Source organism: Streptomyces sp. NPDC058880, from assembly GCF_042742535.1.
In the GTDB taxonomy this organism is placed as follows: Bacteria; Actinomycetota; Actinomycetes; order Streptomycetales; family Streptomycetaceae; genus Streptomyces.
Genome location: NZ_JBHYMC010000028.1, coordinates 1 through 55,809, shown reverse-complemented (window position 1 = coordinate 55,809; position 55,809 = coordinate 1). Strand labels below are relative to the sequence as shown.

52 protein-coding genes and 7 tRNA genes (1 of these 59 only partly in view) are annotated in these 55,809 nt (G+C 72.4%); 18 read left to right on the top strand and 41 right to left on the bottom strand.

Translation table 11 applies throughout. From position 1 onward, the window contains the following. From ACFW2G_RS18180 to pgsA, 15 genes are all read right to left on the bottom strand, one after another. On the bottom strand, positions 1-637 hold the 5' end (the start) of the coding sequence (locus ACFW2G_RS18180) for a RelA/SpoT family protein (RefSeq protein WP_384453533.1). The gene continues 1,814 nt to the left of window position 1, outside the view; 637 of the gene's 2,451 nt are visible here — the first part of the coding sequence; the start codon lies at positions 635-637; the stop codon falls past the left edge of the window. Between the two features lie 200 nt (positions 638-837). Continuing rightward, positions 838-1,392 carry an adenine phosphoribosyltransferase gene (locus tag ACFW2G_RS18175; protein ID WP_078556867.1) on the bottom strand — a complete coding sequence of 185 codons (555 nt, stop codon included), beginning with the start codon at positions 1,390-1,392 and terminating at the stop codon, positions 838-840. Further along, complete coding sequence (gene secF, locus ACFW2G_RS18170) at positions 1,389-2,444, bottom strand: protein translocase subunit SecF (protein WP_384453528.1); 1,056 nt, start codon at positions 2,442-2,444, stop codon at positions 1,389-1,391. The genes ACFW2G_RS18175 and secF overlap by 4 nt, the downstream gene beginning before the upstream one ends. Before the next feature lie 3 nt (positions 2,445-2,447). Beyond that, the gene (secD, locus tag ACFW2G_RS18165) at positions 2,448-4,226 is read right to left on the bottom strand and encodes a protein translocase subunit SecD (protein ID WP_384453525.1); all 1,779 of its coding nucleotides are present in this window, start codon (positions 4,224-4,226) and stop codon (positions 2,448-2,450) included. Between the two features lie 153 nt (positions 4,227-4,379). Next, positions 4,380-4,823 carry a preprotein translocase subunit YajC gene (yajC, locus tag ACFW2G_RS18160; protein ID WP_384453522.1) on the bottom strand — a complete coding sequence of 148 codons (444 nt, stop codon included), beginning with the start codon at positions 4,821-4,823 and terminating at the stop codon, positions 4,380-4,382. A 165-nt stretch (positions 4,824-4,988) separates the two neighbouring features. Beyond that, positions 4,989-6,050, bottom strand: a complete 1,062-nt coding sequence (gene ruvB, locus ACFW2G_RS18155) for a Holliday junction branch migration DNA helicase RuvB (RefSeq protein ID WP_037926063.1) — start codon at positions 6,048-6,050, stop codon at positions 4,989-4,991. Between the two features lie 136 nt (positions 6,051-6,186). Next, positions 6,187-6,810: a Holliday junction branch migration protein RuvA gene (ruvA, locus tag ACFW2G_RS18150; protein ID WP_384453519.1), complete on the bottom strand. Its 624-nt coding sequence runs from the start codon at positions 6,808-6,810 to the stop codon at positions 6,187-6,189. Beyond that, positions 6,807-7,346: a crossover junction endodeoxyribonuclease RuvC gene (gene ruvC, locus ACFW2G_RS18145; RefSeq protein WP_384580455.1), complete on the bottom strand. Its 540-nt coding sequence runs from the start codon at positions 7,344-7,346 to the stop codon at positions 6,807-6,809. The genes ruvA and ruvC overlap by 4 nt, the downstream gene beginning before the upstream one ends. A 173-nt stretch (positions 7,347-7,519) precedes the next feature. Beyond that, positions 7,520-8,272 carry a YebC/PmpR family DNA-binding transcriptional regulator gene (locus tag ACFW2G_RS18140; protein WP_037926051.1) on the bottom strand — a complete coding sequence of 251 codons (753 nt, stop codon included), beginning with the start codon at positions 8,270-8,272 and terminating at the stop codon, positions 7,520-7,522. Positions 8,273-8,329: 57 nt separating this feature from the next. Next, a complete protein-coding gene (pdxT, locus tag ACFW2G_RS18135; RefSeq protein ID WP_037926049.1) occupies positions 8,330-8,923 on the bottom strand; it encodes a pyridoxal 5'-phosphate synthase glutaminase subunit PdxT in 594 nt (197 codons plus the stop codon). 7 nt (positions 8,924-8,930) lie between these two features. Next, positions 8,931-9,848, bottom strand: coding sequence for a pyridoxal 5'-phosphate synthase lyase subunit PdxS (gene pdxS, locus ACFW2G_RS18130; protein WP_037926047.1), 918 nt, complete (start codon positions 9,846-9,848; stop codon positions 8,931-8,933). A gap of 117 nt (positions 9,849-9,965) precedes the next feature. After that, positions 9,966-10,508 (bottom strand): hypothetical protein, encoded by a 543-nt coding sequence (locus ACFW2G_RS18125; RefSeq protein ID WP_384580457.1) that lies wholly within the window; start codon positions 10,506-10,508, stop codon positions 9,966-9,968. Between the two features lie 215 nt (positions 10,509-10,723). After that, complete coding sequence (locus tag ACFW2G_RS18120; RefSeq protein WP_384453511.1) at positions 10,724-11,896, bottom strand: glycosyltransferase family 4 protein; 1,173 nt, start codon at positions 11,894-11,896, stop codon at positions 10,724-10,726. Then, positions 11,893-12,798, bottom strand: a complete 906-nt coding sequence (locus ACFW2G_RS18115; RefSeq protein ID WP_384580459.1) for a phosphatidylinositol mannoside acyltransferase — start codon at positions 12,796-12,798, stop codon at positions 11,893-11,895. Before ACFW2G_RS18115 ends, ACFW2G_RS18120 begins: the two co-directional genes overlap by 4 nt. Beyond that, a complete protein-coding gene (gene pgsA, locus ACFW2G_RS18110; protein ID WP_384453505.1) occupies positions 12,798-13,460 on the bottom strand; it encodes a phosphatidylinositol phosphate synthase in 663 nt (220 codons plus the stop codon). The genes ACFW2G_RS18115 and pgsA overlap by 1 nt, the downstream gene beginning before the upstream one ends. 280 nt (positions 13,461-13,740) lie before the next feature. Here pgsA and ACFW2G_RS18105 point away from each other — a divergent pair, with 280 nt between their 5' ends. Then, complete coding sequence (locus ACFW2G_RS18105; RefSeq protein WP_384580462.1) at positions 13,741-15,945, top strand: elongation factor G-like protein EF-G2; 2,205 nt, start codon at positions 13,741-13,743, stop codon at positions 15,943-15,945. Positions 15,946-16,085: 140 nt separating this feature from the next. Next, complete coding sequence (locus ACFW2G_RS18100; protein WP_384580464.1) at positions 16,086-17,750, top strand: hypothetical protein; 1,665 nt, start codon at positions 16,086-16,088, stop codon at positions 17,748-17,750. Between the two features lie 2 nt (positions 17,751-17,752). Here the strand turns inward: ACFW2G_RS18100 and ACFW2G_RS18095 are convergent, their stop codons facing one another. Then, complete coding sequence (locus ACFW2G_RS18095; protein ID WP_384580466.1) at positions 17,753-18,313, bottom strand: HIT family protein; 561 nt, start codon at positions 18,311-18,313, stop codon at positions 17,753-17,755. 72 nt (positions 18,314-18,385) lie between these two features. Then, on the bottom strand, positions 18,386-20,362 hold the full coding sequence (gene thrS, locus ACFW2G_RS18090) for a threonine--tRNA ligase (RefSeq protein WP_384451738.1): 1,977 nt from the start codon (positions 20,360-20,362) through the stop codon (positions 18,386-18,388). A 239-nt stretch (positions 20,363-20,601) separates the two neighbouring features. Between thrS and ACFW2G_RS18085 the strand changes: the two genes are divergently transcribed. Continuing rightward, positions 20,602-21,114, top strand: a complete 513-nt coding sequence (locus tag ACFW2G_RS18085; protein WP_384451741.1) for a GNAT family N-acetyltransferase — start codon at positions 20,602-20,604, stop codon at positions 21,112-21,114. On the opposite strand, the gene ACFW2G_RS18080 is transcribed toward ACFW2G_RS18085, so the two are convergent. Continuing rightward, positions 21,056-22,294 carry a hypothetical protein gene (locus tag ACFW2G_RS18080; RefSeq protein ID WP_106967656.1) on the bottom strand — a complete coding sequence of 413 codons (1,239 nt, stop codon included), beginning with the start codon at positions 22,292-22,294 and terminating at the stop codon, positions 21,056-21,058. The two genes, ACFW2G_RS18085 and ACFW2G_RS18080, sit on opposite strands and share 59 nt — an antisense overlap. Continuing rightward, positions 22,294-22,908, bottom strand: coding sequence for a DUF4365 domain-containing protein (locus ACFW2G_RS18075; RefSeq protein ID WP_037926023.1), 615 nt, complete (start codon positions 22,906-22,908; stop codon positions 22,294-22,296). Before ACFW2G_RS18075 ends, ACFW2G_RS18080 begins: the two co-directional genes overlap by 1 nt. Positions 22,909-23,142: 234 nt before the next feature. On the opposite strand from ACFW2G_RS18075, the gene ACFW2G_RS18070 reads away from it, so the two are divergent. Beyond that, positions 23,143-23,868: a 3'-5' exonuclease gene (locus ACFW2G_RS18070; protein ID WP_037926019.1), complete on the top strand. Its 726-nt coding sequence runs from the start codon at positions 23,143-23,145 to the stop codon at positions 23,866-23,868. Between the two features lie 62 nt (positions 23,869-23,930). On the opposite strand, the gene ACFW2G_RS18065 is transcribed toward ACFW2G_RS18070, so the two are convergent. Continuing rightward, positions 23,931-24,002, bottom strand: a tRNA-Val gene (locus ACFW2G_RS18065). A gap of 139 nt (positions 24,003-24,141) precedes the next feature. Between ACFW2G_RS18065 and ACFW2G_RS18060 the strand changes: the two genes are divergently transcribed. Further along, positions 24,142-26,496, top strand: coding sequence for an SCO7613 C-terminal domain-containing membrane protein (locus ACFW2G_RS18060; protein ID WP_384580468.1), 2,355 nt, complete (start codon positions 24,142-24,144; stop codon positions 26,494-26,496). Between the two features lie 76 nt (positions 26,497-26,572). Here the strand turns inward: ACFW2G_RS18060 and ACFW2G_RS18055 are convergent. Both ACFW2G_RS18055 and ACFW2G_RS18050 read right to left on the bottom strand, forming a co-directional pair. Beyond that, positions 26,573-26,644 (bottom strand) — tRNA-Val (locus ACFW2G_RS18055). Between the two features lie 46 nt (positions 26,645-26,690). Next, positions 26,691-27,161, bottom strand: coding sequence for a TIGR02611 family protein (locus ACFW2G_RS18050; protein WP_384580470.1), 471 nt, complete (start codon positions 27,159-27,161; stop codon positions 26,691-26,693). Positions 27,162-27,337: 176 nt separating this feature from the next. On the opposite strand from ACFW2G_RS18050, the gene ACFW2G_RS18045 reads away from it, so the two are divergent. Continuing rightward, positions 27,338-27,751, top strand: coding sequence for an SsgA family sporulation/cell division regulator (locus ACFW2G_RS18045; protein ID WP_030011909.1), 414 nt, complete (start codon positions 27,338-27,340; stop codon positions 27,749-27,751). Positions 27,752-27,948: 197 nt separating this feature from the next. Beyond that, positions 27,949-28,569, top strand: a complete 621-nt coding sequence (locus tag ACFW2G_RS18040) for a CGNR zinc finger domain-containing protein (protein WP_384451751.1) — start codon at positions 27,949-27,951, stop codon at positions 28,567-28,569. 256 nt (positions 28,570-28,825) lie between these two features. On the opposite strand, the gene ACFW2G_RS18035 is transcribed toward ACFW2G_RS18040, so the two are convergent. After that, the gene (locus ACFW2G_RS18035) at positions 28,826-29,269 is read right to left on the bottom strand and encodes a hypothetical protein (protein ID WP_037926007.1); all 444 of its coding nucleotides are present in this window, start codon (positions 29,267-29,269) and stop codon (positions 28,826-28,828) included. A 216-nt stretch (positions 29,270-29,485) separates the two neighbouring features. Between ACFW2G_RS18035 and ACFW2G_RS18030 the strand changes: the two genes are divergently transcribed. After that, on the top strand, positions 29,486-29,980 hold the full coding sequence (locus tag ACFW2G_RS18030; protein ID WP_037926005.1) for a DsbA family protein: 495 nt from the start codon (positions 29,486-29,488) through the stop codon (positions 29,978-29,980). 193 nt (positions 29,981-30,173) lie between these two features. On the opposite strand, the gene ACFW2G_RS18025 is transcribed toward ACFW2G_RS18030, so the two are convergent. The 3 genes from ACFW2G_RS18025 to ACFW2G_RS18015 are packed head-to-tail and all read right to left on the bottom strand — an operon-like array spanning position 30,174 to position 32,963. Beyond that, positions 30,174-31,016, bottom strand: coding sequence for a GNAT family N-acetyltransferase (locus tag ACFW2G_RS18025; RefSeq protein ID WP_037926002.1), 843 nt, complete (start codon positions 31,014-31,016; stop codon positions 30,174-30,176). A gap of 43 nt (positions 31,017-31,059) precedes the next feature. Continuing rightward, positions 31,060-31,881: an aminotransferase class IV gene (locus ACFW2G_RS18020; protein WP_384580472.1), complete on the bottom strand. Its 822-nt coding sequence runs from the start codon at positions 31,879-31,881 to the stop codon at positions 31,060-31,062. Continuing rightward, the gene (locus ACFW2G_RS18015; RefSeq protein WP_384451756.1) at positions 31,878-32,963 is read right to left on the bottom strand and encodes a chorismate-binding protein; all 1,086 of its coding nucleotides are present in this window, start codon (positions 32,961-32,963) and stop codon (positions 31,878-31,880) included. The genes ACFW2G_RS18020 and ACFW2G_RS18015 overlap by 4 nt, the downstream gene beginning before the upstream one ends. 179 nt (positions 32,964-33,142) lie before the next feature. Here ACFW2G_RS18015 and ACFW2G_RS18010 point away from each other — a divergent pair. From ACFW2G_RS18010 to ACFW2G_RS17990, 5 genes are all read left to right on the top strand, one after another. After that, positions 33,143-33,215: transfer RNA gene (locus tag ACFW2G_RS18010), tRNA-Gly, on the top strand. A gap of 39 nt (positions 33,216-33,254) precedes the next feature. Continuing rightward, a tRNA-Cys gene (locus tag ACFW2G_RS18005) sits at positions 33,255-33,328 on the top strand. A gap of 1 nt (position 33,329) precedes the next feature. Next, positions 33,330-33,401 (top strand) — tRNA-Val (locus ACFW2G_RS18000). A gap of 19 nt (positions 33,402-33,420) precedes the next feature. Continuing rightward, positions 33,421-33,492 (top strand) — tRNA-Val (locus ACFW2G_RS17995). A gap of 40 nt (positions 33,493-33,532) precedes the next feature. Next, positions 33,533-33,607, top strand: a tRNA-Val gene (locus ACFW2G_RS17990). Between the two features lie 213 nt (positions 33,608-33,820). On the opposite strand, the gene ACFW2G_RS17985 is transcribed toward ACFW2G_RS17990, so the two are convergent. Continuing rightward, complete coding sequence (locus ACFW2G_RS17985) at positions 33,821-34,006, bottom strand: hypothetical protein (RefSeq protein WP_037925987.1); 186 nt, start codon at positions 34,004-34,006, stop codon at positions 33,821-33,823. A gap of 546 nt (positions 34,007-34,552) precedes the next feature. Here ACFW2G_RS17985 and ACFW2G_RS17980 point away from each other — a divergent pair. Continuing rightward, positions 34,553-35,755: a serine/threonine-protein kinase gene (locus ACFW2G_RS17980; protein WP_078556863.1), complete on the top strand. Its 1,203-nt coding sequence runs from the start codon at positions 34,553-34,555 to the stop codon at positions 35,753-35,755. Positions 35,756-35,767: 12 nt separating this feature from the next. Here ACFW2G_RS17980 and ACFW2G_RS17975 read toward each other — a convergent pair whose 3' ends face one another. The 8 genes from ACFW2G_RS17975 to ACFW2G_RS17940 form a co-directional block, all read right to left on the bottom strand. Then, positions 35,768-36,577, bottom strand: a complete 810-nt coding sequence (locus ACFW2G_RS17975; RefSeq protein ID WP_037925984.1) for an RNA methyltransferase — start codon at positions 36,575-36,577, stop codon at positions 35,768-35,770. Between the two features lie 42 nt (positions 36,578-36,619). Then, positions 36,620-37,855 carry a uroporphyrinogen-III C-methyltransferase gene (cobA, locus tag ACFW2G_RS17970; protein WP_384451762.1) on the bottom strand — a complete coding sequence of 412 codons (1,236 nt, stop codon included), beginning with the start codon at positions 37,853-37,855 and terminating at the stop codon, positions 36,620-36,622. A 409-nt stretch (positions 37,856-38,264) separates the two neighbouring features. Continuing rightward, positions 38,265-41,510: a nicotinate-nucleotide--dimethylbenzimidazole phosphoribosyltransferase gene (cobT, locus tag ACFW2G_RS17965; RefSeq protein ID WP_384680966.1), complete on the bottom strand. Its 3,246-nt coding sequence runs from the start codon at positions 41,508-41,510 to the stop codon at positions 38,265-38,267. Positions 41,511-41,785: 275 nt separating this feature from the next. Continuing rightward, positions 41,786-42,988 carry a precorrin-6y C5,15-methyltransferase (decarboxylating) subunit CbiE gene (gene cbiE, locus ACFW2G_RS17960; RefSeq protein WP_384451767.1) on the bottom strand — a complete coding sequence of 401 codons (1,203 nt, stop codon included), beginning with the start codon at positions 42,986-42,988 and terminating at the stop codon, positions 41,786-41,788. 61 nt (positions 42,989-43,049) lie between these two features. Continuing rightward, positions 43,050-43,766: a GNAT family N-acetyltransferase gene (locus ACFW2G_RS17955; protein ID WP_384451769.1), complete on the bottom strand. Its 717-nt coding sequence runs from the start codon at positions 43,764-43,766 to the stop codon at positions 43,050-43,052. Between the two features lie 259 nt (positions 43,767-44,025). Then, positions 44,026-44,889 carry a MetQ/NlpA family ABC transporter substrate-binding protein gene (locus tag ACFW2G_RS17950; RefSeq protein WP_384580476.1) on the bottom strand — a complete coding sequence of 288 codons (864 nt, stop codon included), beginning with the start codon at positions 44,887-44,889 and terminating at the stop codon, positions 44,026-44,028. Positions 44,890-45,003: 114 nt separating this feature from the next. Beyond that, positions 45,004-45,672: a methionine ABC transporter permease gene (locus tag ACFW2G_RS17945; protein WP_037925969.1), complete on the bottom strand. Its 669-nt coding sequence runs from the start codon at positions 45,670-45,672 to the stop codon at positions 45,004-45,006. Beyond that, on the bottom strand, positions 45,669-46,721 hold the full coding sequence (locus ACFW2G_RS17940; protein ID WP_384580574.1) for a methionine ABC transporter ATP-binding protein: 1,053 nt from the start codon (positions 46,719-46,721) through the stop codon (positions 45,669-45,671). The genes ACFW2G_RS17945 and ACFW2G_RS17940 overlap by 4 nt, the downstream gene beginning before the upstream one ends. Before the next feature lie 612 nt (positions 46,722-47,333). Here ACFW2G_RS17940 and ACFW2G_RS17935 point away from each other — a divergent pair. Beyond that, positions 47,334-47,702 (top strand): hypothetical protein, encoded by a 369-nt coding sequence (locus ACFW2G_RS17935; protein WP_384580478.1) that lies wholly within the window; start codon positions 47,334-47,336, stop codon positions 47,700-47,702. Then, the gene (locus ACFW2G_RS17930; RefSeq protein ID WP_037925963.1) at positions 47,695-48,114 is read left to right on the top strand and encodes a hypothetical protein; all 420 of its coding nucleotides are present in this window, start codon (positions 47,695-47,697) and stop codon (positions 48,112-48,114) included. The genes ACFW2G_RS17935 and ACFW2G_RS17930 overlap by 8 nt, the downstream gene beginning before the upstream one ends. Positions 48,115-48,121: 7 nt before the next feature. Here the strand turns inward: ACFW2G_RS17930 and ACFW2G_RS17925 are convergent, their stop codons facing one another. The 3 genes from ACFW2G_RS17925 to ACFW2G_RS17915 form a co-directional block, all read right to left on the bottom strand. Beyond that, a complete protein-coding gene (locus ACFW2G_RS17925; RefSeq protein ID WP_037925960.1) occupies positions 48,122-48,628 on the bottom strand; it encodes a GNAT family N-acetyltransferase in 507 nt (168 codons plus the stop codon). 37 nt (positions 48,629-48,665) lie between these two features. Further along, a complete protein-coding gene (locus tag ACFW2G_RS17920) occupies positions 48,666-49,229 on the bottom strand; it encodes an RNA polymerase sigma factor (protein ID WP_078556861.1) in 564 nt (187 codons plus the stop codon). A gap of 73 nt (positions 49,230-49,302) precedes the next feature. After that, positions 49,303-50,472 (bottom strand): glycerophosphodiester phosphodiesterase, encoded by a 1,170-nt coding sequence (locus ACFW2G_RS17915; protein ID WP_384580480.1) that lies wholly within the window; start codon positions 50,470-50,472, stop codon positions 49,303-49,305. Between the two features lie 325 nt (positions 50,473-50,797). Here ACFW2G_RS17915 and ACFW2G_RS17910 point away from each other — a divergent pair, with 325 nt between their 5' ends. Then, positions 50,798-51,427 (top strand): 1-acyl-sn-glycerol-3-phosphate acyltransferase, encoded by a 630-nt coding sequence (locus ACFW2G_RS17910; protein WP_037926483.1) that lies wholly within the window; start codon positions 50,798-50,800, stop codon positions 51,425-51,427. A gap of 58 nt (positions 51,428-51,485) precedes the next feature. Here the strand turns inward: ACFW2G_RS17910 and ACFW2G_RS17905 are convergent, their stop codons facing one another. From ACFW2G_RS17905 to ACFW2G_RS17895, 3 genes are all read right to left on the bottom strand, one after another. After that, positions 51,486-52,961, bottom strand: coding sequence for a membrane-associated oxidoreductase (locus ACFW2G_RS17905; protein ID WP_384580482.1), 1,476 nt, complete (start codon positions 52,959-52,961; stop codon positions 51,486-51,488). 74 nt (positions 52,962-53,035) lie between these two features. Next, positions 53,036-54,580, bottom strand: coding sequence for an MFS transporter (locus tag ACFW2G_RS17900; protein ID WP_384451790.1), 1,545 nt, complete (start codon positions 54,578-54,580; stop codon positions 53,036-53,038). Then, the gene (locus ACFW2G_RS17895; RefSeq protein ID WP_037925951.1) at positions 54,577-55,128 is read right to left on the bottom strand and encodes a TetR/AcrR family transcriptional regulator; all 552 of its coding nucleotides are present in this window, start codon (positions 55,126-55,128) and stop codon (positions 54,577-54,579) included. The genes ACFW2G_RS17900 and ACFW2G_RS17895 overlap by 4 nt, the downstream gene beginning before the upstream one ends. 88 nt (positions 55,129-55,216) lie before the next feature. Between ACFW2G_RS17895 and ACFW2G_RS17890 the strand changes: the two genes are divergently transcribed. After that, positions 55,217-55,726, top strand: coding sequence for a hypothetical protein (locus ACFW2G_RS17890; protein WP_384451795.1), 510 nt, complete (start codon positions 55,217-55,219; stop codon positions 55,724-55,726). Positions 55,727-55,809: the final 83 nt, after the last annotated feature.

Sequence of the window (55,809 nt, the reverse complement as noted above, 5' to 3'; positions counted from 1 at the left end):
GCCGGTCGGCGAGCTTGATGACCAGGACGCGCGGGTCCTTCGCCATGGCCACGACCATCTTGCGGACGGTCTCGGCCTGGGCCGCCTCGCCGAACTTCACCCGGTCGAGCTTGGTGACCCCGTCGACGAGGAGCGCCACTGCGTCACCGAAGTCGCGGCGCAGGTCCTCCAAGCCGTACTCGGTGTCCTCGACGGTGTCGTGCAGCAGACCGGCCATGAGGGTGGCCGGGTCCATGCCGAGCTCGGCGAGGATGGTGGTGACCGCGAGCGGATGCGTGATGTACGGATCGCCGCTCTTGCGCTTCTGGCCGCGGTGCCAGCGCTCGGCCACCTGGTAGGCCTGCTCCAGCTGGCGCAGCGTCGACGTCTCGATCTTGGGGTCGTTGCCGCGGACTATGCGCAGCAGCGGCTCCAGTACCGGGTTGTACGGATTCGAGCGCTGCACGCCGAGGCGGGCCAGGCGGGCACGCACCCGGTTGGAGGACGCGGCCGACTTCGCGGGCGCGGGCTTGACCGGTGCCGGCTTGGGCGCAGGCTTGACCGGCGGGGCCGGCGGGGGCGTGGCAGCGGCCGCCGTGGCCTGCTCGGCCCGCGGGTCGGGCTGCGCGGCGGAGATGGGCTGGGCCTCGTCTGGCAAGAGCGCTCCTCACGGGGGTCCCCCCAGGCGGACTCCGGGGGAGGATCCGGTGCCCGTGTCCGGTCCGGATAACCCATCGTAGCGAGGGTTGGGTCACCCCGTTCGCCCAGCCTGCCGCAACGGCCCGGGCACGCGAGCGGCGGGCACCCGGAGGATTCCGGATGCCCGCCGCCTCGTACGGGGGGGCGCGGTCGAAGCGCTCAGACCACGATCAGCGCGTCCAGCGGTGCTCCCGCCAGGGAACCGACCAGCTTGGCCCGGCCCGGGAGGAACGACAGCTCCATCAGGACCGCCACCCCGGCGACCTCGGCCCCGGCCCGCCGGATCAGCGACAGGGATGCCTCCGCCGTACCGCCGGTGGCCAGCACGTCGTCGATGACCATGACCCGGTCGCCCACGGACAGGTCCTCCGCGTGGACCTCGATCTCGGCCGCGCCGTACTCCAGCTCGTACGACTGCGCGAGCGTCGCCCCCGGCAGCTTGCCGGCCTTGCGGACCGGCACGAAGCCGATTCCGGCCTGCACGGCCACCGGCGCCGCGAGGATGAACCCGCGCGCCTCCAGGCCGACGATCTTCGTCGCGCCGTACAGCCCGGCCAGCTCCACGAGCGCTCCGGTCAGCGCACCGAACGCCTCGGGGTCCGCCAGGAGCGGGGTGATGTCCTTGAACATCACGCCCGGCTTCGGGTAGTCCGCCACGTCCTTGATGCGGCTGAGCAGGAGGGCCCGTACCTGGTCGGACAGCGGCCCGGTCAACGTCGCCGCCCGGGCTGACGGCCCTGCGACACGACCTGCGGCTCGTCGGAGCCCTGCGCGTCCTCGGGGGACTCGCCCTTGGCCGCTGCGGACGCGCGCTTGGCGAGCACCCGCTTCTTCAGCGCCTTCATGGCCGGCTCGCGCTCCTTGAGGTCCACGACCAGCGGGGTCGCGATGAAGATCGAGGAGTACGCACCGGCCGCGAGGCCGACGAACAGCGACAGCGAGATGTCGTTCAGCATGCCGGCGCCCAGGAAACCGCCGCCGATGAACAGCAGGGCCGCGACCGGGAGCAGCGCCACGACCGTGGTGTTGATCGAACGGACCAGGGTGCCGTTGATGCTGCGGTTGGCGATCTCGCTGAAGGTGTAGCGGGTCTGCTTGGTGATGTCCTTCGAGCCCTCCTTGAGACCGTCGAAGACGACGACGGTGTCGTAGAGGGAGTAACCGAGGATGGTCAGCAGACCGATGACGGTGCCCGGGGTGACCTCGAAGCCGACGAGCGCGTACACGCCGACGGTGATGGTGAGGTCGTGGATCAGGGCGATCAGCGCGGCGACGGCCATGCGCCATTCGAAGGCGATGGCGAGGTAGATCACCACGAGGACCATGAAGACGCCGAGGCCGGTCCAGGCCTTGTTCGCGATCTGCTCACCCCAGCTGGGGCCGACCAGATCGGCGTTGATGTCGGCCTCGCTCACCTTGAGGTCGGTGGCCAGTTCCTTCTTCACGTCGGTCGCGGCGTCGGTGTCCAGACCGGAGATCTGGATGCGCATGCCGCCGGTGCCGAGTTCCTGGACGATCGCGTCGTGGCCGGAGGCCTTCTCCGCGGCCTCCGTGACACCGGCGACCGAGACGGCCGTCTTCGGGGTGGTGAAGACGGCTCCGCCCTTGAACTCGATGCCCATGTTGAGGCCCTGGACGGCCAGGGCGACGATCGCCGTGATGGTGATCAGGATGGAAACGCCGTACCAGAGAAAGCGCTTGCCGACGAAGTCGTAGCCGACCTCACCGCGGTACAGCTTGGCGCCGAGATCTCCCAGCTTCGACATCTCTCACGCCTCCTTTGCTTCGACGGGGGCGGGTGCGGCGGTGCGCCGGGAGCTGCGCAGCGGGGGCTTGGCGCCCAGCCGCCTCGGGTCCAGCCCGGACCACGGGTGACCGCTGGAGAAGAACTTCGTGCGCGCCAGGAGCGTCATGACGGGCTTGGTGAAGAGGAACACCACGACCACGTCGAGCAGGGTGGTCAGACCCAGCGTGAAGGCGAAGCCCTGCACCTTGCCGACGGTGACGATGAACAGCACCGCGGCGGCGAGGAACGACACGAAGTCGGAGACCAGGATCGTACGGCGGGCACGCGGCCAGGCGCGCTCGACGGCCGGACGCAGGGTGCGGCCCTCGCGGATCTCGTCACGGATGCGCTCGAAGTACACGATGAACGAGTCTGCGGTGATGCCGATGGCCACGATCGCACCACACACGGCCGGCAGGTTCAGGGCGAAGCCGATGCCCTTGCCCAGCAGCGCCATGATCGTGTAGGTCAGGATCGCAGAGACCAGAAGGCTGATGATCGCGATGAAGGCCAGACCGCGGTAGTAGACCAGCAGGTACACCACCACGAGGAGCAGGCCGATCGCACCGGCGATCAGACCGGCGCGCAGCTGCTCGCCGCCGAGCGCGGCGGTGACGGTGGTGACGCTGTCCTCCTGGAAGGACAGCGGCAGGGCGCCGTACGAGAGCATGTTGCCCAGGTCCTGCGCGGACTGCTGGTTGAAGCCACCGGAGATCTGTGCGTTGCCGCCGGTGATCGCGGTGCTGACCGACGGGTCGGAGATGACGTCGCCGTCGAGGACGATCGCGAACTGGTTCTGCGGCATCTGCTTGGCCGCCAGCTCGCCGGTGACCTTCGCGAAGGCGTCGGCGCCGTGGTCGTTGAAGTTCATCGTGACGATCCACTGGCCCGACTGCGGGTCGATCTCGCCCCGGGCGCTCTTGACGTCCTTGCCCTCGACCGCGGCCGGGCCCAGGATCCACTTGCCCCACTGGTCGCCGCGCTGACCGCAGGCGAGCGTCGGGTCGGTGGGCTTGACGCCCTTGCCGACGTTCGCGCGCTGCTCTTCGTTCGTGCAGTCGAGCGCGGCGAACCGGGCCTGCAGGTCCGCGGCGGCCGGGTCGGCTGCGGGAGCACTCGCGGACGGCGACGGATCCGCCTTGTCGTCTGCCTTCTTCGACTCGCTCGCCGACGGCGTGGGAGTGGGCGCGTTCGGGGCCTTGAGGCCCTCGCTGAGCGCGCGGCCCTGGGAAGTGGCGCTGGACGACGGGGTGGCGGACGGGCTGGTCTTGTTCCCGTCCTGGGCCTCGGGAGCACCGGAGCCGCTCGCGGAGGGGCTCGGGCTCTGGGCGCCCTCGGGAGCGGCGGGGGCGCCGTCCGCGAACGCGATGACCGGGCGGAAGTAGAGCTGGGCGGTGGTACCGACCTGCTCGCGCGCCTGCTTCTCGTTCATCCCCTTGGGGATGTTCACGATGATGTGGTCGCGGCCCTGCGTCTGGACCTCGGCCTCGGAGACACCGAGGCCGTTGACGCGGCGCTCGATGATGCCGACCGCCGTGTTCATGTTGGTCTCGTTGACGGCGTTCTCTTTGCCGGGCTCGCTCTTGGCCTTGAGCGTGATGCTCGTGCCGCCGGCGAGGTCGATGCCCAGCCGGGGAGTCGTCTGATGGGAGAGGAACATCCCCGCGGTGAGCGCCACCATCGCGATCAGGATGATCGCCAGGGCGCGCCCCGGCCTCCCCTGAGCCCCCGTGGGCCGCCGGCCCTTCTTCGGTGCTGCCACCTTGTCGTTTCTCCCTGTCCAACCGTCCCGCGCCGGGTCAGCGCGCGGACGGCCACGAAATGTGTGGTGGGGACCCCTGCCCCCCGCAGAAGTGTCACTGACGGGGACCGTGCCGACCGCCGGTCGGGCGACCGCACGGTCCCCGGCCGCGCGCTACTTCGCGCCGGCCTCGCCGTCGGCCTTGCCGTCCTCGGGCTTGTCGTCGCCCTTGGGCTCGTCCTTCTTGCCCAGGTCCAGCTTCGGCGACCCGTCCTCGTCCTTGGTGAGGGACGAGACGTCGTCCGGCACGGCGGGCGTGTCGGTCGTCACGTCGTCGATGCCGTGAACGATGCGGTTGTACTCCGCGTCCTCCAGTACGGCGCCGATGGCGTTCTTCGCGTAGATCGCGTGGACGCCGGGAGCCACCTCAAGGGTGACCGTGTCGTCACCGATCTCCTTCACCGTGGCGTACATGCCGCCGATGGTGCGGACCCCGGTGCCGGGCGTCATCTGGTCGCGCATCTGCGCGGCCTGCTGCTGCTTCTTCTTCGCGGAGCGGGTCATCAGGAACATCGCCCCGATGAGCACGATGAACGGGAGGAGTGTCACGAGATTCACGGGACGGAAATCCTTCGCACGACCGCACGCGGACGGCGGCCTTTTCTACGGGGGTGGGCACGCCGACCCGAAGGGTCGGCATCGGCGGAGTCTAGGCGAGTCCGCACCGATGGAACAACGCCCAGCATGGCACCGCAGTTCCTGAGGGGGCGAACCTCCGCGCCGTCATGGCCCGAACAGGCCCTGTTGCCCCGTTGATCCGCTTCCGCCGTGCTGCGGTGCGACAAGGCCCAGGTGAGCCCAGGCGGCGGGGGTCGCGACCCGGCCCCTGGGGGTGCGCGCGAGCAGTCCCTCACGGACCAGGAAGGGTTCCGCGACCTCCTCGACGGTCTCCCGCTCCTCCCCCACCGCCACGGCGAGGGTGGACAGCCCCACGGGCCCACCCCCGAACAGTTTCAGGAGCGCCTCCAGAACGGCCCGGTCCAGCCGGTCGAGACCGCGGGCGTCCACCTCGTACACCTGCAGGGCGCTGGCGGCGACCTCCCGGTTGATCGCCCCGTCCGCCCGGACCTGGGCGTAGTCGCGCACGCGGCGCAGCAGGCGGTTGGCGATGCGCGGGGTGCCCCGCGAGCGTCCGGCGATCTCGGCCGCACCGGCGGTGTCGATCTCCACATCGAGGAGGCGGGCGGAGCGGTGGACGACGCGCTCCAGTTCCTCGGGGGCGTAGAACTCCATGTGGCCGGTGAAGCCGAAGCGGTCGCGCAGCGGCGGAGGCAGCAGTCCGGCCCGGGTCGTGGCGCCGACCAGGGTGAAGGGCGGCAGCTCCAGCGGGATCGCGGTGGCCCCGGGCCCCTTGCCGACGATCACGTCGACGCGGAAATCCTCCATGGCCATGTAGAGCATCTCCTCGGCGGGCCGGGACATGCGGTGGATCTCGTCGAGGAAGAGGACTTCGCCCTCCTGGAGGGAGGACAGGATCGCGGCGAGGTCCCCGGCGTGCTGGATGGCGGGGCCGGAGGTGATCCGAATGGGTGCCCCCATCTCGGCTGCGATGATCATGGACAGGGTGGTCTTGCCGAGTCCGGGGGCGCCCGACAGCAGGACGTGGTCCGCCGTGGCCCCGCGCTGCTTGGCCGCCTTCAGGACCAGGTCCAGCTGCTGGCGGACCTTCTCCTGGCCGACGAACTCCCCCAGGTCCTTGGGGCGCAGGGCCGCCTCGACCGCGGTGTCCTCACCATCCGCCGCGGCGGCCACGATCCGGTCGTCGCTCTCGTCATCCCAGTTCACGCTGTCAGTCTGCCTTCTGCGTCATTGCGGTGGTCGGTCCGGGGTGCCCGCGGATCGCGCGCCTGCGCCGGGCGGCGTGGGCTGCCGCCCTGCGTGCGGGCCGGGGCGTGTGCGCCCCGCGCCGTTGCCGGCCCCGTCAGCGGGCGCGGTTCAGGGACTGGAGGGCCGCCCGCAGCAACTGGGGCACGGGGGCCGAGCCGCCGGAGGCGATGGCGGCCTCCGCCTGCGGGGTCACGATCACCACGGCCTCCTCCGCCTCCCGTGAGGCGTAGCCGAGGCCGATCAGAGCGGCCGTGAGCTGCTCGGTCCAGGGTGCGGGCGCCGCTGCGACCGCCCGCTGGGCGCCCACGACCGGGGCGGGTGCGCCCAGCTTGCCCTTGAGTTCGAGCAGCAGCTTCTGCGCGCCCTTCGGCCCGATGCCCGGCACCGCCGTCAGCGCCTTGGCGTCGCCGGAGGCGAAGGCCGCCCGCAGGGCGTCGGGGGTGTGCACGCCGAGCATGGCCTGCGCCACGCGTGGTCCGACGCCGCTCGCGGTCTGCAGGAGTTCGAAGACCTGGCGCTCGTCGTCGTCGGCGAAGCCGTACAGGGTCAGCGAGTCCTCCCGGACGACCAGGGAGGTCGCCAGCCGGGCCTGCTCCCCCACGCGCAGGCCGGCGATGGTGTTCGGCGTGCAGTGCACGGCCATACCCACTCCCCCGACCTCGATCACGGCGAGGGCGGGGGTGAGCGCGGCGACCACGCCGTTGACGAAGGCGATCATCGGGTACGGCCTTTCGGGGCGTGCTGGGCGTGCTGGGCGACCGCCTCCTGGAGGCGGTTGACGGCAGGGGCCCGCCAGATGTGGCAGACGGCCAGCGCCAGGGCGTCGGCCGCATCGGCGGGCCGGGGCGGTCCGGACAGCCGCAGCAAGCGGGTGACCATCGCGCCGACCTGGGCCTTGTCGGCCCGGCCGCTGCCGGTGACGGCGGCCTTGACCTCGCTGGGGGTGTGCAGGGCGACCGGTATCCCGCGGCGGGCGGCGCAGAGCATCGCGACGGCGCTCGCCTGGGCGGTGCCCATCACGGTGCTGACGTTGTGCTGGCTGAAGACCCGCTCCACGGCGACGACTTCGGGCCGGTGCGTGTCGAGCCATTCCTCGATGCCCTGCTCGACGGCGACGAGCCGGTGGGCCAGATCGGCGTCGGCGGGCGTCCGCACCACCCCCACGCCGAGCATGGTGAGGGGGCGACCGGCGGCGCCTTCGACCACGCCGACCCCGCATCGTGTCAGCCCCGGGTCCACGCCCAGTACCCGCACCGCCCACCCCTCTTCACCGCAAGGACCCTGCCGCCTCCGCGGGCCCTGTGGGCTGCGGACCGCCGGCGCGGACCCGCCGACGCCGTCAGGCTATCCGCTGGCACTGACAACGGCGGCGGGCCGGGGGGACGTGTCCCCACCGGCCCGCCGGATCCGCTCGGTGCGCGGCCGCCCTACGCGTCGACCTTCTCCATGACCTCGTCCGAGACGTCGAAGTTGGCGAAGACGTTCTGGACGTCGTCGCTGTCCTCAAGCGCGTCGATCAGCTTGAAGATCTTGCGGGCGCCCTCTTCGTCGAGCTCGACCTGCATGGTCGGGACGAAGCTGGAGTCGGCCGAGTCGTAGTCGATGCCGGCGTCCTGGAGCGCGGTGCGGACCGCGACCAGGTCGGTGGCCTCACTGATGATCTCGAAGGTGTCGCCGTTGTCGTTGACCTCTTCGGCACCGGCCTCCAGCACCGCGCCGAGGACGTCGTCCTCGGTGAGCTCGGCCTTGGGCAGGATGATGACACCCTTGCGGTTGAACAGGTACGAGACCGAGCCCGGGTCGGCCATCGAGCCGCCGTTGCGGGTCATGGCGACACGGACGTCGGACGCGGCGCGGTTGCGGTTGTCGGTGAGGCACTCGATGAGCACCGCGACACCGTTCGGACCGTAGCCCTCGTACATGATCGTCTCGTAGTCGGCGCCGCCGGCCTCGAGGCCGCCGCCGCGCTTGACCGCGGAGTCGATGTTCTTGTTCGGGACCGACTGCTTCTTGGCCTTCTGGACCGCGTCGAAAAGCGTCGGGTTGCCGTCGATGTCGGCACCGCCCATGCGCGCCGCGACCTCGATGTTCTTGATCAGCTTCGCGAAGAGCTTGCCGCGCTTGGCATCGATCACGGCCTTCTTGTGCTTCGTCGTAGCCCATTTAGAGTGGCCGGACATCCGCCTGTCTCCTTCGCGTAACCAACAGTGTTCGTCCCCGATCCTACCGGGAGCTCGTCACAGCCCCGCGCGCACCATCTCGACGAAGTACGCGTGGACCCGGTCGTCGCCGGTCAGTTCGGGGTGGAACGAGGTCGCCAGGACGTTGCCCTGGCGCACGGCCACCGTGTGGCCGTCGTAGGTGGCGAGCACCTCGGCGGCGCCGCCGACGGACTCGACCCACGGGGCGCGGATGAAGACGCCCTCGACGGGTCCGCCCTCGATGCCCGCGAAGTCGACCTGCGCTTCGAAGGACTCGTTCTGTCGGCCGAAGGCGTTGCGGCGCACGATCATGTCGATGCCGCCCAGGGTCTCCTGGTCGTCACGGCCGTCGAGGAGCTTGTCGGCGAGCATGATCATGCCTGCGCAGGTGCCGTACACGGGCATGCCGGCGGCCACGCGCTCGCGCAGCGGCTCCAGCATGCCGAAGAGCACGGCGAGCTTCGACATGGTCGTGGACTCTCCGCCGGGGATCACCAGGGCGTCGACCTCGGCGAGCTCCTCGGGGCGCCGGACCGGCCTGGCCACGGCGTCCGCCGCGGCCAGGGCGATCAGGTGCTCCCGTACGTCGCCCTGGAGGGCCAGGACACCGATCACGGGGGTGTTGGTCATGTCGGGACTACCAGCCGCGGTTGGCGTAGCGCTCGGCCTCGGGGAGGGTGTCGCAGTTGATGCCGACCATGGCCTCGCCCAGGTTGCGGGAGGCGTCCGCGATGACCTTCGGGTCGTCGAAGAAGGTGGTGGCCTTCACGATGGCGGCGGCGCGCTTGGCCGGGTCGCCGGACTTGAAGATGCCGGAGCCGACGAAGACGCCCTCGGCGCCGAGCTGGCGCATCAGGGCGGCGTCGGCCGGGGTGGCGACACCACCGGCGGAGAACAGCACGACGGGGAGCTTGCCGAGCTCGGCGACCTCCTTGACGAGCTCGTACGGGGCGCGCAGCTCCTTGGCGGCGGCGTACAGCTCGTTGTTGTCGAAGCCGCGCAGCTTGGCGATCTCGTTCTTGATCTGGCGCAGGTGGCGGACGGCCTCGACGACGTTGCCGGTGCCGGCCTCGCCCTTCGAGCGGATCATGGCCGCACCCTCGGCGATGCGGCGCAGGGCCTCGCCGAGGTTGGTGGCGCCGCAGACGAAGGGGGTGGTGAAGGCCCACTTGTCGGAGTGGTTGACCTCGTCGGCCGGGGTCAGGACCTCGGACTCGTCGATGTAGTCGACACCGAGCGACTGCAGGACCTGGGCCTCGACGAAGTGGCCGATGCGGGACTTGGCCATCACGGGGATGGACACGGCCCCGATGATCTCCTCGATCATGTTGGGGTCGGACATGCGCGCGACGCCGCCGTCCTTGCGGATGTCGGCGGGGACCCGCTCCAGAGCCATGACGGCCACGGCGCCGGCGTCCTCGGCGATCTTCGCCTGCTCGGCGTTGACCACGTCCATGATCACGCCGCCCTTCAGCTGCTCGGCCATGCCGCGCTTGACGCGCGAGGTGCCGATCGCCGACTCGGCGGACTGGGGGGAGGTGGGAAGCGTGCTCACGGATTGACCTCACTCGAAAGGAAGACGGGTACTACTCGGCCGAGGAAACCCCAGCGGATCAGTCCACTACAAGGGCCAATGTGGAGCCAGTGGCTCTTTCATTTGTCCCTCGTGGCTCTAAGCGGGCCGGTCCGCCAGGTCCGCCGGGGGCTCGTCATCCATCTCGAAGGCCAGCGGGAACGGCGCGTGTCCGGCCAGTCTGAACCAGCGGACCTTGCGGTGGCGGCGCAGCGCGCGGGCGGCCCGTACGGCGTCGTTGTGGAACCTGCGGGCCATCGGCACCCGGCGGACGGCCGCCGCCAGCTCCTCGGTCGCCTGCGCCCCGCCGGGAGCCGCCTTCAGCACCTCGACCTGGTCGGTGTCGGCGAATACCGCCCGCAGCGCCTGGCTGAGCTCGCTCTCGGCGACCTCCCGGTGGTCCTCCTCGGCCTGCCGGGCGGCGTGCGCGGCCTCGTACAGCACCAGCGAGGAGGCCGGGTCGAGCGCCCCGGCGGTGGCCACCTCAAGCACCACGGAGGCACGCCGGACGAGCTGCGCGTCGAGCGCGGCCCGCGAGGCGTCCATGCGCGAGTGCAGCCGGTCCAGCCGCCCGGCGGTCCAGCTGAGGTAGACGCCGATGACAGCGAGGGCCAGGGCGATCCAGACAAGGGTTTCGATCACGCTGCGCGACCCTACCGCTCCGCACGCCCCCGGCTCCCACCGGGCCGACCGGGCCCGATCCGGGCGCGCCGCCTGCGCGGTCCGCGCAACCCGAGGGGGACGGGGAACGCCAGGTCACCCGCGGACCCGCGGGCGTCCTCGCGGCGGGCGCCCCGGCCGCGCTCGGGGCGGGCCCGACGGCCGGTGCCGGCCCCCGGCCGGGCCGGTGCCGCCGGTCAGGACTCCTGAGCGTCCCGGGAGAAGCCGAGGCGGGTGCGGAGCGGGACGTGCTCGTCGGCGCCCACCGCGGCCGCGCCGTCCGTCACCGTCTCGTAGACCGCCAGGATGTCCGCCCCGACCGTCGACCAGTCGAAGCGGCGGACGTGCGCCGAGCCGCTGGCGCTGAGCCGCGCCCGGCGCTCCGGGTCCCGCAGGAGGGCGATGGCTCCCGCCGCCAGGGCGTCCGCGTTCTCGTTGGCGAAGAGGTCGCCGGCCCCGCCCTGGTCCAGGACCTGCGCGAAGGCGTCCAGGTCGGACGCCAGCACCGCGGCGCCCGCCGACAGGGCCTCGACCAGGATGATCCCGAAGCTCTCGCCGCCGGTGTTCGGGGCGACGTACACGTCGACGCTGCGCAGCAGCCTGGCCTTGTCCTCGTCCGAGACCATCCCGAGGAACTCGACGCGCGAGCGCAGGCCCGGCGGCAGCGAGGCCACCGCCTCCTCCTCGTCACCGCGGCCCGCGACCAGCAGCCGCACGTCCGGGCAGGCCTCCACGATCTTCGGGAAGGCCGCCATCAGCACCGGCAGGCCCTTGCGCGGCTCGTCGATGCGGCCGATGAAGCCGAGTGTCCGGCCGCTCCATTCCGCCTTCGGCTCGGCCTTCGCGAAGAAGTCCACGTCGACGCCGTTGGGGATCACCACGGCGTCCCCGCCCAGGTGCTCCACGAGGGTGCGACGCGCGTACTCGCTCACCGCGATCCGCGCGCTGATCTTCTCCAGCGCAGGCTGCAGGATCGGGTAGGCGGCGATCATCGCCCGGGAGCGCGGGTTGGAGGTGTGGAAGGTGGCCACGATCGGTCCCTGGGCGGCCCAGCAGGACAGCAGTCCCAGCGACGGCGAGGCCGGCTCGTGGATGTGGATGACGTCGAAGGTGCCGTCGTGCAGCCAGCGCCGGACCCGGGCGGCGGAGAGGAAGCCGAAGTTCAGCCGGGCCACGGATCCGTTGTACGGCACGGGCACGGCGCGGCCCGCCGAGACCACGTAGGGCGGGAGCGGGGTTTCGTCGTCGGCCGGGGCCAGCACCGAGACCTCGTGGCCGAGGCCGATCAGGTGCTCGGCCAGGTCCCGGATGTGGAACTGGACTCCGCCCGGCACGTCCCACGAGTACGGGCACACGATGCCGATCTTCACGGCGTGCGCTCCTCCAGGTCGTCCAGCCAGAGGCGCTGGAGCATGTGCCAGTCCTCCGGGTGCTCGGCGATGCCCCACGCGAAGGCGTCCGCCACCGCTTGCGTCATCATGGTGGTCTTCTCCGCCCGGGTCCCGGTCTTCGGGACCTCCACCTCGGGGTGGATCCGGCCGTACATCTTCGGCGTGTCGCCGTAGTGCAGGGTGGCCGGGATCAGCACCGCGCCGGTCTGCTGGGCCAGCAGCGCCGGCCCGGCCGGCATGCGGGCCGTCGCACCGAAGAAGTCCACCTCGACCCCGGAGGCCGACAGGTCGCGGTCCGCGACCAGGCAGACCAGGCCGCCCGAGCGCAACCGCCGCGCCAGGATGCCGAAGGCGGCGCCGCCGCTGTGCGGCAGGACCTCCATGCCCAGGCTCTCGCGGTAGGCGACGAAGCGGTCGTAGAGGGTCTCGGGTTTGAGCCGTTCGGCGACGGTGGTGAACGGCACCCCGAGGTGGCCGATGGCCCAGGCGCCGGCGAGGTCCCAGTTGGCGAGGTGCGGCAGGGCGACGACGACCCCGCGCCCGGAGGCGAGGGCCTCGCGCAGGATGTGCTCGTCCTTGAACTCCACGTCCGTGCTGAACCGCTTCGGGTCCATCGTGGGCAGCCGGAAGGATTCCATCCAGTACCGCATGTACGAACGCATGCCGGCCTTGGAGAGCTCGCGCAGCCGCTCCGGCCCGGCGTCGGGCACCACCCGGGCCAGGTTGGACTCCAGCCGCAGCACGCTCGTGCCGCGGCGCTTCCACGCGAAGTCCGCGATCCGCCGGCCCAGCGCCACGGCGGCCGGCTCGGGCAGCTTCTTGACTCCGGCCCAGCCGAGCCCGTAGAGCCCGTCGACCAGCTTGTCCTGTGCCGCGCCCATCAGGCGGTACCCCCTTCGGGGGCGGCCGCGGCGTCGGCCTCGGCGGACTCGCGGCGCACGGTGACCACGCGCTGGACCAGCGTGACGAGCGAGCCGACGGCAACCACCCACAGGGCGATCGGCAGGAGGATCCCGATCCAGGACGGCACCCCGAAGGCCTGCAGACCCGACAGCCCGGCCGCGACCAGCGAGATGACCAGGCGTTCGGCGCGCTCGATGAGTCCGTTGACGGCCACGGGCAGCCCGATCGACTCGCCGCGCGCCTTGGTGTACGACACCACCTGGCCGCTGGCCAGGCAGAAGATCGCCACCGCGCACAGCGCGTTGTCGTCACCGTTGCCGGCGTACCAGAGGGCGAGGCCGCCGAAGATCGCCGCGTCGGCCACCCGGTCGAGGGTGGAGTCGAGGAAGGCGCCCCAGCGGCTGGAGATCCCGGCCTGGCGGGCCATGTTCCCGTCGACGAGGTCGGAGAAGACGAAGAGGGTGATGGTGATGGTGCCCCAGAAGAACTCCCCGCGGGGGAAGAAGACCAGCGCGCCCGCCACCACTCCGGCCGTGCCGATCAGGGTGACCGCGTCCGGGCTCACCCCCCGCCGGAGCAGAAATGCGGCGAATGGCGTGAGAACACGCGTGAAGAATGCACGCGCGTACTTGTTCAGCATGGCCTTCCCGGAGGGTCGCTGGGCCGCACGGCCACCACGGCCACCGGCTGGCCCATCGTAGCCAGCACGCCGCCGCCGGAGCGCCGCGCACCCACCGGTTCTCGCCCGGTAAGGCGCTCGTCACGCCGCGGACCGCCGCGGGCGCCCCCTGCGTACGTCTCCGGTACGACGTATGGACGCGGTGTGACAGCAGTGCAAAGCTCGTAGAACCGCGCATTCCTCATGCGCGGGGACAAGGAACCCACCCTCCTCACCGTCACCACCGGGAGGCACGAGCACCATGGGAGCCACATCACACCAAGCCGGAGCCGCCGGCAGGGCACTGACGGCCGACCGTCCCTCTTCCCTACGGAACGTCGTGCTGGTCGGCCACAGCGGATCCGGCAAAACCACGCTGGTCGAGGCCCTCGCCCTGACCGCAGGAGCGGTCAACCGGGCCGGTCGGGTCGAGGACGGCGCCACCGTCTCCGACTACGACGAGATGGAACACCGGCGCCAGCGGTCCATCCAGCTCTCCCTCGTCCCCGTCGAATGGGACGGAATCAAGATCAACATCTTGGACACCCCCGGATACGCCGACTTCGTCGGGGAGCTCAGGGCCGGTCTGCGCGCCGCGGACGCGGCCCTTTTCGTGGTTTCGGCCTCGGACGGGATCGACGGCGCCACCCGCATGGTCTGGGACGAGTGCGAGGCCGTCGGCATGCCCCGCGCCATCGTCGTGACCCACCTGGAGGCCGCGCGCTCGGACTACACGCAGATGACCACCGTGTGCGGCGAGATCTTCGGTGCGGACGACCCGGACGCGGTCATCCCCCTCTACCTCCCCCTGCACGGCCCCGCCGGCCCGGACGGGCACGCGCCGGTCACCGGACTGCTCGGCCTGCTCTCGCAGCGCGTGTACGAGTACGCCTCCGGCGAGCGGGTGGAGCGTGCCCCGGACCCGGACGAGCGGGAGCTCATCACCGAGGCCCGCGCACGCCTGATCGAGGCGATCATCGCCGAGAGCGAGGACGAGACCCTCATGGACCGCTACCTCGGCGGCGAGGACATCGACCTCAAGACGCTCGTCGACGACCTGGAGCGGGCCGTCGCGCGCGGCACCTTCCACCCCGTCCTGATGGCCGCTCCGGCGGCCGACGGCGCCCGTCAGGGGCTCGGCACGGTGGAACTCCTCGAACTGATCACGGGCGGCTTCCCGACCCCGCTGGAGCGCCCCGCCGTCACGGTCACCCGCCCCGACGGCTCCGCCCGCCCCGACGCCGTCTGCGACCCCGACGGGCCGTTGGTCGCCGAGGTCGTCAAGACCTCCTCCGACCCCTACGTCGGCCGCGTCTCCCTCGTACGCGTCTTCTCCGGCACCCTGACCCCCGAGGAGACCGTCCACGTCAGCGGGCACGGCCCGGCCGACCGGAACCAGGAGGACCCTGCGCTCCACGAGGCCGACGAACGGATCGGAACCCTCACCGCCCCCTTCGGCAAACAGCAGCGCGCCCTCGGCAGGTGCATCGCCGGAGACCTGGCCTGCGTGGCCAGGCTCAGTCGCGCGGAGACCGGCGATACCCTCTCCGCCAAGGACGATCCGCTCCTGATGGCCCCCTGGACCATGCCCGACCCGCTGCTTCCCCTCGCCATCGAGGCCCACAGCAAGGCCGACGAGGACAAGCTCTCGCAGGGACTGGCCCGGCTCGTCGCCGAGGACCCCACCATGCGGCTGGAACAGAACCCGCACACCCACCAGGTCGTCCTGTGGAGCCTCGGCGAGGCCCACCAGGACGTGGCCCTGGAGCGGCTGCGCACCCGCTACGGCGTCCAGGTCGATCCCGTCCCGCACCGGGTGAGCCTGCGCGAGACCTTCGGCGGGAAGGCGGCCGGTCGCGGCCGGCACGTCAAACAGTCGGGCGGCCACGGCCAGTTCGCGATCTGCGAGATCGAGGTCGAGCCGCTCCCGCCCGGCAGCGGCATCGAGTTCGTCGACAAGGTCGTCGGCGGGGCGGTACCCCGCCAGTTCATCCCGTCCGTAGAGAAGGGCGTGCGCAGCCAGGCCGCCCGCGGGGTCGCGGCCGGATACCCGCTGGTCGACGTGCGGATCACCCTCCTCGACGGCAAGGCGCACTCGGTGGACTCCTCGGACGCCGCCTTCCAGACCGCCGGCGCACTCGCCCTGCGTGAGGCCGCGGCGGAGGCCCGGATCGACCTGCTCGAACCGGTCGCCGAGCTCGACGTCCTGATCCCCGACGAGTACGTCGGACCCGTCATGAGCGATCTCGCGGGCCGCCGGGGCCGTGTCGTCGGCACCGACCAGGCCGGTTCCGGCCGTACCCGGGTCCGCGCCGAGATCCCGGAGATAGAGATCGGCCGGTACGCCGTCGAACTGCGCTCCGTCTCGCACGGCACCGGCCGCTTCGCCCGCGCCTACGCCCGGCACGAACCCATGCCGCCACAGATCGCGGAGAAGGTGCGCGAACAGGCCGGGAAGGGAACGTAGTCGGGGGAGCAACGGAGTGCCGCCCACCCAACCCGCTTGCGGCGGGCGGCATTTCCCTGTCCCATGACCATGGGGCGGGATCCGCCGATAGGCTCGTCGGCGCACCAAAAGAGCATGAACGCACAGCGAGGGGGGCAGCGGTGGCGGACGACGGATTCGACTTCAGGCCCGGCGCACAGATTCCACTGCAGAACGGCGGGGGGCAGACGGCGGCGACCAACGCCCTCGCCTCGGCCGCGTACCGGGACGGGGGGCAGGACACCAGGCTCGACGCGATACTCGGGGCCAACAGCGAGAACCACCCGGCGACGGTGAAGCCCCCGAAGCTGTCCCTCTTCGAGCCCAGCCTCGGCGAGGCCTTCTGCCGGGCCGTCGAGGCCCGCACCCTGGGGTCCGGCCGCAAGCCGCTCATCCAGTCCTTCGGTGCCGACCCGCAGACGGTCGTGGAGCACTGCCTGGCGGCATCCCGCATCCGCAAGGAGCGCGACCGCAGGCTCCGGCTGATCATGCTGGTCTGCGGCGTGCTGTTCCTGCCGGGGCTGCTGCTGTGGCTGGGGCTCTTCCAGCTCCGCACCTCGCTGGCCTCGCGGCAGGGCAAGCACTCCTGGCTGGGCACCACGCTCCTGGTCGGCATCGCCGTCGTGGTGGCCGTGCTGATGTTCAGGCTGCCGCTCACCGGCTTCCTCGGCCTGTACGCCCGCGGCATGGTCATCGCCCCCGCACTGGGCTGGCTGCTCGCCCGCCGCACCTGCGAGTCCACCGCCCGCGACCTGCGCGAGCGCTGGGACGGGCTGCTGTCCGGGGGCGGGGTCGCCGCCAAGATCCCACAGGCGGTGCCCGGCAACCCTGATGAGAAGGCCCGCGAGGACCTGCGCCACCAGCTCGCCAAGCTCACCGCGGAGGACCGCAGCAACCAGGTCTTCTACGCCGGCCCCAAGGGCATCCTCGGCATGGGCACCCGCTGGGGCAACTGGCAGATGGCCGAGGAGCTCGCCCCGACGGACGAGAGCAAGGAGATCCACCCCTTCCGCGCCTGGGACGTCATCCGCGCGATCGACGCCCAGCTGCGCAAGCTGGAGCGCGGCCCGCTGCACACCGGCGGCTTCCCGCCCGCCGCGATCCAGCACTGGATCGTCACCCCGGTCGGCGAGGGCGCCGCCGAGGTGGCCCGCCCCACCGGCGAGAACGTCGACGCCTTCCTCGTCAAGCCGCACGAGGTCACCCGCATCTGCAACGAGCAGCAGTTCAACTCGGGGAACCGGCACTACCTGGGCATCCAGTACCCGCTGTGGGACGGCCAGCTGATCATCAACATGCTGGTCACCGTCACCGTGCTGTACAAGACCCTGCGCGTGGACGTCACCGCGCACGCCCTGGGTCCGGTGCACGGCCTGTTCACCACCAAGTCCAAGGCCCCGGTGGTGGAGGTGCCCAAGAGCATCCGCTTCTGGGAGACCGTGGAGAAGCCGCTGCCGCTGGTGGACACCCAGGAGGTGGTGCGGCTCGCCGTGCGGGCACCGCTGACCTGGTACCCGCCGCTCCTCGACTTCTTCGGCGGCAAGCTGGTCCTGCCCGAACCCTTCGGCCTGCGCCACGTCTGGGCGAGCTCGATGTGGCGCCATCGCTTCATGGCCGACGACGCGCTGCGCACGGTGGCCCCGGTGCTGCGGTCGATCCACGCGGCGACCTTCAAGGTCCTGGAGGAGAACGGCGTGGACACCGAGCGCTTCGCCAACCGCTCCTCGATCATGAGCGGTCTGATCCAGGAGCCGGCGCCGCGCAAGGCGGACGTCTACGACGCCTAGGGTCAGCCCACGGGCCAGGCGTCGGCGAGCATCTGGCGTGTGTCCGCGAGGAGTTGCGGCAGCACCTTGGTGTGGCCGACCACCGGCATGAAGTTCGTGTCCCCGCCCCAGCGGGGCACGATGTGCTGGTGGAGGTGGGCGGCGATACCGGCGCCGGCCGCCGCGCCCTGGTTCATGCCGATGTTGAAACCGTGCGCACCCGAGGCCTTGCGGAGCGCCACCATCGCCCGCTTGGTGAGGTCGGCCAGTTCGGCCGTCTCGGGGGCGTCGAGCTCGGTGTAGTCGGCGACGTGCCGGTACGGCACGACCATCAGGTGGCCGCCGTTGTAGGGGTAGAGGTTCAGCACGGCGTAGACATGCTCGCCCCGGGCCACGACCAGGCCGTCCTGGTCCGTCATCTCCGGAATCCCGCAGAAGGGACAGCCGTCCCCGGCCTCGGGGCCGGTCGGCTTGTTCTCCCCCTGGATGTAGGCCATCCGGTGGGGCGTCCACAGTCGCTGGAACGCGTCCTGCGTGCCGACCCCGATCTGCTGCTCCGGCTCAGTCGTCATGGCAAGCAGCATATGACCTCGCCCGCGCGGACGAGGAAGGCCCCCGGAAAGTGATCACTTTCCGGGGGCCTTCCTCGTCAGGGATCAGACCTGGACGCGGTCTGCGACGACCTTCGCCAGCTTGGCGAGGGCCTGGTCCTTCGGGATGCCGTTCTCCTGCGAACCGTCGCGGTAGCGGAAGGAGACGGTGCCCGCGGCCATGTCCTCGTCACCGACGATGATCATGAACGGGACCTTGAGCTTCTGGTGGTTGCGAATCTTCTTCTGCATCCGGTCGGAGGAGGCGTCCACCTCGACCCGCAGGCCCTGCTTCTTCGCCTCGGCGGCGAACTCCTGGAGGTAGCCGACGTGCCCGTCGCCGATCGGGATGCCGACGGCCTGGACCGGCGCCAGCCACGGCGGCATGGCACCCGCGTAGTGCTCCAGCAGCACCGCGAAGAACCGCTCGATCGAGCCGAACAGCGCCCGGTGGATCATGACCGGCCGCTGGCGCGAGCCGTCCGGGGCGGTGTACTCCAGGTTGAAGCGCTCCGGCAGGTTGAAGTCGAGCTGGACGGTCGACATCTGCCAGGTACGGCCGATGGCATCGCGCGCCTGCACCGAGATCTTCGGCCCGTAGAAGGCCGCGCCGCCCGGGTCGGGGGTCAGCGGGAGGCCCTGCTTCTCGGCGACCTGCTGGAGGACCGCGGTGGCCTCCTCCCAGACCTCGTCCGAGCCGACGAACTTCTCCGGGTCCTTAGTGGAGAGCTCCAGGTAGAAGTCGGTCAGACCGTAGTCGCGCAGCAGGTTCAGCACGAAGGTGAGGGTGCGGTCGAGCTCCTCGGCCATCTGCTCACGGGTGCAGTAGATGTGCGCGTCGTCCTGGGTGAAGCCGCGGGCACGCGTCAGGCCGTGCACCACGCCGGACTTCTCGTACCGGTACACGGTGCCGAACTCGAACAGGCGCAGCGGCAGTTCGCGGTAGGAGCGGCCGCGCGCGTCGAAGATCAGGTTGTGCATCGGGCAGTTCATGGGCTTGAGGTAGTAGTCGGTACCACCATCGAGCTGCATGGGGGGGTACATGCCCTCCGCGTACCAGTCCAGGTGCCCGCTCTTCTCGAAGAGCGCGCCCTTGGTGGCGTGCGGCGAGTAGACGAACTCGTAGCCCTCCTCCTCGTGCCGGCGGCGCGAGTAGTCCTCCATGACCCGGCGGATGATGCCGCCGCGCGGGTGGAAGACGGCGAGGCCGGAGCCGATCTCGTCCGGGATGGAGAAGAGGTCCAGCTCGTTGCCGAGCTTGCGGTGGTCGCGCTTCTCGGCCTCGGCGAGGAAGTCGAGGTGGGCCTTCAGCTCCTCCTTCGACGGCCACGCGGTGCCGTAGATGCGCTGGAGCATCGGGTTCTTCTCGCTGCCGCGCCAGTAGGCGGCCGCGTTGCGCATGAGCTTGAACGCCGGGATGTTGCGGGTGGTGGGCAGGTGGGGACCGCGGCACAGGTCCTTCCAGCACAGCTCGCCGGTCTTGGCGTCCAGGTTGTCGTAGATGGTCAGCTCACCGCCGCCCACCTCGACGTTCGCGCCGTCGTCGGTGGACGCGGAGCCCTTGATGCCGATGAGTTCCAGCTTGTACGGCTCGTCCGCGAGCTCCTCGCGGGCCGCCTCGTCGGTGACGACGCGGCGGGAGAAGCGCTGGCCGCGCTTCTGGATCTCCTGCATCTTCTTCTCGACGGCCTTGAGGTCCTCCGGAGTGAAGGGCCGGGCCACGTCGAAGTCGTAGTAGAAGCCGTCCCGGACCGGCGGGCCGATGCCGAGCTTGGCCTCGGGGAACAGCTCCTGCACGGCCTGCGCCATGACGTGCGCGGTCGAGTGGCGCAGGATGTTCAGGCCGTCCTCGGAGGAGATCTCCACCGGCTCGACGGTCTCGCCGTCCTGCACCTGGTACGCGAGGTCCTTGAGCTCGCCCGCGACCCGGGCGGCGACGATGGTGCGCTCGCCGGCGAAGAGCTCCGCCGCCGTAGTGCCCGTGGCCACCACGCGCTCGTCCCGCTCGGAATCGCGTTGGATGATCACACGGACGTCTGACACCGGTCTCTCCTGACTCAGGGGATGCGCGAGCGAACGCCGCGCGCCTGAATCGTACCGAGCCGAGTGCCCGCGCCGCTAAACGGTTCCGTCCGGGCCCGGCCCGGACCTCCTGCTCACGCCGCCCGGTGGCAGGCGCGGCGCCCCCGGCCGGGCACCAGCCCCGCGCGGCGGAAATTCCGGGACGTCGCCGGAGGCCACCGGTAGCGTGGGAGCCCGCCCCGACCCCCGGAGGGAATCCCGTGCCGAGCCCGCAGCCCCGCCCACTCGACCTGGGTGACGACGCCACCGCGGCCGCCGTGCACCGGATCGGCCGGGCCGCGTACGCGGTCGAGGCCGGGCTGATCGGTTTCGAGGGCATCCCGGCGCTCGGCGAGAGCCTCGCGCAGATGCGCGCGCGGCCGCTGAACTGGTTCGGCGTCGTCTCCGAGGACGGGGAGCCGGCCGGCTTCCTCGCCTGGGAGGAGGAGTCCGACGGCGGCGTCGGCATCGACCGGCTGTGCGTGGACCCGGCCTTCTTCCGCCGGGGTGTCGCCTCGCTGCTGCTGCGCCACGCCCTGGCCGAGGTCTTCCCCGGCCGCACCGTCCGGGTCGCCACGGGCGCCGCCAACACCCCGGCCGTCCGCCTCTACGAGGCGCTCGGCTTCACCCGCGGTGCCGACTTCTCCCCCGCCCCGGGGCTCGTGATGGCCTCCTTCAGTCGTCCGACGGCAGGACGTCCGCCGGGTCGAAGGGCTCGTCCAGGGACTTCATGAGGCGGTCCCGCTCGACCTCGTCCAGCGGTACGGGGCTCACGTCCGACGCGTCGGTGAGCCGGCGGAAGCCGCCCCGGCGCTGGAGCCGTCCGCTGATCCGGATCGGCAGGCCCACCAGGTGCGCGTGGCCCGCCACCCGGTAGGCCTCCTCGTCGAGCGCCGCCCGAACGTACGGGACCTCCGCCCCGGCCAGGACCCGCAGCCGAACCGTTCCCCCGCCACCCGGCGCCGAGCGCCGCATCCGGACCACCGCCCCCGCGACGCGCACCTGCACGGCCGGCTCGTCGCGCGTGTAGCGCGCCGCGGCCTCCCGCAGGACGGGCAGGTCTCCCGGGGAGAACTCCACCGGCTCTGGCCGGGCGGCGCAGCCTGCCGGCACGCCCGCCGCGGGCGCCCAGGCCAGTGCGACACGGGCCCCTTCCGAGCCCCGCACCAGTGAGATCAACGCCTCGGCGAGCTCCCGGCTGACCCCGGCGGCCACGGCGGCGTCGAAGGCCTCCATGCCTCCGGTGGCCCGCCGGTAGTCCACGGCCTCGCGGGCCGCGTGCAGCGCGTGGTGCAGCCGCGTCACGGTGCCCCGGCCGCCGTCCACCGGGACGTACGCGCTCAGCCGCCGCCCGCCCGGATACGGCCCCACTAGGACGGGCTCCAGGGCCCGTTCGGCCTGGGCCCGGTGGCGGGCACCGTAGTAGCCGGCCCGCGCCCGCGCCGCGAGCGCCCCCGCCAGCAGCAGTTGCCGGGCGGCCTGGCGCAGCTGTTCCTGCACGGTCCAGGCCGCCTCGCCCTCCAGCCCGTTGGCCCCCTGCGGGACCTCCCGCTCCCAGCGGATCTCGTCGCTGGGCACGCTCAGCCCGTAGAGCACCTCTCGCGCGGACGGGACCGTGCTGCGCGTGAGCGCGGTCAGGGCCTCCTCCAGCAGGTCGGCGCAGTCGGGGAAGGCCCGGTTCTCGGGGACGAGCACGCTGGTGCCGGCGGGTCCGGGCGGTGTCCAGCGCCCGTACCGGCCGGCGGCCCCGCCCCGGCGCAGCCAGCCGTGCCGGTGCAGGAGCGCACCGAGCACGGCGGGGTCGACCTGCGCGGGATCGGGCGCGGCGGAGTGCGGGAAGTCCGGGAAGGGCGGCCCGGGGCGGCCGTGGTCCGGGGGCAGCAGCGGTTCGAGGTTCGACGGGTACCGGTGCATCAGGGTGTCCCTCCCGACCCGACCCGGGTCATGATCTCGCAGAGCGCCCGGTCGTCGAAGATCCGCGTGGTCGGGATCCGCACGGTGGTCCGGCGCCGGCCGGTCACGGGGTGTCCGGCGAGATTGGTCCAGTAGCAGCAGTGCCGCAGGTCGAGCCGGTCGTGTCCGGCGGCGAGCCACTGGTCGCGCTCCCGCGGGACGAGCATCACGACGAGGATCTTGTGGACGGCGACCGGGGTGCGGGCCAGCTTCACCAGGTGCTCGTTGTCGAGGGTGAAGGCGAACGTGGGCCCGGGCGGCCTGGGCGGTACCTGGTAGGTCGCCTTCAACTGCACCTTGACGGTGACCTCGTCGTCGACGACGTGCTCGGGGGCGCCGTGGCTGACGTGCCAGTCGACACCGTTGTCGGGGAAGGGCTGGGACAGCGAGCAGCCCGCCGCGGCGGCGACGGCGTGCAGGTATCCCACCTGGAGGGTCTCCATGCAGGCGGTGGTGGCGAGTGTGCCGCGCAGCGGTACCGCCCGCGTCCCGCCCGGTGCGTCCGCACCCGGACCGGTCCGCGGATCGATCTGCCCCGCCAGCACCCCGCCCGGTTCGGGCTGCGCGAGCGCCATGGCCGGCTCCCCATGCCTTCCGGGCTGTGCCGTCGGTGGATGGATGGCTGGATGGGTGGGTGACGACCGGTCATGTGCACGGCCCCCCAGGGTTGTTGTCTCCGCACCCGGGTCGCCGCAAACGGCGTACGGAACAAACAGCCCGGGTATCACCGATTCGGGCAGGGGCGGCACGTTCCGAGGCGGCGGCGCCCGGCTGCACCCCAACTGCCGACCGGGGACGAGGAGTTCGCCATGACACGCTGGTACGAGGGCCCGCTGGCCGCATTCGACACGGAGACCACCGGGGTGGACGTGGAGCAGGACCGGATCGTGTCCGCCGCGCTCATCGTGCAGGAGTGCGCGGGCGGCCGGGTCCGCACGACGCGCTGGCTGGTCAATCCCGGCGTTCCGGTGCCCCCGGGCGCGACGGAAGTGCACGGCCTCACCGACGAGCACCTGCAGCTCCACGGGCGCTGGCCGGCGCCGGTGGTGGAGGAGATAGCCCGTTCGCTCGGGGAACAGCAGGTCGCGGGCCGGCCGGTGGTGGTGATGAACGCGCCGTTCGACCTGACGCTGCTGGACCGGGAGTTGCGCCGGCACCGGGCGTCCTCGCTGTCGCGCTACCTGGACAACCGGCCGCTGACGGTGCTGGACCCGCGGGTGCTGGACAAGCACCTGGACCGGTACCGCAAGGGCCGCCGGACCCTGACGGACCTGTGCGCGCACTACGGGATCGAGCTGGAGGGCGCGCACGACGCGGCGGCGGACGCGATGGCGTCGCTGGAGCTCGTGCGGGCGGTGGGCCGCCGGTTCGCCTCGCGGCTGGAGCGGCTGACACCGGCAGAGCTGCACACGCTCCAGGCCGTGTGGCACGCGGCGCAGGCGCGCGGGCTCCAGGCGTGGTTCGCACGGCAGGGGACCCCGGAGGCGGTGGACCCGCACTGGCCGCTGCGGCCGGACCTGTCGGCAGCCGCCTAGCCGGACGGGAGTCCCGGACATGCGGAAGGCCGGTCCGTCATGGACGGACCGGCCTGACCCGGTGGGCGATACTGGGATCGAACCAGTGACCCCTTCGGTGTGAACGAAGTGCTCTCCCGCTGAGCTAATCGCCCGGGAACGCACTGAACAATACAGAAGCCTCGGGGCTGGTTCAAACCGCTTCCCCGACCGGGGTCCGCCCGGGAGTACTCAGTGCGCACTTGAGTATCCCCGCCCATGTCCTGACCGGGTGACGGGCGCCACACTCCCCCTATGGACTCCCCTCTGCCGCCGGCCGAAGAGCTGGCGCTCATCGACCGCGAGCTGGCCCAACTCGATGCCCGACGCGTGTACTTGCTGGCCCGCCGGGACTGGCTGCTGCGCCTGCTCCGGCAGCCGGGCGCGGCGGCGGCCCACCGGGAACCCGGCGTGTCCGGCCCGCCCGCTTGGTCCGCCGGCCCCGCGAAGCAGGCCTCGGCCCCCAGCGCGCAGAACGTCCTGCTCACCCTGGGCGCGGTGCTGCTGGCCGTGGCAGCGCTGGCGTTCACGCTGGTCAGCTGGGGCTCGATGGGGATCGCCGGACGCTCCGCAGTACTGGCCGCGGTGACGGCGGCGGCCCTGGCCGCGCCCGTGGCGTTGCTGCGCCGGGGGCTGCGCTCGACGGCGGAGTCGGTGGCCGCCGTGGGGCTGCTGCTGACCGTTCTGGACGCCTACGCGCTGTACGCCGTCGTCCTGCCGGACACCGACGGCACCGGGTACGCGGCCGGCGCGGCCGCGGTGCTGGCGGCGGTGTGGACCGGGTACGGGTCGGTGCTGCGCACGCTGCGGCTGCCGCTGCCGGCGGCGGTGCTCGCGGCGCAGCTGCCGCTGACGCTGGCGGCGATCGCCGGGGACGCGGGCCCGCTGGGGCTCGGCTGGGCGCTGCTGGCGACCGCCGGGCTGGACGCGGCGCTGGCCCTGCGGGTCCGCACGGCGGCAGTCCCGGCGGCAGTCCCGGCGGCGGTGCTGGGCGCCGCGGCCCTGCTGACCGGCGCGGCCCAGTCGTGGTCGGCCGGCTCGGCGGCACAGGCCCTCGCCCCGGCGGCGCTGCTGCTGGCGGGCGCGGCTTTGGGTACGGCGGCGGCCTGGCGGGAGCCGCGCGCAGGGGCCGCCGCAGCGGCGGGCGCCTTGGCCGCGGTGGTGGCCGCGGGCGGCCTGGCCCGGCCGGAACTCGCAGCGGGCTGGACGGGGGTGGCGCACCTGCTGGTGGGGCTGCCGCTGCTGGCGGCGATGCGGGTCTCCGCGCTGCCGCAGGCGGTACGGCGCGGGTGGGCCCTGGCCGGTGTGGTGGTGGGCGCGCTGGGCGCGCTGGCGGCCGGCGCGGCCGTGCTGCCGGTGCCGGTGGCCCGGCTGCGGGTGCTGGAGCAGGTGTGGGCGGCGACGACCCCGACGACGGGCCCGTTCGCCCCGGGGGTGGCGGCCGCGGTCGCGCTGCTGATGACGGCAGGGGCGGCCTGGTGGCTGTCGCGAGTGACCCCGCGGCCGGAACCCGCGGCGGTGGCCGTGGTCCTGGCCTGGGCGGCTCTGTTCACGGCGCCGGTGCTGCTGGGTCTGCCGGTGGCGGTGGTGTTCGCCGCGCAGCTCGCGGTGACGGGCGCGGCGGGGGTCCTCGCCCTGCGCCCCCCGGCGCGGGGGGCCGGGATCGCGGCGGCCGTGTGCGCGCTGGCGGGGGCCGGGAGCGTGTCCCTGGGTGCGCTGGACGGCCGCGCGGCGACCTTCTCGGTCTGGGGGCTGCTGGGCGCGGGCTGTGCGGTGGCAGCGGCGTACGGGCCCGCCGCGCGGTGGCTCCGCTCGGGGGCGGCGGTGTGCGCGGTGGGTTACGCGACGGGGCTGGCGGTGGCCGGGGCCGCGGTGACGGATCTGGCGGTGGTCTGGTGGGCACTGCCGGTGCTCGCGGTCCCGGCGCTCGTGGCGGCGCTCGGGCCGCGGCTGGGAGAGGTCCGGCTGCCGGCCGAGATCGCGGCGGCCGTGTCGGGTGCCCTGGCGCTGGCCCTGTCGGCGGGGCGGCCCGGAAGCCTGGCCCTGGCCCTGGCGCTGGCCGGGGTGGTCTGCGCGGGGGCCGCGGTGCGGCCGGAGCGGCGGATCCTGGGCTGGGCGGCGGGGGCGCTGTTCGCGGCGGCGACGTGGGTGCGGCTGGTGCAGGCCGGGGTGACGGCGCCGGAGGCGTACACGCTGCCGGTCACGGTCCCCGCGCTCGCTGTGGGGCTGCTGCGGCGCCGCCGGGACCCGGAGGCCTCGTCCTGGACGGCCTACGGGCCGGGGCTGGCGGCGACGCTGGTGCCCAGCCTGTCGGCGGCCTGGGGTGACACGGGCTGGGTGCGGCCGCTGGTGCTGGGGGCCGCCGCGCTGGCGGTGACCCTGACGGGCGCGCACCGCAGGCTCCAGGCTCCGCTCCTGCTGGGCGGCGCGGTGCTGGCTGCGGTGGCGGTGCACGAGCTGGCCCCGTACGTGGTGCAGGTCGCGGGGGCGCTGCCGCGCTGGGTGCCGCCGGCCCTGGCGGGCGTGCTGCTGCTGGCGGTGGGGGCGACGTACGAGAAGCGGCTGCGGGACGCGCGCAGGCTCCGGGCCGCGGTCGGCCGGCTGCGGTAGGCGGGCGGGGGCCGCGCCCGGCGGGAATGACGGAGGCCCCGGAGACGGTGAATGTCTCCGGGGCCTCCGGTCCGGGTGGGCGATACTGGGTTCGAACCAGTGACCCCTTCGGTGTGAACGAAGTGCTCTCCCACTGAGCTAATCGCCCGGACGCACCGCAAACATTACCCCATGTCAGCGGTGCTCTTTGACCATCACTGATCCTTGAGGTGCCAGGGCAGCACGAGCCCGTACTTCCACAGGTAGAAGCCGATCAGGGCACCCGCGATGACCAGGCCCGAGGTGGTCAGGATGAGGTTGCGGCGGCGCACCTTCGGGTCGAGCGCCTTCTGCGCCGCCTCGGTGACCTTGCGCTTGGTCCAGCGCAGCACGAGATGGGCCCAGGCGAACTCGGTGGCCCAGATCGCCAGCCCGGCAAAGATCGCGACCCAGCCGGGGCCCGGCAGGACGAGCATGGCGATGCCGGCGACGATCACCGCGAGGCCGACGACGAAGACGCCGACCTGCCAGCTGAGGTGCAGGCTCTTGCTGGCTTTGATGAAGGCGGGCGCCTTCGACACGTGCGGCGTTTCCTCCGCGGTCTGCGCGGCGGCGGGCGCGTTGGTTCCGGTTGCGGTGTCGCCGGCGGCGGACTCATTCGTTCCGCGGTCACTCCCCGTATTCATGGGTCGAATCTACCCGAGCGCGAAGCACACAGGAACGGCGGTTTGGATCCGCCGTCCGAGGGACCCAGAGGTCCGCAAAACGGTCAGAGGGGTTTACAACGACACCGTAGGTGGCATGTCGATTTCGCCGACGTGCGAATCCCCGAGCGCACACTGAGCGAAAGGCCCTGGCGCTTATGAACACCACGGTCAGCTGCGAGCTGCACCTGCGCCTCGTTGTGTCGAGCGAGTCCTCACTGCCTGTTCCCGCGGGCCTGCGGTATGACACGGCCGACCCCTACGCCGTGCACGCCACCTTCCACACCGGCGCCGAGGAGACGGTCGAATGGGTATTCGCCCGCGACCTCCTCGCAGAGGGTCTCCACCGACCCACCGGTACCGGCGACGTCCGCGTCTGGCCCTCCCGCAGTCACGGTCAGGGCGTCGTCTGCATCGCCCTGAGCTCACCGGAGGGAGAAGCACTTCTCGAAGCACCCGCACGAGCCCTGGAGTCGTTCCTCAAGCGGACGGACGCCGCGGTTCCGCCCGGGACCGAGCACCGGCACTTCGACCTCGACAAGGAGCTCTCCCACATCCTGGCCGAAAGCTGAGCCAGTCTCACGGCCGCTCGGCACCGTCCGACTCGGGGCGACGGTGCGGAGCGGACAACCACATACGCGTGCGCCGGCGCTGTTCCCGCGGAAGCCACCCGCGAGGACGGCGCCTGTGCGCTGTGCGGGGACCGGCTATTGTCGGGCGGCATCGGCGGCGCGTCCGTCGCCGCAGGCCGGCCCCCAGGGAGACACCCGTGCAGATCCCACACGACACCCGTCGCGCGCTCGACGTCGTCGTCGCGCTGGTGAACACCGCGGCCGAACCGGACCAGCCCGACGGGCTCTCGGACGTCGGTGCGCTGCGCGGCTTCGTCCAGGAGTACGCGATCAGTGACGTCGGCGAGCTCGGCGCCCGCGACCTGGCCGGTGTCCGGACCGTGCGCTCGAAGTTCGCCCAGGTCTTCGCGGCGCCGACCGCGCGCGCCGCGTCCGTGCTGATCAACGAGCTCGTGGCGACCGCGGGCACCACCCCGCAGCTGACCGACCACGACGGCTACGACTGGCACGTGCACTACTTCGCCCCGGGCGCGTCGGTGGGCGACCACCTGGCGGCCGACGGCGGCATGGCACTCGCCTTCATCGTGGTCTCCGGCGAGCAGGAGCGGCTGCGCCGCTGCGAGGCCCCCGACTGCCGGCGCGCCTTCGTGGACCTCTCACGGAACCGCTCGCGGCGCTACTGCGACAGCCGGACCTGCGGGAACCGACTGCACGTGGCCGCCTACCGGGCCCGCCGCAAGGAGGCGGACGCGGTGCTGTCAGAGCAGGAAGAGATCGTGCACGGCGGCGAGCAGCAGCAGGATCCCGATCACCGCTAGGAAGATCATCAGCGGCGGCTGGGAGAGTGCGAACAGGCAGCCTCGGGGCTCGTCCGCCACAGGGTCGGGCACCCCGACGGGCACCGCGGAATCACTTTGCGATGTCTCGATCATGTCGCGCCGATGATGACCCAGCGGGCCGCACGGCACGCCTCAACACGCCAATGCGGACGGGGTAGTTCGCTCGATCTTGTGGACGTGTCGCGATCTCGCCCCGCTCACCCGCCCGACGTGCTTCCCCCCGCGGACGGGGTGGTCAGATGCCGTGCTTCTTCAGGATGGCCTCGATGTCGGAGAAGTCGTCCGCGGGGGCGGCGGCCGGCTGGTCGCGGCGGGAGGTGGGGCCGCCGGCGCTCAAGGAGGGCTTGGAGGCGGCCGGGGCGACGGCCTCCGGGGACGCGCCCGCCTTGGCCTTCTTCCGGGCGGGCTTCCCGGAGCCGTCCAGGCCGCGCCGCTCGACGGCGCGGGTGGTGAAGAGGATCAGCCAGGCCAGCCCCAGCAGCCCGAAGCCGATCCAGACGGTCGGGTTGAAGACGATGCCGGTCAGCCATTCCACGACACCCGTCATCACCAGGCCGACCGGCACCAACGCGTACGCGGCGATCCGCGCGGCGGCCAGGAACCGCCTGCGGTAGGCGGTCACCGCGGCGATGCCCAGGCCCGCTGCGGACACCGCGGAGCAAATGGTCTCGGCAAGCATGCGGTCCTCCGGACTCTCGGCGGCAGGGCGGTCTATCCCTGTCCGTCCATCGTGCACCGCCCGTCGGTGCGGGGGCCAGGCACGCGGACTCCCCCATGAGGATCTCCGGGGGATCTCGGGGTCGGTTCTCCTCCCCAGGTGCCGGTCCGGGGCCCGGCGCAGCTCCCGGTGCAGGTCCGGGTACGTGGGGCGGGCGGGGGCTGGGAGACTGTCCGCATGACCGATTCCGTGATCCTCGACGTCTGGTGCGAACTGCAGTGCCCGGACTGCCACCGCGCCCTTGACGACGTCCGCGCCCTGCGCGCCCGCTACGGCGACCGGCTGGACATCAGGCTGCGCCACTTCCCCCTGGAGAAGCACAAGCACGCGTTCGCCGCCGCGCAGGCGGCCGAGGAGGCCGCAGAGCAGGGGCAGGGCTGGCCCTACGCCGAGGCCCTGCTCGCCCGCACCGCGGAGCTGGCCGAGCGGGGCGAGCCGGTGCTGCTGGACGTGGCCCGCGGCCTGGGCCTCGACGTCGAGGAGTTCGACACCGCCCTGATCGACGGCCGGCACATCCTGATCGTCGACGCCGACCAGGCCGAGGGCAAGGCGATCGGGGTGACCGGCACCCCGACGTACGTGATCGACGGCGAGCGCCTCGACGGCGGCAAGAGCCAGGAGGGCCTGCGCGCCCGCATCGAGGAGATCGCCGACCGCGTCCTCGCGGCCTAGGTGGAGTGCGCCGGGATCCCTGTCCGACGGAACGGATCAGGGGCGGCCGAAGGAGCGCCGGGCGGGTCTACCGGGACGTGCCCCCGACATCCCTCCGGGGCGACGGTTGCCCGGCGGGGCACCGGAACGTCGTGGCGAGGCCCGGCTGGCTTCGGGCGGAGGGCGTTCCCTTCGCCACGTCACGCCACGCACCCTAGATCAGCGCCTTGGAGGCGTTCACCGCGATGTCCCGGTACCCGAGCGACGCGTAGAGCCGCCGGGCCGGGGTGTTGCCCTCGACCACATGGAGGCCCAGCCGGCTGTCCCCGGCGGCCAGCACGGTCCGCTCGGCGAGCAGCATGAGGGTCCGCCCGTGGCCCTGCCCGCGGTGTTCCGGCGCGACCTTGACGTCGTACACGTACGGGACGGTGCCCAGGCCCGGTAGTTCGCACTCCCCCACCCACACGGTGCCCAGCGGCTCCCCCGCCGGGGTCTCCAGCAGGAGGAAAGCCGTCCCCGGGGTGTCGGAGCCGTCGGGCAGCATCCTGGCGTGTTCGGCGCGGGAGGCGGCCACGCCCTGCTCCTCGGTCATGCCCGGGGCGGTGAGCCTGCGGCCGTACTCGACGATGCCCGGCTCGAGCCAGGCGTCGAACTCCGCCCGATTCATCGGACGGCCGACGGCCCCCGGCGGAAGGTCCGGCGGCTGCTGCGGCAGTTCCTTGGCCATGACGCGGCCGGTCTCCCGATAGCCGAGGGCCGCGGCCATCCGCAGCGCCGGCCCGGCGTCAGCGGGCACCGACACCGCGATCGAAGTGCAGCGCCAGGAGCGCAGTACCTCCTCGGCGGCGAGCGCGGCCACCGTGCCGCGGCCGCGCCGCCGGTCGCCCTCGTCGATCCACAGCCCCCGGATCACGCCGACGGTGGGCTGGGCGGCGGATCGGGTGGCCAGTTCGAGCGTGCCGACCCGACGGCTGTTGACCCGGACCTCGTAGGCCCGCCGTCGGGTGCCGTCGCTGTTTCGCTGAAGCGGCTGCGCGGGCCGCAGGGTGGTGGTCATCACTTCGAGTTCTACCTGCCCTGCGGCTCCGCGTCACCGGTGTTCACGGATCGAGGTCGGCTCCGGCCTTCACCTCGAAGATCCGCATGACCTCGGCCGTGACCGGTCCGGGCCCGGTGCCCAGTTCCCGGCCGTCGAGGCGGACCACCGCCTGGGCGTCGCGCAGCGAGGAGGTCACGAAGACCTCCTCGGCGCGTTCGAGGACGTCGAAGGGCAGGTCCGTCTCCTTGGCGCCGGCCCAGTCGACGATGAGGGCACGGGTGATTCCGGCGAGGCAGCCTGATTCCAGGGGCGGGGTGTGCAGTTCCCCGTCGAGCACGACGAACACGTTGGAGCCGGTGCCCTCGCAGAGCCTGCCGACGGTGTTGGCCAGAAGCGCCTCGGAGGCGCCCGCCTGGTGCGCGGCGGCGAGCGCGACCACGTTCTCCGCGTACGAGGTGGTCTTCAGGCCGGCCACGGCGGAACGCTCGTTGCGGACCCAGGGGACCGTGACGACGGCGGTGGTGTCCGGGCGGCGGGGGGAGGGGGCGACGGCGGCGATCAGGGTGGGCCCGGCGGTGCCGCGGTCGGAGCCGAGCGGGGCGACGCCGGCGGTGTAGGTGAGGCGCAGCCGCCCGTGTTCGACGGGGTCGGCCTCCAGGACCGCGGCGCAGGCGCGGCGCACCTCGTCGAGGTCGGGGTCGGGGAGGCCGAGGCCCCGGGCGGAGCGGGTCAGCCGTTCCAGGTGGCGGGTGAGCGCGAACGCCCGGCCGCGCTGCGTCTTGAGCGTCTCGAAGACGCCGTCTCCCACGGTGAGCCCGTGGTCGAGGACGGACACCGTCGCGCTGTCGGCGTCCCGCAGGGCTCCGTCGAGCCAGATTCTCATGGTGCTGTCCTTCCGGTGGTGCCGTTCGCTCCTTGGGCGCTGCCGCCGGTCTCCCGTCCCGCCGCGACCCGCAGCAGGCGGGCCGCTTTGAGCTCGGTCTCCGCCCACTCGCGGTCGGGGTCGGAGCCCCAGGTGATGCCGGCCCCCGTGCCGAAGAGCAGGCGGGGGCCGCCGGGGGCCGCCCGGTCTATCCAGAAGGTACGGATGCCGACGGCGAGCTCGCCGGTGCCGCGGTCCGCGTCGACCCATCCGATGCCTCCGCAGTAGGGGCCGCGCGGGGCGGTCTCCAGGGCCTCGATGATCCGCAGGGCGGAGGACTTGGGCGCGCCCGTGACGGATCCGGGCGGGAAGGTGGCGGCGAGCAGTTCGGGCCAGCCGGCGCCGTCGGCCAGTTCGCCGCTCACCGTGGAGACGAGGTGCACGAGGCCGGGGTGCTCCTCGACGGCGCACAGCTCGGGGACGGACACCGACCCCGTGGCGCAGACCCGGCCCAGGTCGTTGCGCACGAGGTCCACGATCATCACGTTCTCGGCGTGGTCCTTGGGGAGGAGGTCGCCGGCGGTGCGGCCGGTGCCCTTGATGGGTCCGGACTCCACGCGGCGGCCCTCGCGGCGCAGGTACAGCTCGGGCGAGGCGGTGGCGATCTCCACGCCGTGAGCGGCGAGACGAATCGTTCCTGCGAAGGGTGCGGGATTGCCGCGCGCGAGGAGCGCGGTGAGGGCGTCGACATCGGCCCGGTCCACACGCGGCAGCGGCGCGGACATCACGCGGCAGAGGTTGGCCTGGTAGACCTCACCGGCCGCGATGTGCTCGCGGATGCGGCGCACTCCGGCGACGTACGCGGCCCGGTCGAGGGAGGAGGTCCACCGGTCGGCCTCGGGGCCGTGCCAGGCGCCCGGCACGGGCGCGGGGACAGGGTCGGGCCGGACGTCCCCGAAACGCGCACAGACGAGGCGCCCTTCGAAGTCGGCGGCCACGGCCCAGAAGCCGGTGGAGTCGAGGGCGGCGGGATCACTGGTGACATCCCGCAGGTCGGTCGCGAGGAGGCCGCCGAAGCGGGCCATGGGGGGCAGGTCGTGCACGGCTGCGAGTCTATGACCGGTGACGCGAGGGCGCCGGTGCGGTGACGACTGGGTGACCTGTGGTGATCGCGCGGCAGCACGCTGCGGAAACGCGTTTTTGAGCTGGCCCGGGAATCCGCTAGAGTTCAACACGTCGCCAGGGAGCGAAGGGGAAAAACCCGGAGCGAACACGGTGACCTGCGGACGTAGCTCAGTTGGTAGAGCACCACCTTGCCAAGGTGGATGTCGCGAGTTCGAGTCTCGTCGTCCGCTCGAAGTGGGGGATCTTCCCGAGAACCCCTGCAGCTCCATGGTGGAGTGGCCGAGAGGCGAGGCAACGGCCTGCAAAGCCGTCTACACGGGTTCAAATCCCGTCTCCACCTCCAAGGACGATTAGCTCAGCGGGAGAGCGCTTCCCTGACACGGAAGAGGTCACTGGTTCAATCCCAGTATCGTCCACTGATCCGCAAGGATCCCCGCGCGATTAGCTCAGCGGGAGAGCGCTTCCCTGACACGGAAGAGGTCACTGGTTCAATCCCAGTATCGCGCACGCAGTACAGGCATCACCTGCGGTTTTGCACCGCGGTCCCGCGCGATTAGCTCAGCGGGAGAGCGCTTCCCTGACACGGAAGAGGTCACTGGTTCAATCCCAGTATCGCGCACCACCGAAAAGCCCCGGCCCTCCACGGCCGGGGCTTTCGCGTTCGTCCACACGGGTGCGGAACTCCGGTGCGGACACCGAAAAGGGTGCTGCCCGCACGACTCCCCAGCCGTGCGGGCAGCACCCTTCACCTGCCGTCCGCCGCGCCCCCGTCCCCACGGGGTACAGCAGGCCCGATGTCCCGGCCCGGACCGCTCTCCCGGACCCGGGGCGCCGCTCAGCGCCCCGGCATCATGCCCACGGACGACGCCTGTGCCGCCAGCTGGTCGAACCCTCCGAAGAGGAAGAGCAGCAGGGCGGCCAGGGGGAGCACCATGGCCGCGGCCACCAGCGGGTGGCGAGTGCCGGACTCATGGCCGTTGAACGCGAATGCCTTGCGTCCCTGCCGTGCGGTGTCCGCCATGGCCCTCTCCCCTGTCGTCTGACAGCGGCGGGTTCTTGACCTCGGGGGACGAGTGCATCACCCGCCGCTTGACCTCAACACTAGGCGGGCGGACGGCCGCCGGCCTCATGCCCTCGTACCCATTGCCGGGCCTCCAGGAGGATGAGGGCGACCGCGCGGTGTACTCCCCTGGGTGGAGAGCTTCCTCCCCGCGTCGGGGTCATCCCGGAAGGGATGACCGGAGGGTAGTGACTTCCCTCACTTTCGTCACTCCCTGCGCATGCGTGTCCGTCGATGGGGCATGGGCGGGATCGGCTCGGGTCACCACGGCGCCGGCGCACGCCCCGGTGCGCTCCGACCTGCTCCGAAGCGTCAATCCCCTTGCCCGATGGGCCGTTTGGGCCAGGCGCCGATCGCGGCCGGACCGGCGGGCCGGATCCCTGATGCTCTCTCAAGAGTGCTGCGCCGCACTGACGATCGAATCTCCCGACGAGGGCGCGGCCTCTGAGCACGCATGCCGGATGGTCCGTAAGCTGTGGCACGTCAACAGGACGACCGGTCAGCGGGGTGGACATGGCGATGATGCGGCTCCGGCGCGAGGACCCGCGTGTCGTCGGCTCGTTCAGACTGCACCGGCGGCTCGGGGCCGGCGGCATGGGCGTGGTCTACCTGGGATCGGACCGGCGCGGACAGCGCGTCGCCCTCAAGGTCATCCGGCCGGATCTGGCCGAGGACCAGGAGTTCCGCTCGCGGTTCGCCCGCGAGGTGTCCGCCGCTCGGCGCATCCGGGGCGGATGCACGGCGCGCCTGGTCGCCGCGGACCTGGAGGCCGAGCGGCCGTGGTTCGCCACCCAGTACGTGCCCGGTCCCTCGCTGCACGACAAGGTGGCCGAGGAGGGTCCCCTGACGGCCGCACAGATCGCCGCCGTGGGCGCCGCGCTCTCCGAGGGACTGGTCGCCGTCCACGAGGCGGGAGTCGTCCACCGGGACCTCAAACCGTCGAACATCCTCCTGTCCCCCAAGGGCCCCAGGATCATCGACTTCGGGATCGCCTGGGCCACCGGTGCGAGCACGCTCACCCATGTGGGCACGGCCGTGGGCTCTCCCGGCTTCCTCGCGCCCGAGCAGGTACGCGGCGCCGCCGTCACCCCGGCCACGGACGTCTTCGCGCTCGGCGCCACCCTCGCCTACGCGGCCACCGCCGACTCGCCCTTCGGGCACGGCAGTTCCGAGGTCATGCTGTACCGCGTCGTGCACGAGGAGCCGCACCTGCAGGGCGTCCCGGACGCCCTGGCGCCCCTCGTACGGGCCTGCCTGGCCAAGGACCCCGAGGAGCGGCCCAGCACGCTCCAGCTGTCGATGCGGCTCAAGGAGATCGCGGCCCGCGAGGCGCAGGGGCTGTCGGACGGCCGTCCGCCGGCGCAGCGGGCACGGACCGACCGGCCCACGGGACGGCTGCCCGAAGGCGCCCTGGAGCACGCGGAACGGCGTACGGAGCGCCGTACCGGCGGCGGCGCGCCCAGGGCGCAGGGCGGCTCGTCGGGCGGCCCGCACTCGCGGCCCTCCTCCTCGCGCAACCCGCGCGGTTCCGGCGGTCCGTCCTCCCGGCCGACGGCGGGGCGCACGGGCGGCCGCCCGGCGCCCAGGACGACGGGCGCGGGGCGACGCCCCGCACGGCCGGACCCGAGGCTGATGCGCCAGCGCCTGATCGTGTTCATCGTGGTGACGCTGATCGTGGCGCTGGGCATCGCGGCCGCCCAGAAGCTGTAACGCCGCCGGGCGCTATCGGTCCTGGGCCACCGCGTAGAAGGCGACCGCCGCGGCCGCGCCCACGTTCAACGAGTCCACGCCGTGGGCCATCGGGATGCGCACCCACTCGTCGGCCGCGACCAGCGCCCGCGTGGACAGGCCGTCGCCCTCGGCGCCCAGCATCAGCGCGACCCGCTCCAGGGACTGCGGGGCGGCCACGTCGATGGGCGTCGCCTTCTCGTGCGGGGTCAGCGCGAGCAGCTTGAAGCCGGCCTCGCGCACCGAGTCCAGGCTCTTGGGCCAGGCCTCCAAGCGGGCGTAGGGGACGGAGAACACCGCGCCCATGGAGACCTTGACCGAGCGCCGGTAGAGCGGATCCGCGCAGTCGGGGGACAGCAGCACCGCGTCCATTCCGAGGGCGGCGGCGCTGCGGAAGATGGCCCCGATGTTGGTGTGGTCGTTGACCGCCTCCATGACGACCACGCGGCGGGTGGTGGCGAGGAGTTCCTCGGCCGCCGGCAGCGGCTTGCGCTGCATGGAGGCGAGGGCCCCGCGGTGCACGTGGTAGCCCGTGACGCGCTCGGCCAGATCGGGGCTGACGGCGTAGACCGGTGCCGGGATCTCGTCGATGACGTCGCGCATGACGTCGACCCACTTGGCGGACAGCAGCATCGAGCGCATCTCGTAACCGGCGTCCTTGGCCCGTCTGATGACCTTCTCGCCCTCGGCGATGAAGAGGCCTTCCGCCGGCTCGCGCCTGCGCCGGAGTTCGACGTCGGTCAGGCCCGTGTAGTCGCGCAGCCGGGGGTCGTCGGGGTCGGTGATGGTGATGAGATCAGCCACAGGGTGATACTGCCTTGTCCTGGGTGCGGTGCCAACGGCCTGTCAGGCGCTGGTGGTGGGAACGTCCGGGGTTCCGACGCGGACGACCTCGCCGATGACGATGACCGCGGGCGGACGGACCTCCTCGGCGCGGACCGTCGCACCGACCGTGGCCAGGGTGGCGTCCACGCGGCGCTGGGTGGCCGTGGTGCCCTCCTGGACGACCGCGACCGGGGTGTCCGCGGGGCGGCCGTGGCGCACGAGCGCCTCGGCGATCAGTCCGATCTTGTCGACGCCCATGAGGATCACGAGGGTGCCGGTGAGCTTGGCGAGGGAGGCCCAGTCCACGAGGGAACGCGGGTCGTCGGGGCCGACGTGACCGCTGACCACGGTGAACTCGTGGGCGACCCCGCGGTGGGTGACCGGGATGCCGGCGGCGCCGGGGACCGAGATGGAACTGGAGATGCCAGGGACCACGGTGCAGGCGATGCCGGCCTCGGCGAGGGCCTGGAGCTCCTCCATGCCGCGGCCGAAGACGTACGGGTCGCCGCCCTTGAGCCGGACCACGGCCTTGCCCGCCCTGGCGTGCTCGATCAGCGCGTTGTTGATGGCCTCCTGGGCCATGTACCGGCCGTACGGGATCTTCGCGGCGTCGATGACCTCGACGTGCGGAGGGAGCTCGTCCAGCAGGTCGCGGGGGCCGAGCCGGTCGGCGATGACCACGTCCGCCTCGGCGAGGAGGCGGCGGCCGCGCACCGTGATCAGGTCGGGGTCGCCGGGGCCGCCACCGACGAGGGCGACGCCGGGGGTGGACTTGTGGCGGTGTCCCGGGGCGGCGAGGCTGCCGTCGCGGAGGCCCTCCACCACAGCGTCGCGGACGGCGGCGGAGCGGCGCGGATCGTTGCCCGTCAGCACGGCGACCGTGACGCCCTCGATGCGGCCGGTGGCCGGGGTCCACGCGGTGGCCGCCGCGGCGTCGTCGGCACGCACGCACCAGACGCGCTCACGCTCGGCCTCGGCGGAGGCCCGCTCGTTGACCTCGCGGTGCTGCGTGGCGATCAAGGCGTACCAGGCCCCGGCGAGGTCGCCGTCCTGGTAGCGGCGGCGTTCCCAGCGGATCTCGCCGGTCGCGGCCATCGCGTCCACCGAGGGGGTGGCGGAGGGCGAGACGAGCAGGACGTCGGCGCCGGCCGCGACCAGCGCGGGGAGTCGCCGCTGGGCGACCTGGCCACCGCCGATGACGACGACGCGGCGGCCGGCGAGGCGGAGTCCTACGGGGTAGGCGGGGGTGTCGGCCATGGCGGTGCGGCTCCTGATGCGGCGGTCGTTCTGTCGTGCCGCTGCGGCTCTGGAGCGGCGAGGGTACTGGCGAGGTACTGACGTGCGGGTTCCTGGTGCGGGTCCACCATACGGCGCGGGCCGTCCCACAGCGCGGACGGGGCTGCGCCCCTCCCGGGGCTCCGCCCCGGCCCAGCGCCTCGGGCGCCGGAAGGTCCGGTCGTGCGCGCGGCGGTCCGGCCGGGGCCGCGAGGGCTTCGCGGCGGGGCGGCGCCCCTCCGGTGGTCTCCGCGGGGTGCGGGCCGGGGGCCGGACCGGGCCGGCGCCGTGCCGGCGGGGCCCGCCCGGCCGGGGCCTGCGGGGCATCCCGGAGGGGCGCCGCCTCACGGCACTCCGTGGGACAGGCCCGCTCCGGGGGCTGGGCCGGGCCCTACTTCTCGGTGACGCCCGCCGAGTCGAAGGTGGCGACCTCGTGCATCGCGCGGGCCGCACTCTGGACCAGCGGGAGGGCCAGCAGGGCGCCCGTGCCCTCGCCCAGGCGCAGGTCCAGGTCGACCAGCGGCCGCAGGCCCAGCTTGTTCAGGGCCGCCACGTGGCCCGGCTCGGCGCTGCGGTGGCCCGCGATGCAGGCGGACAGGGACTCGGGCGCGATGGCGCGGGCCACCAGGGCGGCGGCGCCGGCGCTGACGCCGTCCAGGAGCACCGGTGTGCGCAGGGACGCGCCGCCCAGCAGGAGACCGACGATGGCCGCGTGCTCCAGGCCGCCGATCGCCGCGAGGACGCCGATCGGGTCCGCCGGATCCGGCTGGTGGAGTTCGAGGGCACGGCGGACGACGTCGACCTTGCGGGCGTGGGTCTCGTCGTTGATGCCCGTTCCGCGGCCGGTGACCTCGGACGGGTCGACGCCCGTGAAGACCGAGATGAGGGCGGCGGAGACGGTGGTGTTCGCGATGCCCATCTCGCCCGTCAGGAGCGCCTTGTTCCCGGCCGCGACCAGGTCGCGGGCCGTCTCGATGCCCACCTCGATGGCGGCGACGGCCTCCTCGCGGGTCATCGCGGGGCCGGTGGAGAGGTCTGCCGTGCCGGGGCGGACCTTGCGCGGCAGCAGGCCGGGGGTGGCCGGGAGGTCCCCGGCGACACCGACGTCGACCACGCAGACCTCGGCGCCGACCTGGTTGGCGAAGGCGTTGCAGACCGCTCCGCCGCCCAGGAAGTTGGCGACCATCTGGGTGGTGACCTCCTGCGGCCAGGGGGTCACGCCCTGGGCGTGGACGCCATGGTCCCCGGCGAAGATCGCGACCGCCGCCGGCTCCGGGATCGGCGGCGGGCAGACCCGGGACAGACCCGCGAGCTGAGCGGAGATGATCTCCAGCATGCCGAGGGCCCCGGCGGGCTTGGTCATGCGCTTCTGCCGCTCCCATGCCTCGCCGAGCGCCTTGGCGTCGAGCGGGCGGATGCTGGCGACCGTCTCGGAGAGGAGGTCGTGCGGCTCCTCTCCGGGCAGGGCGCGGCGGCCGTAGGTCTCCTCGTGCACCACCCAGGAGAGCGGGCGCCGCTGCGACCAGCCGGCCTGGGCCAGCTCGGGCTCCTCCGGGAACTCGTCGACGTAGCCGACGCACAGGTACGCGACGACCTCCAGGTGCTCCGGCAGGCCGAGCTCGCGCACCATCTCGCGCTCGTCGAAGAAGCTGACCCAGCCGACGCCGAGGCCCTCGGCGCGCGCGGCGAGCCAGAGGTTCTCGACGGCGAGGGCCGAGGAGTACGGGGCCATCTGCGGCTGGGTGTGCCGGCCGAGGGTGTGGCGGCCGCCACGGGTGGGGTCGGCGGTGACGACGATGTTCACCGGGGTGTCGAGGATGGCCTCGATCTTGAGTTCCTTGAACTGCTTCGCCCGGCCCTTGGGCAGCGACTTCGCATATGCCTCGCGCTGGCGCTGGGCGAGCTCGTGCATCGTCCGGCGGGTCTCGGCCGAGCGGATGACGACGAAATCCCAGGGCTGGGAGTGGCCGACGCTGGGCGCGGTGTGGGCCGCCTCCAGGACGCGGAGCAGCACCTCGTGCGGGATCGGGTCGGTCCGGAAGCCCTTGCGGATGTCACGGCGCTCGCGCATGACGCGCAGGACGGCCTCGCGCTCGGCGTGGTCGTAGCCGGGGGCCGGGTCACCGGCGACGGGCTCGGCCGTGACGGGCGTCCCGGGCAGGGCGCCGGGTTCCGACTCTGCGGCGACGGCCTCGGCCGGCGCGGACACGACGGGCTCGGACACGACTGGCACGACGGGCTCGGCGGGCTCCGTAGCGGCGACGGCCTCGGCCACCGGCTCCGCGGCCACCGGCTCGGGAGCCATGGGAGCCACGGCCTCGGCCGGCACCGGCGGGACCGGCTCGACGACGACGGCCTCGACGGACGCAACCGGCTCGGCCTCCGCCGGAACGGCGACCGGCTCGGGCACAACCTGCTCGGCGGGCTCCGCGGCGGCGACCGCCTCGGCCACGACCTGCTCGGGCATGACCTGCTCGGCGGGCTCCGCGGCGGCGACGGCCTCGACCGACGGCTCCGCGGCCACCGGCTCGGGAGCCACGGGAGCCACGGGAGCCACGGCCTCGGCCGGCACCGGCGGGACCGGCTCGACGACGACGGCCTCGACGGACGCAACCGGCTCGGCCTCCGCCGGAACGGCGACCGGCTCGGGCACGACCTCCTCGGGAGCGGTTGCAGGAGCCGCCGCGGCCACGGGCGCGGGAGGCTCCGCCGGCACGGCGATCGCCTCGGCCGGACCGTCCTCGGGCTGCGCCGGCTGAGCCGCCGGCTGTGCCGCCACGGCCGTCGGCTCCGGCTCGGGCTCCACGGTGGTCGGTACGGGCGCGGGGGCCTCGGCCGGCTCGGGGGCCCGGGCGGCCTCGGCCTGCGCCGGCGCGGGGACCGGCTCCGCCGTCCACGGCGCCCCGGCCTGCGGCGGGACCTCGCCGAGCTGCGGGGCCGGCTCCTGGGCGGCCTCCGCACGCGGGACGTCCAGGTACTCGGGCCCGACGGTCGGGGGGCCGGCCTGGTGGAGCGGGGTGGCGGGCACGGCGGCGGCGACCGCGGAGGCGAGCGGGGCGGGCTGGGCGGGCGCGGTGGCCGGGCCGCGGTCCGCGAGGGAGCGTACGACTCCGCCGGTCGCGTCGGGCACCGGCGGGCCCATGTGCAGCGGGCGCCGGACGGAGGCCGCGGAGGCCTCCGGAGCCGCGGGCGGCGGGACGACGAGCCCGCCGAGGTCGAGCGCACCGGAATCCCGGCCGCCCGTCTCGTGGGCGCCGGCGCTGTAGGAGCCGTCGGGGAAGCCCGGCTGGGGGAACTCGGTGTACGCGACCGGTTCCGGGTACGCCGCCGGGGCACCGGGGTAGGCGGGCACGGAGCCGTAGGACGCGTCGGTGTACATCGGCGGCTCGCCGAGCTGGGGATCCACCGGGAAGGCCGGGGCCTGCGGGACGACCTGCGGGTCGCTCCAGGAGCCCTGGCCGCTCGGCATGAGCAGCAGTTCCTCGTCTTCCGGCTCGGCCGGGTTGTCCATGAGGTCCTGGAAGGCGTACCCGGGCATCGGTGCCGGGATCTGGACCGGCGCGGGGATGCCCTGCTGATCCACCATGCCCGTGTTGTCCGGGAGACCCTCGCCCGGGACCTGGCCGGTGTCAGTCATGCTTACCCCTCGCCCATCGGTGTTGCCTCTTCGATCACCCGGTCGCCCACGAGGCCTCCGAGCGGAGCTGCCGTGCGGTGTCGCGGGTGCGACGAGTCCGTCCCACGCGCACCTGCACGACAACCAGTAAGCATTGTCGCGCCCGTTCGCGATCGTGGCGGCCATAACCACCACGGTCCTCTGTGGACTGCGCCACGTCGCGTGTCCGAGCCATGGCGCGATGCCCGAAACGTCGGCGCGGTACGACGATCGGCCAGCCTACCCCGGCCCCCGTCTCAGCGGGTCACGGGGCGCTGAGCTGCCAGGAGGAACACCACGGAACGGTCCTGTTCGACCCACGTGCGGGGGTCCAGGCCAACGGCCTGGAGGAGGGCGCACTCGACCTCGTAACCGTGTTCGGCGAGGGTCCGGCCGATGGCCTCCGCGTCGTCGCGGGTGGAGGCGTGGCTGACGATCCGTTCGGGGCGCCGGTCGGCGACGGCCGCGACGACCTCGGCGCCTCCGCCGCCGACCCGGACGACGTCGGGTTCGGGCAGGTTCTCCAGGACGTGCGGTGCCCGCCCGGCAACGAACTGCAGTTGCACTCCGCGGTTGCGGGCCGCGGCGGTCACCCGCTCGCGGGCTGCGGGGTCGGCGTCGACGGCGATGACGGCGGCGCCGAGGGCGGCGGCGTCCACGGCCACACCGCCTGATCCGGTGCCGATGTCCCAGACCAGGTCGCCGGTGCGCGGGCCGAGCCGGGCGAGTTGCGCCGCGTGCAGCAGGGCCGACTCCCCCTCCCCCGCGCCAGCCTGTGGGCGGGCCCAGCCGCGTTCGCCGGAGTGGGCGGGGCCTTGGCCGAGGAGCCACGCCGGGTCACCGGCCGATGCCTGTACCGCGCCGCCGATGACGATGACGACGTTGGGGTCGCGCCAGCTGTGGTCGGCGGCCTTGTCGGAGGTCAGGACGCTCACCTGCTCGCGGTCCGTGCCGAGTTCCTCGCAGATGACGAAGGTGCGGTGGACTCCGTCGAGGAGCAGGGCGAGTTCGGCGGGCCCGGCACCGGGCGAGGTGAGGACGGCCACCTTGGGGTGGGCGCGACAGACGTTGACGGCCCGCCGCAGGGTGCGGGGGTGGGCGACAACGACCTGGGCGTCGTCCCAGGGCATGCCGGCGCGGGCGAAGGCGGCCGCGACGGAGGAGACGGCGGGGACGACCTCGACCTCCAGGCCGTGCTCCGGGGCGCGCAGGGTGCGTACGACGCCGAAGAAGCCCGGGTCACCGTCGGCGAGGACCACCGCGGTGCCGCGGTGGCCTGCGATGCGGCGGGCGGCCAGGCCCAGGCTGCCGAGGCGGATGCGCTCGGCGGTGGGCGGGACTTCGGGGAGCGCGAGGTGGTGGGCGGCTCCGGCCACGAGGGTTGCGGCGGACAGCGCGGACCGGGCGGCCGAGGTCAGGGGGGATCCGTCCCAGCCGATCACCGTGACCCGGTCGGCCATCGTCGTCTGTCTCCTGGTGTGGGGGGAGGGGCGGGCACGGTGAGACTACCCGGTCACCGGTTCACTTCCGGTCGGCGCCGACCGGCCGGCCGATCGCGTCGGACCGCTGTCCGGGGACCGTGTGGCCCGGGTGTGCGCCGTGGCCGCCGTAGGTGTCGTAGCTCTCGTACCCGTCGTACCCGTCGAAGTCGTCGTCCTCGTCGAGGTCCTCGGGCAGGAGGCTCCACACGATGAGGTCGGTGCGGGTGTCGACCCAGCCGCCGTCTGCCGTCTGCGTGCGCACGGTCCAGGCGTTGCGCAGGACCCCCTCGCTGATGCAGCCGATCTTCTGGGCGACCTGCTGGGAGGCGGTGTTGTCGGCGGCGGTGCGCAGTTCGAGGCGCTCGAACCCCTGCTCGCGGAACAGCCATCGTGCGACGGCCAGGACCGACTCGCTGGCGTAGCCCTCGCCGCGGGCCCAGGGCGCGGTGATGTACCCCACCTCGGTGGCGCGGGTGCGCCAGTTGGTGTTGCGGAGGTGGACGATGCCCACGAGGCGCTGGGTGAGGAACTCGGTGACGGCGAAGACGATGCCGCGGCCCTCGGCGCGTTCGGTGTGGGAGTCGCGGGTGGCCCACGCGTGCGCGTCGGCCTGGGTGTAGGGGTGCGGCGCGGAGGTCCAGGCGGTGGTGTTCTCGTCGTTCATCATCTCGGCGAGCGCGGTGACGTCCTCCTCCTCGAACGGGCGCAGCACCAGCCGTTCCGTGCTGATGGTGACGTCCGGGAAGGTGGTAGTCATGCGCAGCTCCATGCCTGAGAACGTGGTGCGACCGTGGTGCGATGCGACCGTGGTGTGGGGCCGTTGGTCGGTGCCGGACCTGATCCACGGTCGTAGGCCACAGCATGCAGCATCGAACGGGGTATGTGCAGGGCCGGGTTGCCCGGGAGCGGGCAGGACTCGGCTCCGGCAGCGGGCAGGACTCGGCCCCGCGCGCCGACAGGGGCGTGCGGGGCCGAGATGCATGACCGTCCGGGCCCGACCGGGTCGGTCGGCGGGGTCAGGAGGCGGGGGTGCCGAAGGCCGGGACGACCGAGCCCTGGTACTTCTCCTCGATGAACTTCTTGACGTCGTCGGAGTTCAGGAGCTTGGCGAGCTTCTGGATCCGTGGGTCGCCCTGGTTGCCGTCCTTGACCGCGAGGAAGTTGGCGTACGGGTTGCCCTCGGCCTTCTCCAGGACGAGTGCGTCCTTGGCGGGCGCCAGGTCGGCCTCGAGGGCGTAGTTGCCGTTGATGACCGCGGCATCGACGTCGCCCAGGGCGCGCGGGACCGTGGCGGCCTCCAGCTCCTTGAACTCCAGGCCCTTCATGTCGGTGATGTCGGACAGCTTGGCGCTGGTGCCGACCCCCTCCTTGAGGGTGATCAGGTTGTTCGCGGCCAGCAGCTGGAGCGCGCGCCCTTCGTTGGTGGTGTCGTTGGGCACGGCGATGGTCTGGCCGGCCTTGATGTCGGAGAGCGCCTTGACCTTCTTGGAGTAGAGGCCGAGGGGTTCCAGGTGCACGTTCACGACGGGGACGACGTGGGTGCCGTTCTTCTTGTTGAAGTCGTCGAGGTACGGCTTGTGCTGGAAGTAGTTGCCGTCGACCTGGCCCTGCTCGGTGGCGGTGTTGGGCAGGACGTAGTCGGTGAACTCCTTGACCTCCAGCGTGAGGCCTTCCTTCGCCGCGAGCTTGTCCTTGACGAAGTTGAGGATGTCCGCGTGGGGGCTGGGGGAGGCCGCGATGACAAGCGGCTTGCTCTCGTCCGCCGTGCCGCCGTCGGCCTTGGCGGAGGACGGGTCCGAGGAGCTGCCGCAGGCGGTGAGGCCGAGGGTCAGCGCGGTGGCGGTGGCGGCGAGGGCGGTGAGCTTGGTGTTCTTACGCACGAAGAGTGCCTTTCTTGCTGAACAAGTACCGAGGACTTGCTGGTGGTGGCCCAAGCACGACAAGTGCGGGCTCTGTGGGGAAATCAGTGGGGGTCGCGGCCCGTGGTGTGGCGGTCAGGCCGTCCGGCCGCGGCGGGCCAGGAGGCGGACGGCGCCGTCGCCGATCAGCTGGACCACGGTGACGAGGGCGACGAGGACCACGACCGTGGCGACCATGAAGCCGGTCTCGAAGCGTTGGAAGCCATACGTGATGGCCTTGGAGCCGAGTCCTTCACCGCCGACGGCGCCCGCCATGGCGGAGTAGCCGACGAGGGTGATGACGGTGGTGGTGACGCCGGCGACCAGGGAGGGCAGGGCCTGCGGCAGGAGCACCTTGCCGACCAGGGTGGGGATGCCGCCGCCCATGGACTCGACGGCTTCGACGAGGCCGTGGTCCACCTCGCGGACGGAGGTCTCGACGAGCCGGGCGAAGAAGGGGATCGCACCGACGGCGAGCGGGACGATCATGGCGGTGGGGCCGATGAAGGTGCCGACGACGGCGGTGGTGACCGGGATCAGGAAGATCAGCAGGATGATGAACGGCAGCGAGCGGCCGATGTTCACGATCACGCCGAGGACCTTGTTGAGCGGCTGGTTCTGCAGCAGGCCGCCCTTGTCGGTCAGGACGAGCAGGATGCCGATGGGTAGTCCGCCGACCACGGTGACCAGGGTGGACCACAGGACCATGTAGAGGGTGTCGTAGGTGCCCTGGGTGAGCAGGGGCTGCATCTCGGACCAGGTCACTGGGCACCGTCCTTGACCAGTTCGGCCAGTTCGTTGTCGATGTCGATGTCGTCGACGACGTCGACCTGGAGGCCCTGCTCGCGCAGGAAGCCGACGGGCACGACGTTGTCCTCGTAGCGGCCGGGCAGTTCGATGCGCATGCGGCCGATCAGCCGGCCGGCGACGGTGTCCATCGCGGCGCCGAGGATCGAGATGTCGATGTTGTACGTACGCGAGAGCTGCGAGATGACCGGCTGGGCGGCGGCCTCGCCGTGGAAGGTGACGTCCACGACCGTGCGGTCGGGGCCGGTGGCCGCGCCGGTGACCGGGAAGAGCTCGTCGGCGAGCTCGGAGCCGGGGGTGGCGAGCAGCTCGGCGACCGTGCCGGACTCGACGATGCGGCCCTTCTTCATCAGCGCGGCCGAGTCGCAGACGGTCTTGACGACGTCCATCTCGTGCGTGATGAGCAGTACGGTGAGGCCGAGCTGCTGGTTGAGGTCGCGCAGCAGCTTCAGGATGGAGCGGGTGGTCTCGGGATCAAGGGCGCTGGTGGCCTCGTCGGAGAGCAGCACCTTGGGGTCGCCGGCCAGGGCGCGGGCGATGCCGACGCGCTGCTTCTGGCCGCCGGAGAGCTGGGCGGGGTAGGCCTTGGCCTTATCGCCGAGGCCGACCAGGTCGAGGAGTTCGAGGGCCTTGCGGGAGCGCTCGCGGCCGGAGACGCCGAGGATCTCCAGGGGCAGCTCGATGTTGGCCTGGACGGTGCGCGAGGACAGCAGGTTGAAGTGCTGGAAGACCATGCCGATGCGGCTGCGGGCCTCGCGGAGTTCCTTGCCGGCCCGTCGGCCGCGGCCGGCGAGCGCCGTGAGGTCGACCCCGTCGACGTGCACGGTGCCGGTGGTGGGGCGCTCCAGCAGGTTCACGCAGCGGATCAGGGAGGACTTGCCCGCGCCGCTCTGGCCGATGACTCCGTATACCTCGCCCTCGCGGACGTGGAGGTCGACGCCGTCCAGGGCGGTGACCTCGCGGCCACGGGACTGGTAGACCTTCGTGAGGCCCGATGTGGTGATCACAGGAATTCCGTCGCTGTCGAGTGCACGGCGCAGCGGGCTGCCGGGCACGGGGCAAACATCTGGGGACGCGATACGGGACGAACCGTCAGAAATCGATGGCGTCGACGTGTGCGCGGGGCATGAGCAGGCCGGGTGGTCCATCCGGTGGGGACGCACTGGCGCTGCCGGTCTCGCTTCGGGGCGCGAGGCTCAGGAAGGGGCCCTCAGAAGGCGCGCATTCGACACATACAGCGAGCACCGGGCGTCATGGTCGCCTCGGTCGCAAGGGTGCGGCTGCTCGTCGTGGTCATGGGCTCAGTAAAGCAGACCTGACCCCTCACCGATCAAAACTGTCCGGATACCGGACATTTTTCGGCCGCATACCGGACACCATCGGCCGAACGCAGCCACCCGCCCCACCCGGCCGATCATGCCGCCGACCTGCGCCGACACGGCGTCCCGGGCCGACCCCCCGACCACCTGCCGGGGTCGGGCGGCGGGCACCTCTGTGGTCAAGACCACGGTCCGGCCGACGACGCGGGGGACGGCGCCCGGGAGCGGCGGCCACGTGGGGACCGCCGCGGGAGAAGGGGCGCGCGCCCGGGGCTCTCCGGCCCGTAATACCCTCGCTGCATGCTCGACGCCCTGACGGTCGCCATCGGCGTGGCCGCACTCGCCCTCGCCGCCTGGTGCGGTTTCGCCGCGCTGCGGGACCAGCCGACCAAGGACTGGCACTTCATCGGCATGGCCGTCGTGACCGTACTGGTCCTGGCCCAGCTGGTGATCGGCCTGGTCCAGCTGGGCCGGGGCGAGAGGCCCGACGAGGGCTCGGTGATCTTCGTGGCCTACCTGCTCGGCGCCTTCGCCGCGGTACCGGCCGCCGGGCTGCTCTCCCTGACCGAGCGGACCAAGTGGGGATCGGTGACGGTGGCCGCGGGCGCGGTCGTCCTCGCCGTCCTCCAAGTACGGCTCTACGACATCTGGGGAACCACCGGTGCCTGACGCTGACACGACGACCGCCGCCCCCGCCGGGCGCAAGCGGCTGGTCTCCGGACCCGGGCTGCTGCTGGTGTGGCTCTACGGGGTGATGGTGGTGGGCGCGGTCTCCCGGTCGGCCTTCCAGATCTCCACCGAGTTCGACCGGGCGCCGCTGGCCTACTCGCTGTCCGCGGTAGCGGCGCTGGCGTACGCCTTCATCACCTACTCGCTCGTGCGCGGCGGCGAGACGGCGCGCCGGGCTGCACTGGCCTGCTGCGCCGCGGAGTTGGCGGGCGTACTGGCCGTGGGCACCTGGACCCTGGTGCGCCCGGAGTCCTTCCCCGACACCACCGTCTGGTCGCAGTTCGGCATGGGCTATCTGTTCATCCCGGTGATCCTGCCGATCACCGGGATGCTGTGGCTGCGCAGGCGCTGACGCCGGGTCAGGCGCTGACCGCGAAGTCGGTGGGGGCCTTGGCGTCCTTCTCCAGGATCACCAACTGCACGCCGTCGGACGCCGTGCGCCCGCCGACCTTCACATAGCCGGCCTTGCGGTAGAGGCGCAGGTTGGACTCGCTCTTGTGACCGGTGTGCAGGCGGAAGCGGGTCGCGGTGCCGGGGCTCGCGAGGGCCTCCTCCACAGCGCGCAGCAGGCGCGCGCCGAGCCCGTGGCCCTGCAGGCGCGGGTGGACGCAGAGTTTGGCGATCTTCGCGGTGCCCTCCTCGTCCACACTGCCGCGCACGGTGCCGACGACCTCGTCGCCGAGCCGGGCCACGAGGACGGTGTCCTTCGCGAGCTCCCCCTTCAGGGAGTCCAGGGACTGGGTGAGCGGCTGGATGAGGTAGTTGCCGTACAGCTCTGCCTCGCGCTGGAAAGCCAGGTACTGCAGTTTGAAGATCTGCTCGGCGTCCTCGGCGACCGCCGCCGAAATGGTCACGCTCATGCCCATGTGCGCATGCCTCCAGCTCACCTGGTAGCCCGTTGGTCTACCGCTCCCTTCCCCGAAGGCCAGGAGCCGCAACCTCTGCCGCGAGCATTCTGCGCAGACATCCCAGGCAACGGGAACGCACGGGCCCTAAACTTCCTTGTGAGATACCCAACTCTCCTGCGATTTCACGGTATGTGAGGTCCCTGGGCGAAAGAAGTGCCCTCATCAGCTCAGGACAGCGTCCGGGCAACCGGGCGACGGCCGACCGCAGGACGCGGTTCTCCTCGCCGTGCAGCAGGGCGTCTTCGGGTGCGCTCCCACTGGCGGCACGGGGCTGCGGACCGTCGTCCGCGGAGTGGCTGCGGTGGCCGTAGGGGATCTCGCGGCTGGCCCGTCGGCGGGCCAGCCTGGCCTCCGCCCGTACCGCCCGGCGCAGCCAGCGGGCCGGTTCGGCGGGGTCTTCGGGATCGGGCGCGCGGCGGCCGCTCTCCAGCAGCCTGACCCAGACGGCTTGTTCGAGGTCGGCCGCGTCCACTCCGGCGGCCGGGGCCTCGGCCGCAGCCTCCGCGGAGAGCAGCGGGCCCAGCCCGGTCACGAGGTCGGGGTCCTTCAGCAGGTCCATGCCGAGCGGGACGAGCGGGACCTGCCCGGCGGTTTCCCTGCCGGGCGAGGCCCACTCGTTCGGGAAGCGGCGCTCAGCCGTTGACGGGGCGCCGGCCCGGCCGGAAGGCCTCGGCAGCGAGCAGCCCGGTGTCCGGGTTGTCGGTGAAAATGCCGTCGATGCCCTGCTCGAAGTAGGTGCGGAAGACCCCGAGGGCATCGCCGTAGGCGGCCGGATCCGTACCCCTGCGGTACTCGGCCGGCAGGAAGCTGTTCTCGTTGCGCGCGGTGTAGGGGTGCAGCAGCAGCCCCCGGGCGTGGGCGTCCCTGACCAGGGTGGTCGGAGCGCCGAGGCGGCCGGCCGCGTCGCGCGGGAGGATCAGGTCCATGGTGGGGCCGATGCCCTGGGCGAACCCGGCGATCCACCGGAGGCCCTCGGGCTTGACCAGGTCGGCGACCGTGCGCGGGTCCCCCGCCCGTTCGAAGTCCCAGGGGCGGGTACCCGCACCGGAGAGCAGTACCACGCGGGGTGCGGAGACCAGCCGGGACAGCCGCTGGATGCTGGAGGGCTCGAAGGACTGGAGGAAGACGGCGGCGTTCCGGCCGTCGCGCCCGTACCGACGCAGCAGTCGGGCGAGGGGCTCCTCCAGGCCGAGGCCCAGGCCACGGAAATAGCTGGGGTGCTTGGTCTCGACGTGCAGCCAGACCGGCTCGCCGCGCCGCCGGCCCTCGCGGTCGGCCCAGCGGAGCACCTCTTCGAAGGTGGGGACGGCCCACTGGCCGTCGTAGAGCGTGTTGCGCTGGCGGAGGGCGGGGATGCGCTCCTTGGCGCGCAGGGTCTTCAGCTCGGCGAGGGTGAAGTCCTCGGTGAACCACCCGGTGACCGAAACCCCGTCGACGGACTTGGTGGTGCGCCGGGAGGCGAACTCGGGGTGGTCTGCGACGTCGGTGGTCCCGCCGATCTCGTTCTCGTGGCGGCACACCAGGTGGCCGTCGCGGGTCGGGACCAGGTCCTGCTCCACGATGTCCGCCCCGAGGTCGAGGGCCAGCTGGTAGGAGCCGAGCGTGTGCTCGGGCCGGTAGCCGCTGGCGCCGCGGTGGCCGATGACCGCCGGGTACGGCAGGCCCCGGTAGCCCTTGGCGCCGTGCCCGCCGCCCACGGCGGACGCGGAGGCCGGTCCCGCCGCGAGAGGGGTGATCCCCGCCCCCGCCGCCAGGACCGCCGCCCCCAGGACCGTGCGCCGCGCTGCCCCACCCTGTGTCATGAGTGCCACTCCTCGTCATGAAAGGGGCCGGCGGTCCCGGGACCTGTGGCGTCACGGCATCCCGCGGCCCGCGATCGGCGTGCCGATGGTAGACAGAGGGGGTGGCCGCAGGGGGTGCCTCGGAGGCACATCCGGGGAACATGGCGAAAACACGCGTCAACAATGCGTATCCGACACGTGAACCCGATGTGCGCTCGGAGCTGACCCGCGAGTATCGTCCTCACCTGCCCCCACCGCCGAGCGGTGGGGGCGCGAGCCTCTTTTCGATGCCGGAGGGCCCACGTTGTTCCGTACGAAGCTCATCAAAGCCACTGTCGGACCGGTCATGCGCACGATGTTCCGCACCCGCGTGGAGGGCGTCGAGAACATCCCCGGCTCCGGACCGGTGATTCTGGCGGGCAACCACCTCACCTTCATCGACTCCATGATCCTGCCCCTGGTGTGCGACCGCACGGTCCACTTCATCGGCAAGGACGAGTACGTGACCGGCAAGGGCGTCAAGGGCCGGCTCATGGCGTGGTTCTTCACCGGCGCCGGGATGATCCCCGTCGACCGGGACGGCGCCAACGGCGGCGTGGCGGCCCTGATGACCGGCCGCAGGATCCTCGAAGAGGGCAAGATCTTCGGCATCTACCCCGAGGGCACCCGCTCCCCCGACGGCCGGCTCTACCGGGGCCGCACCGGCATCGCCCGCCTCACCCTGATGACCGGCGCCCCCGTGGTGCCGTTCGCGATGATCGGCACGGACAAGCTGCAGCCCGGCGGCGCCGGCATGCCGCGCCCGGGCCGGGTGACCGTCCGCTTCGGCAAGCCGATGGAGTTCTCCCGCTACGAGGGCATGGACCGCGACCGGTACGTGCTGCGTGCGGTGACGGACTCGGTGATGGCCGAGGTCATGCGGCTCTCCGGCCAGGAGTACGTCGACATGTACGCCACCAAGGCGAAGGCCGCCTGACGCTCGCGGCCTCCGCGGCCCCCGCGGCCTCCGCCGCTCTCCAGGTCCTCCGCGGCCCTCACTGCCGCCTCAGTGACCGGCTGACGCCCGCCGCCGTCGTGGTGGCGAGGATCCAGCCGGTCACGATCAGCACGTACGACAGCCACTGGTACCAGCCGCTCGGCGCGAAGGCCTCTTCCTGACCGAAGCCGATGATCGGCATCATCAGGTCGATGGTGTAGAAGACGGCGTTGAAGTCCGGCGCCTCGCCCTGCTTGAGCGGGCGCGGGGGCTCCAGCGCGAACGCGATCGCCCCGGTGAGCAGCAGCGCCGTCAGCCAGCCGGCCGCGCGCAGCGGCCGGAAGCCGTAGCCCACGGTCGCGTCCTGCAGGAGTCCCCACAGGCGCGTGTGCCGGGGCAGCGTGCGGCGGTGCCGGCGCAGTTTGGCGAGCATGACCGTGCGGGCCGCCTCCTCGTCACCCGCGGTGCGGTAGGCCGCGGCCAGCTGTTCGTACGGGTACGGGAGGTAGCCGGCCTCGCCGGTCTCCAGCGCGGCCAGCCGCTCCTCGGCGGGCAGGTGCGGGCCCAGCGTGCGGTACGTCAGACCGTCCAGGCGCAGCGGGTCGCGCCAGGTGCCGGGCCGCATGTTCAGCAGGTCGAACTGGGATCGCCTGAGGTTCACGCTGCCCCGTACGTCTTCGCAGGACGGCAGCCACACCTCGCCGACGGTGCAGCTGGAGGCGCGCAGGGCGATGCCGCCCTGGTTCTCCAGAACGGCGCGGGCGAGGTTGAGGCGGCCGGGTATCCGCGAGCCGGTGAGGTTGACGCGGCCCTGCGTCCGGGCCCGCGCGGCGTGCAGGTTGGTGCCGACCGAGAGGGTTTCGGCGTGCAGGGCGATGCCACCGGGGGCGAGCAGGCGCGCGTCGTCGAGGCTGACCTGGCCGCCGACGACGGCTCCGTTGAGGCGGAGCTGTCCGTGGACGGTCAGGTCGTTGGCGATGATGTCGGTGCCGATCTCCGCGTGGTTGAGCTGGAGCGGGGGTTCGTCCGCCTCCTCGCCCGCCGTGGGGCCGACGACCGCGCCCTGGAGAAAGAGGCCGCCGGATATCTTGGCGCCCTGGAGCCGCACGGGGCCGCTGATCCGGCAGCAGGAGAGCCGCAGGACGACGTCGACGCGCAGGGTGGCCGCGGTGAGGCCGGGCAGGGTGGAGTAGCCGAGGACCAGGGCCTTCAGCTGGGCGCCGTACAGGAGCGGTTTGCGTTCGAACCAGCAGTCGCGCATCCGGATCGGGTGGTCGATCACCGCGTAGCGCAGGTCGAGCTTGCCGACGATCCTCGCGCCCTTGATCTTGAGCCCGGCGACCCGGCCGTCGACGGCGGGGGCGGCACCGAGCAGGAGGGCGCGCAGCACCTCGGCACGCAGCGTGCGACCGGGTCCCCAGCCGGCCCCGTCGACGGAGCTGTCCTCGGGGTGCTCCCGGAAGTCGATGCCGTCACCGCGCGGGAAGGCCTCCCATACGCGGCGCTCGGCCGGGGTCAGATCGTCGATCTCCATCGCCGGGATGGTGTCCCGGGGTTCCATGGGCTGTCAACCAGGGCCGGGACACCCTCTCTTGACGCGGCGTCGGGTCAGTGCTCGACGCTCTCCTGGAGCCGCTGGCCCCTGAGCAGGAACCAGGCGGCCACGGCGGTGGCCAGCAGGACGGCCGCGCCGGCTCCGGAGGCCAGCCTCAGGCCGTCGACAAAGGCGTCCTGGGCGGCTCCGACCATATGGGCGGCGGTCTGCGGGTCCAGTGCCCCGGCAGCCTCGACGGCCCCGCCGAGGGACTCGTGCGCGGCGTCGGCGACGGGTCCGCTGACGGAGGCCGGGGCGGTGAAGCCCTGGTAGACGCCGGTGACGATGGAGCCGAGCAGGGCGATACCGAGGGCGGCACCCAGCTCGTACGCCGTTTCGGAGACGGCGGAGGCCGATCCGGCCTGCTCCTTGGGCACGCTGGAGAGGATCACGTCGGCGGTGACGGTGAAGGAGAAGCCGGCGCCGAGGCCGACGACGAGCAGGGCCGCGCCGAGCAGCGGGTATCCGCTCTCCTTGTGAATCATGGTCAGGACGGCCAGTGCGGCGCCGATGGCGGCGAGGCCGCCGGTCACCACGGAGCGCACCGAGTACCTGCGGGCGTACCGGCCCGCGACCAGCCCGGTGACCACCGCGCCGATGGCGGCGGGCAGTTCGGCCAGGCCTGCCTCGAGCGGGCCGCGGTCCTGGACGAGCTGGAGGAACTGGGAGAGGAAGAAGACCAGTCCGGACAGGCCGAAGACGGTGAGCAGGTCGGCGAGGACGGCGCCGGAGAAGCCGCGGTGCCGGAAGAGCCGCATGTCGAGGAGCGGGGACGGCAGGGTGAACTGGCGGCGGACGAAAGTGTAGAGGGCGCCGGCGCCGAGGATCGCGGCGACCGCGACCTCCCAGGTCATGCCGTGCGTGGCGGCTTCCTTGACGGCGTAGACCACGCCGATGACGCCGACGAGGGACAGGCCGACGCTGAGCAGGTCCCAGGGGCCGGCGACCGGGTTCCGGGACTCGGGAAGCAGCTTGATTCCGACGAGGACCAGGGCGATCATCACGGGGAGGTTGATGAGGAAGACCGAGCCCCACCAGAAGTGCTGGAGGAGGGCTCCGCCGACGACCGGGCCGATGGCCGCGCCGGCCGAGGCGGTGGCGCCCCAGATGCCGATGGCGAGACTGCGCTCCCGCGGGTCGGTGAAGATGTTGCGGATCAGCGCGAGGGTGGACGGCATCAGGGTGGCACCGGCCACGCCGAGCAGGGCGCGGGCGACGATCATCATCTCGGGACTGGTGGCGTAGGCGTTCAGGACCGAGACGGCGCCGAAGGCGGTGGCGCCGGCGAGGAGCAGCTTCTTGCGGCCTATGCGGTCCCCGAGGGAGCCCATGGACACCAGGAGTCCGGCGATGACGAAGGAGTAGATGTCGCCGATCCACAGCAGCTGGGTGCCGGAGGGCTTGAGGTCTTCGCTGAGTGAGGGCGTGGCCAGGCCGAGGACCGTGGCGTCGACCGCGACGAGCAGCACGGCCAGGACGAGCACGGAGAGCGCGAGCCAGCGTCCGCGGCTCCTTTCCTCCACCCCCGTCCGACGCGCCAGCTGTTCGGTACGACTCATTTCTCCACACTCCGTCGGGCGCCACCGAGCAGCAGCTCGGTGATCATGTACTGGAAGTCCTTCGCGGCGACCCGGCCGTCCATGACGGCCCAGGCGCAGCTGCCGATGAGGCCGTAGAGGGCCTCGGTGAGCCAGGCGGGGCTCAGGTCGATGCGGATGTCGCCCTCTTCCTGGCCGCGCCGGAACAGGGCGGTGACCCGGGCGTCGAGCCGGGCCCAGCCCTCGTTGACCTCGTCGCCCTCGAACAGCTGATTCTCGGTGACGAGGAAGGCCAGCAGCTCGGCGTTGGGCTCGGCCTCGGCGACGAGGCGCCGGAGCGCCTCCACCGCGGTGCCCTCGTCGAGGCGGGCATTGTCGAACGCCACTTCGAACTCCCGGATGCCGAGATCTTCGAGGGCGCGTACGAGGGCGTCACGTCCGGCGAAGTGCCGGTGGAGGGTGGCGCGCCCGATTCCGGCGGCGCGGGCGACCTCGTCCATCGTGGCGGTCGATTTGCGGGAGAGCAGGGCGGCCGCATCGCGGAGCACCTGGTCACGATCCATGGCCATGAGACAAGTGTACCCCAATTGAGACGCCAACGTCTCACTCAGAGAAAAATGGAATGCCTGCGGGCATCCGGAACGGAATCCTGCCGCGATGAAGCCACTGCTGCTGATCGACGTGGACGGCCCCCTGAACCCCTACGCGGCCCGGGCCCAGCGCCGCCCCGCGGGGTACTCCACCCACCGGATGCGGCCGACGGGCTGGTCCGAGAAGGAACGCGCGAAGCCGCTGCGGGTCTGGCTGAACCACGGCCACGGCCCGGAGCTGATCGCGCTCGCGAAGGCGTACGAGCTGGTCTGGGCGACCACCTGGAAGGACGAGGCCAACGACTGGATAGGCCCTCTTCTGGGCCTGCCCCGGCTTCCGTTCGTCGACTGGCCGGTGATGCACGGCCGGGCGCCGGCCGGCACCTTCTGGAAGACCCAATACATCCTGGAGTATGCGGGCGAGCGGCCTTTCGCCTGGATCGACGACGACATCACGGCGATGGACCGCGAGTGGGTCGACCGCCACCACCCGGCGCGGACCCTGCTGATGCGCATCGACGAGCAGATCGGCCTGGCGCGGGAGGACTTCGACGCCCTGGCGAACTGGGCCGCGTGACGCGGAACACCGGGCGGCCGATGCGGACCGGGTCGGTGGCGGACGCGCCGGAGGGGCGGCGGGAGCACCGGGCTCCCGCCGCC

Bases quoted from the DNA above. Each gene is read 5' to 3' on its own strand.
- ACFW2G_RS18075 (WP_037926023.1), bottom strand. From the start codon at position 22,908: ATGGCGCTCGCGCAGCCCGAACCGGGCGGGGTGCTGGCGGGGCAGATC.
- ACFW2G_RS17985 (WP_037925987.1), bottom strand. From the start codon at position 34,006: ATGGCGGACACCGCACGGCAGGGACGCAAGGCATTCGCGTTCAACGGC.
- ACFW2G_RS17915 (WP_384580480.1), bottom strand. From the start codon at position 50,472: ATGACACAGGGTGGGGCAGCGCGGCGCACGGTCCTGGGGGCGGCGGTC.
- ACFW2G_RS18025 (WP_037926002.1), bottom strand. From the start codon at position 31,016: ATGACCACCACCCTGCGGCCCGCGCAGCCGCTTCAGCGAAACAGCGAC.
- cobT (WP_384680966.1), bottom strand. From the start codon at position 41,510: ATGACTGACACCGGCCAGGTCCCGGGCGAGGGTCTCCCGGACAACACG.
- ACFW2G_RS18115 (WP_384580459.1), bottom strand. From the start codon at position 12,798: ATGGGCGCGGCACAGGACAAGCTGGTCGACGGGCTCTACGGGCTCGGC.
- ACFW2G_RS17905 (WP_384580482.1), bottom strand. From the start codon at position 52,961: ATGGAGATCGACGATCTGACCCCGGCCGAGCGCCGCGTATGGGAGGCC.
- ACFW2G_RS18020 (WP_384580472.1), bottom strand. From the start codon at position 31,881: ATGAGAATCTGGCTCGACGGAGCCCTGCGGGACGCCGACAGCGCGACG.
- ACFW2G_RS18050 (WP_384580470.1), bottom strand. From the start codon at position 27,161: ATGAATACGGGGAGTGACCGCGGAACGAATGAGTCCGCCGCCGGCGAC.
- ACFW2G_RS17920 (WP_078556861.1), bottom strand. From the start codon at position 49,229: ATGGACCTGCTGAAGGACCCCGACCTCGTGACCGGGCTGGGCCCGCTG.
- ACFW2G_RS17955 (WP_384451769.1), bottom strand. From the start codon at position 43,766: ATGACTACCACCTTCCCGGACGTCACCATCAGCACGGAACGGCTGGTG.
- secF (WP_384453528.1), bottom strand. From the start codon at position 2,444: ATGTCGAAGCTGGGAGATCTCGGCGCCAAGCTGTACCGCGGTGAGGTC.
- ACFW2G_RS18035 (WP_037926007.1), bottom strand. From the start codon at position 29,269: ATGCTTGCCGAGACCATTTGCTCCGCGGTGTCCGCAGCGGGCCTGGGC.
- ACFW2G_RS18140 (WP_037926051.1), bottom strand. From the start codon at position 8,272: ATGTCCGGCCACTCTAAATGGGCTACGACGAAGCACAAGAAGGCCGTG.
- ACFW2G_RS17900 (WP_384451790.1), bottom strand. From the start codon at position 54,580: ATGAGTCGTACCGAACAGCTGGCGCGTCGGACGGGGGTGGAGGAAAGG.
- pdxT (WP_037926049.1), bottom strand. From the start codon at position 8,923: ATGACCAACACCCCCGTGATCGGTGTCCTGGCCCTCCAGGGCGACGTA.
- cbiE (WP_384451767.1), bottom strand. From the start codon at position 42,988: ATGGCCGACCGGGTCACGGTGATCGGCTGGGACGGATCCCCCCTGACC.
- ACFW2G_RS17895 (WP_037925951.1), bottom strand. From the start codon at position 55,128: ATGGCCATGGATCGTGACCAGGTGCTCCGCGATGCGGCCGCCCTGCTC.
- ACFW2G_RS18030 (WP_037926005.1), top strand. From the start codon at position 29,486: ATGACCGATTCCGTGATCCTCGACGTCTGGTGCGAACTGCAGTGCCCG.
- ACFW2G_RS17890 (WP_384451795.1), top strand. From the start codon at position 55,217: ATGAAGCCACTGCTGCTGATCGACGTGGACGGCCCCCTGAACCCCTAC.
- ACFW2G_RS18060 (WP_384580468.1), top strand. From the start codon at position 24,142: ATGGACTCCCCTCTGCCGCCGGCCGAAGAGCTGGCGCTCATCGACCGC.
- ACFW2G_RS18105 (WP_384580462.1), top strand. From the start codon at position 13,741: ATGGGAGCCACATCACACCAAGCCGGAGCCGCCGGCAGGGCACTGACG.
- ACFW2G_RS18070 (WP_037926019.1), top strand. From the start codon at position 23,143: ATGACACGCTGGTACGAGGGCCCGCTGGCCGCATTCGACACGGAGACC.
- ACFW2G_RS17925 (WP_037925960.1), bottom strand. From the start codon at position 48,628: ATGGGCATGAGCGTGACCATTTCGGCGGCGGTCGCCGAGGACGCCGAG.
- pgsA (WP_384453505.1), bottom strand. From the start codon at position 13,460: ATGCTGAACAAGTACGCGCGTGCATTCTTCACGCGTGTTCTCACGCCA.
- ACFW2G_RS18045 (WP_030011909.1), top strand. From the start codon at position 27,338: ATGAACACCACGGTCAGCTGCGAGCTGCACCTGCGCCTCGTTGTGTCG.
- ACFW2G_RS17910 (WP_037926483.1), top strand. From the start codon at position 50,798: ATGCGCACGATGTTCCGCACCCGCGTGGAGGGCGTCGAGAACATCCCC.
- ACFW2G_RS17935 (WP_384580478.1), top strand. From the start codon at position 47,334: ATGCTCGACGCCCTGACGGTCGCCATCGGCGTGGCCGCACTCGCCCTC.
- ACFW2G_RS18095 (WP_384580466.1), bottom strand. From the start codon at position 18,313: ATGCTGCTTGCCATGACGACTGAGCCGGAGCAGCAGATCGGGGTCGGC.
- ACFW2G_RS18080 (WP_106967656.1), bottom strand. From the start codon at position 22,294: ATGCACCGGTACCCGTCGAACCTCGAACCGCTGCTGCCCCCGGACCAC.
- ruvA (WP_384453519.1), bottom strand. From the start codon at position 6,810: ATGATCGCCTTCGTCAACGGCGTGGTCGCCGCGCTCACCCCCGCCCTC.
- cobA (WP_384451762.1), bottom strand. From the start codon at position 37,855: ATGGCCGACACCCCCGCCTACCCCGTAGGACTCCGCCTCGCCGGCCGC.